This window comes from Pseudoalteromonas prydzensis (assembly GCF_001661495.1).
In the GTDB taxonomy this organism is placed as follows: Bacteria; Pseudomonadota; Gammaproteobacteria; order Enterobacterales; family Alteromonadaceae; genus Pseudoalteromonas; species Pseudoalteromonas prydzensis.
The window spans coordinates 1-51,124 of record NZ_BDDT01000021.1; the positions used below are offsets into that span (position 1 = coordinate 1).

The 51,124-nt window shown below is 38.7% G+C and carries 44 protein-coding genes, 2 tRNA genes, 1 rRNA gene and 3 pseudogenes; 25 read left to right on the forward strand and 25 right to left on the reverse strand.

Features of this window, described 5'->3' with window-relative positions; all coding sequences use genetic code 11:
• Window positions 1–134: 134 nt before the first annotated feature.
• From A7968_RS21625 to A7968_RS21645, 6 genes and pseudogenes are all read right to left on the reverse strand, one after another.
• The gene (locus A7968_RS21625; RefSeq protein WP_064668585.1) at window positions 135–752 is read right to left on the reverse strand and encodes a hypothetical protein; all 618 of its coding nucleotides are present in this window, start codon (window positions 750–752) and stop codon (window positions 135–137) included.
• A 115-nt stretch (window positions 753–867) separates the two neighbouring features.
• Window positions 868–1,017: pseudogene (locus tag A7968_RS23255) on the reverse strand (IS91 family transposase); the annotation flags it as partial.
• Window positions 1,018–1,060: 43 nt separating this feature from the next.
• Window positions 1,061–2,554: a hypothetical protein gene (locus tag A7968_RS21630; RefSeq protein ID WP_064668586.1), complete on the reverse strand. Its 1,494-nt coding sequence runs from the start codon at window positions 2,552–2,554 to the stop codon at window positions 1,061–1,063.
• A 90-nt stretch (window positions 2,555–2,644) separates the two neighbouring features.
• The gene (locus A7968_RS21635; protein ID WP_064668587.1) at window positions 2,645–3,109 is read right to left on the reverse strand and encodes a hypothetical protein; all 465 of its coding nucleotides are present in this window, start codon (window positions 3,107–3,109) and stop codon (window positions 2,645–2,647) included.
• 212 nt (window positions 3,110–3,321) lie between these two features.
• A complete protein-coding gene (locus A7968_RS21640; RefSeq protein ID WP_064668588.1) occupies window positions 3,322–3,963 on the reverse strand; it encodes a hypothetical protein in 642 nt (213 codons plus the stop codon).
• Between the two features lie 232 nt (window positions 3,964–4,195).
• Window positions 4,196–4,528, reverse strand: a complete 333-nt coding sequence (locus A7968_RS21645) for a YnfA family protein (RefSeq protein ID WP_064668627.1) — start codon at window positions 4,526–4,528, stop codon at window positions 4,196–4,198.
• A 373-nt stretch (window positions 4,529–4,901) separates the two neighbouring features.
• Between A7968_RS21645 and A7968_RS21650 the strand changes: the two genes are divergently transcribed.
• From A7968_RS21650 to A7968_RS21690, 9 genes are all read left to right on the forward strand, one after another.
• Window positions 4,902–6,131, forward strand: coding sequence for a TniQ family protein (locus A7968_RS21650; RefSeq protein WP_064668589.1), 1,230 nt, complete (start codon window positions 4,902–4,904; stop codon window positions 6,129–6,131).
• Window positions 6,132–6,135: 4 nt separating this feature from the next.
• Window positions 6,136–8,223: a type I-F CRISPR-associated protein Csy2 gene (locus A7968_RS21655; protein ID WP_064668590.1), complete on the forward strand. Its 2,088-nt coding sequence runs from the start codon at window positions 6,136–6,138 to the stop codon at window positions 8,221–8,223.
• Window positions 8,224–8,237: 14 nt separating this feature from the next.
• The gene (gene csy3 / locus A7968_RS21660) at window positions 8,238–9,290 is read left to right on the forward strand and encodes a type I-F CRISPR-associated protein Csy3 (protein WP_064668591.1); all 1,053 of its coding nucleotides are present in this window, start codon (window positions 8,238–8,240) and stop codon (window positions 9,288–9,290) included.
• A gap of 2 nt (window positions 9,291–9,292) precedes the next feature.
• Window positions 9,293–9,904, forward strand: coding sequence for a type I-F CRISPR-associated endoribonuclease Cas6/Csy4 (gene cas6f, locus A7968_RS21665; protein ID WP_064668592.1), 612 nt, complete (start codon window positions 9,293–9,295; stop codon window positions 9,902–9,904).
• A 1,221-nt stretch (window positions 9,905–11,125) separates the two neighbouring features.
• Window positions 11,126–11,608, forward strand: coding sequence for a toll/interleukin-1 receptor domain-containing protein (locus A7968_RS21670; RefSeq protein ID WP_227008882.1), 483 nt, complete (start codon window positions 11,126–11,128; stop codon window positions 11,606–11,608).
• 234 nt (window positions 11,609–11,842) lie between these two features.
• The gene (locus tag A7968_RS21675; protein WP_084448258.1) at window positions 11,843–12,409 is read left to right on the forward strand and encodes a hypothetical protein; all 567 of its coding nucleotides are present in this window, start codon (window positions 11,843–11,845) and stop codon (window positions 12,407–12,409) included.
• Between the two features lie 87 nt (window positions 12,410–12,496).
• Window positions 12,497–12,901, forward strand: coding sequence for a hypothetical protein (locus A7968_RS21680; RefSeq protein WP_064668594.1), 405 nt, complete (start codon window positions 12,497–12,499; stop codon window positions 12,899–12,901).
• 125 nt (window positions 12,902–13,026) lie between these two features.
• Complete coding sequence (locus A7968_RS21685; protein WP_064668595.1) at window positions 13,027–13,653, forward strand: hypothetical protein; 627 nt, start codon at window positions 13,027–13,029, stop codon at window positions 13,651–13,653.
• A gap of 9 nt (window positions 13,654–13,662) precedes the next feature.
• Complete coding sequence (locus tag A7968_RS21690) at window positions 13,663–14,358, forward strand: PIN domain-containing protein (protein ID WP_064668596.1); 696 nt, start codon at window positions 13,663–13,665, stop codon at window positions 14,356–14,358.
• Between the two features lie 578 nt (window positions 14,359–14,936).
• Here A7968_RS21690 and A7968_RS21695 read toward each other — a convergent pair.
• Window positions 14,937–16,154, reverse strand: a complete 1,218-nt coding sequence (locus A7968_RS21695) for an MFS transporter (RefSeq protein ID WP_227008883.1) — start codon at window positions 16,152–16,154, stop codon at window positions 14,937–14,939.
• A gap of 159 nt (window positions 16,155–16,313) precedes the next feature.
• Between A7968_RS21695 and A7968_RS21700 the strand changes: the two genes are divergently transcribed.
• The gene (locus A7968_RS21700) at window positions 16,314–16,934 is read left to right on the forward strand and encodes a TetR/AcrR family transcriptional regulator (protein WP_064668597.1); all 621 of its coding nucleotides are present in this window, start codon (window positions 16,314–16,316) and stop codon (window positions 16,932–16,934) included.
• 298 nt (window positions 16,935–17,232) lie between these two features.
• Window positions 17,233–19,158, forward strand: coding sequence for a methyl-accepting chemotaxis protein (locus A7968_RS21705; RefSeq protein WP_064668598.1), 1,926 nt, complete (start codon window positions 17,233–17,235; stop codon window positions 19,156–19,158).
• Window positions 19,159–19,246: 88 nt separating this feature from the next.
• On the opposite strand, the gene A7968_RS21710 is transcribed toward A7968_RS21705, so the two are convergent.
• Together A7968_RS21710 and A7968_RS21715 are read right to left on the reverse strand one after the other, a co-directional pair.
• Complete coding sequence (locus A7968_RS21710; RefSeq protein WP_064668599.1) at window positions 19,247–19,630, reverse strand: VOC family protein; 384 nt, start codon at window positions 19,628–19,630, stop codon at window positions 19,247–19,249.
• Window positions 19,614–20,264: an RNA polymerase sigma factor gene (locus A7968_RS21715; protein ID WP_064668600.1), complete on the reverse strand. Its 651-nt coding sequence runs from the start codon at window positions 20,262–20,264 to the stop codon at window positions 19,614–19,616. The genes A7968_RS21710 and A7968_RS21715 overlap by 17 nt, the downstream gene beginning before the upstream one ends.
• Before the next feature lie 96 nt (window positions 20,265–20,360).
• On the opposite strand from A7968_RS21715, the gene A7968_RS21720 reads away from it, so the two are divergent.
• Window positions 20,361–20,834, forward strand: a complete 474-nt coding sequence (locus A7968_RS21720; protein WP_064668601.1) for a peroxiredoxin — start codon at window positions 20,361–20,363, stop codon at window positions 20,832–20,834.
• Window positions 20,835–20,930: 96 nt separating this feature from the next.
• Here the strand turns inward: A7968_RS21720 and A7968_RS21725 are convergent, their stop codons facing one another.
• Complete coding sequence (locus A7968_RS21725) at window positions 20,931–23,054, reverse strand: S8 family peptidase (protein WP_064668602.1); 2,124 nt, start codon at window positions 23,052–23,054, stop codon at window positions 20,931–20,933.
• Between the two features lie 324 nt (window positions 23,055–23,378).
• Here A7968_RS21725 and A7968_RS21730 point away from each other — a divergent pair, with 324 nt between their 5' ends.
• The 7 genes from A7968_RS21730 to A7968_RS21760 all read left to right on the forward strand — a co-directional run bounded on the left by A7968_RS21730 (window position 23,379) and on the right by A7968_RS21760 (window position 30,077).
• On the forward strand, window positions 23,379–24,563 hold the full coding sequence (locus A7968_RS21730; protein WP_064668603.1) for a BaiN/RdsA family NAD(P)/FAD-dependent oxidoreductase: 1,185 nt from the start codon (window positions 23,379–23,381) through the stop codon (window positions 24,561–24,563).
• Window positions 24,564–24,657: 94 nt separating this feature from the next.
• Window positions 24,658–25,413 (forward strand): NUDIX hydrolase, encoded by a 756-nt coding sequence (locus tag A7968_RS21735; RefSeq protein ID WP_064668604.1) that lies wholly within the window; start codon window positions 24,658–24,660, stop codon window positions 25,411–25,413.
• A 413-nt stretch (window positions 25,414–25,826) separates the two neighbouring features.
• Entirely contained in the window at window positions 25,827–27,017 is a 1,191-nt protein-coding gene (locus A7968_RS21740; RefSeq protein ID WP_064668605.1) for an RNA ligase RtcB family protein, read from the forward strand.
• Window positions 27,014–27,670 (forward strand): peptide chain release factor H, encoded by a 657-nt coding sequence (gene prfH, locus A7968_RS21745; protein WP_064668606.1) that lies wholly within the window; start codon window positions 27,014–27,016, stop codon window positions 27,668–27,670. Before A7968_RS21740 ends, prfH begins: the two co-directional genes overlap by 4 nt.
• Window positions 27,670–28,014 (forward strand): low molecular weight protein tyrosine phosphatase family protein, encoded by a 345-nt coding sequence (locus A7968_RS21750; RefSeq protein WP_064668607.1) that lies wholly within the window; start codon window positions 27,670–27,672, stop codon window positions 28,012–28,014. The genes prfH and A7968_RS21750 overlap by 1 nt, the downstream gene beginning before the upstream one ends.
• Window positions 28,015–28,165: 151 nt before the next feature.
• Window positions 28,166–28,810 (forward strand): RNA ligase family protein, encoded by a 645-nt coding sequence (locus tag A7968_RS21755; RefSeq protein WP_064668608.1) that lies wholly within the window; start codon window positions 28,166–28,168, stop codon window positions 28,808–28,810.
• Window position 28,811: 1 nt separating this feature from the next.
• Window positions 28,812–30,077 carry an AAA family ATPase gene (locus tag A7968_RS21760; protein WP_064668609.1) on the forward strand — a complete coding sequence of 422 codons (1,266 nt, stop codon included), beginning with the start codon at window positions 28,812–28,814 and terminating at the stop codon, window positions 30,075–30,077.
• A gap of 37 nt (window positions 30,078–30,114) precedes the next feature.
• Here A7968_RS21760 and A7968_RS21765 read toward each other — a convergent pair whose 3' ends face one another.
• The 8 genes from A7968_RS21765 to A7968_RS23260 all read right to left on the reverse strand — a co-directional run bounded on the left by A7968_RS21765 (window position 30,115) and on the right by A7968_RS23260 (window position 37,619).
• Window positions 30,115–30,954, reverse strand: coding sequence for a hypothetical protein (locus A7968_RS21765; protein WP_064668610.1), 840 nt, complete (start codon window positions 30,952–30,954; stop codon window positions 30,115–30,117).
• Window positions 30,955–31,048: 94 nt separating this feature from the next.
• Window positions 31,049–31,639, reverse strand: coding sequence for a TrmH family RNA methyltransferase (locus tag A7968_RS21770; RefSeq protein ID WP_064668611.1), 591 nt, complete (start codon window positions 31,637–31,639; stop codon window positions 31,049–31,051).
• A gap of 49 nt (window positions 31,640–31,688) precedes the next feature.
• A complete protein-coding gene (locus A7968_RS21775; protein WP_064668612.1) occupies window positions 31,689–32,507 on the reverse strand; it encodes a nucleotidyltransferase domain-containing protein in 819 nt (272 codons plus the stop codon).
• The gene (locus A7968_RS21780) at window positions 32,494–33,762 is read right to left on the reverse strand and encodes a multifunctional CCA addition/repair protein (RefSeq protein WP_064668613.1); all 1,269 of its coding nucleotides are present in this window, start codon (window positions 33,760–33,762) and stop codon (window positions 32,494–32,496) included. Before A7968_RS21780 ends, A7968_RS21775 begins: the two co-directional genes overlap by 14 nt.
• A 28-nt stretch (window positions 33,763–33,790) precedes the next feature.
• Window positions 33,791–34,840 carry an RNA 3'-terminal phosphate cyclase gene (gene rtcA, locus A7968_RS21785; protein WP_064668614.1) on the reverse strand — a complete coding sequence of 350 codons (1,050 nt, stop codon included), beginning with the start codon at window positions 34,838–34,840 and terminating at the stop codon, window positions 33,791–33,793.
• A gap of 10 nt (window positions 34,841–34,850) precedes the next feature.
• The gene (locus A7968_RS21790) at window positions 34,851–36,074 is read right to left on the reverse strand and encodes an RtcB family protein (RefSeq protein ID WP_064668615.1); all 1,224 of its coding nucleotides are present in this window, start codon (window positions 36,072–36,074) and stop codon (window positions 34,851–34,853) included.
• Between the two features lie 52 nt (window positions 36,075–36,126).
• Window positions 36,127–37,296 (reverse strand): slipin family protein, encoded by a 1,170-nt coding sequence (locus A7968_RS21795; protein ID WP_208855853.1) that lies wholly within the window; start codon window positions 37,294–37,296, stop codon window positions 36,127–36,129.
• 253 nt (window positions 37,297–37,549) lie between these two features.
• Window positions 37,550–37,619, reverse strand: a tRNA-OTHER gene (locus A7968_RS23260).
• Between the two features lie 254 nt (window positions 37,620–37,873).
• Here A7968_RS23260 and rtcR point away from each other — a divergent pair.
• From rtcR to A7968_RS21825, 4 genes and pseudogenes are all read left to right on the forward strand, one after another.
• Window positions 37,874–39,499, forward strand: coding sequence for an RNA repair transcriptional activator RtcR (gene rtcR, locus A7968_RS21805; RefSeq protein ID WP_227008884.1), 1,626 nt, complete (start codon window positions 37,874–37,876; stop codon window positions 39,497–39,499).
• A 222-nt stretch (window positions 39,500–39,721) separates the two neighbouring features.
• Window positions 39,722–39,798: transfer RNA gene (locus A7968_RS21810), tRNA-Ile, on the forward strand.
• 424 nt (window positions 39,799–40,222) lie between these two features.
• Entirely contained in the window at window positions 40,223–42,262 is a 2,040-nt protein-coding gene (locus A7968_RS21815) for an STM2767 family DEAD/DEAH box helicase (RefSeq protein WP_064668617.1), read from the forward strand.
• A gap of 196 nt (window positions 42,263–42,458) precedes the next feature.
• Window positions 42,459–42,893 (forward strand): annotated as a pseudogene (locus A7968_RS21825) (STM2766 family helicase-associated protein); the annotation flags it as partial.
• A 248-nt stretch (window positions 42,894–43,141) separates the two neighbouring features.
• Here the strand turns inward: A7968_RS21825 and A7968_RS23655 are convergent.
• Both A7968_RS23655 and A7968_RS21835 read right to left on the reverse strand, forming a co-directional pair.
• A pseudogene (locus A7968_RS23655) lies at window positions 43,142–43,390 on the reverse strand (site-specific integrase); the annotation flags it as partial.
• 356 nt (window positions 43,391–43,746) lie between these two features.
• Entirely contained in the window at window positions 43,747–44,166 is a 420-nt protein-coding gene (locus A7968_RS21835; RefSeq protein WP_157586810.1) for a hypothetical protein, read from the reverse strand.
• A gap of 442 nt (window positions 44,167–44,608) precedes the next feature.
• Here A7968_RS21835 and A7968_RS21840 point away from each other — a divergent pair, with 442 nt between their 5' ends.
• Entirely contained in the window at window positions 44,609–45,376 is a 768-nt protein-coding gene (locus tag A7968_RS21840) for an EAL domain-containing protein (RefSeq protein ID WP_064668622.1), read from the forward strand.
• Here the strand turns inward: A7968_RS21840 and arsJ are convergent.
• From arsJ to A7968_RS21865, 5 genes are read right to left on the reverse strand one after another with little or no spacing between them, the layout of a single operon-like run.
• The gene (gene arsJ / locus A7968_RS21845) at window positions 45,370–46,587 is read right to left on the reverse strand and encodes an organoarsenical effux MFS transporter ArsJ (protein ID WP_064668631.1); all 1,218 of its coding nucleotides are present in this window, start codon (window positions 46,585–46,587) and stop codon (window positions 45,370–45,372) included. The genes A7968_RS21840 and arsJ overlap by 7 nt on opposite strands.
• 3 nt (window positions 46,588–46,590) lie before the next feature.
• A complete protein-coding gene (locus tag A7968_RS21850) occupies window positions 46,591–47,601 on the reverse strand; it encodes an ArsJ-associated glyceraldehyde-3-phosphate dehydrogenase (protein WP_064668623.1) in 1,011 nt (336 codons plus the stop codon).
• A gap of 16 nt (window positions 47,602–47,617) precedes the next feature.
• Entirely contained in the window at window positions 47,618–48,109 is a 492-nt protein-coding gene (locus A7968_RS21855; protein ID WP_064668624.1) for a phosphatase domain-containing protein, read from the reverse strand.
• A gap of 20 nt (window positions 48,110–48,129) precedes the next feature.
• Entirely contained in the window at window positions 48,130–49,146 is a 1,017-nt protein-coding gene (gene arsB / locus A7968_RS21860) for an ACR3 family arsenite efflux transporter (RefSeq protein ID WP_064668625.1), read from the reverse strand.
• A gap of 11 nt (window positions 49,147–49,157) precedes the next feature.
• Entirely contained in the window at window positions 49,158–49,979 is an 822-nt protein-coding gene (locus A7968_RS21865) for a metalloregulator ArsR/SmtB family transcription factor (protein WP_064668626.1), read from the reverse strand.
• Between the two features lie 662 nt (window positions 49,980–50,641).
• Between A7968_RS21865 and A7968_RS21870 the strand changes: the two genes are divergently transcribed.
• Window positions 50,642–51,124 (forward strand): 16S ribosomal RNA (locus A7968_RS21870); the annotation flags it as partial.

A 51,124-nucleotide genomic window follows, 5' to 3' on the forward strand; every position in this document is an offset into this window, starting at 1 on the left:
ACATCAACAAGCCAACCACCAAAGTTCTAATCGATTTATTTACTATAAATAAGTGTCAACATCAGCAACGGGCTTGTCCAACAATAGGATTAAGTTGCGGCTTCGCGCAACCTATCCTTATTTATTAGCAACCTTTATTGTCCTCTGAACTTTCTCAAACTCTCTTTAAGATCAATTTTTAAGTTTAAAACATCAGCTTCAACTTTAATCAAACCTTCATGTCTCTCTTCACCTTCAAGATTATTATATGAATTAGTTATTCCGTTAATAATTTCATGTACTTTTGTATCAAAGTGCCCATATGTATACTTGAATTCTTTCTGTTCTTTTGCAGAGAGCAAAGACTGAGCATAATCTACATTTACTCTATAACGATCTTTAGATTTCCAAAATAAGTCCATTTTTTCCTTCTTTGCTTGTGAATGGTCTTGGTAATATTTTGGTGTATTCAGAAAAAAATATTCATCTTTGAATACCCCCCAGTATTGTTCAATATTACTGATACAATCTAAAGCAATACGGTCAAGCTCTTTAAAAGCCTTGAACCTTTCGGCATGGCTAAATTGATGTTTCCAAGTACGCAAAGCAGAGATAGCAACAATTACTGTTAACAAAGCTCCAATACCAGAAACGATACCAAACACTTTATATAAAGAATCTAATGTCTCAGAACTACTATCAAGACTAATCCCAAAAATCATACCGATTACTAGTATTGCTAAACAGCAAAACCAGATGATTCCATCATTCAAATACTCAACTCCTAGTTGGTTGCTAACATTTTATTCGTGCACATGCGCGTTTACCTCGTTGGACCAGTGAAAACGCGCACAGTTAACTAATTGATTTTAACAAGCTACCTAGCTGCTAACTCGTTCGCTCTACTTTAATCGTTGTTACATCTAACTTGAATACGCCAATTAACCATAAGATACCTGCCTTACAATGCTGGCAAGGCCAATGCGGTATCAGTGTTACGTTTTCTGTCTTTGCCTTCTCCACTTTACCTGTGTGTGATGTGGCAACTAACGCCCGACTCAGCCGACGCGTTAGTAGTCGGCTACAGTAGTTTGTTATGTTCATCTGTCTCCGTTGAGCTTTGTTTCAGATCAACGTCCTCCTGCCTAAGAAAACTCGAATTATATCTTTCTTCTAAGTTATCCCAGTCAATCGTTAGCGCTGCCAGTAAAATCTGAACTACAATCAAAACCCCAACAAGTAATGAATATTTCCTATTAAAACGAAGATTTTGAACCTGCATTTCACTATTTAATCCGGAAAGCCTACGGTCTATAGATGCCTTTAATTCATCAGCAAGCTTAAGCCTATATTTTGCAATTCTTTTTGCGCTATCCGAGTAAGACTCGCGACAGCTATGAGGAATCTCTTTCTGAATCGCCAGAATATTTTCCCTCAATGATTCTAGCTGGTTTGTAGACTCGAAAAGTATGTCATAGTTTTTTTCAACCTTGTTTGTGTTCTTCAATAATGCTGAATTAGCGTACTCCGAAACCTCTACCTGTTGCCTTGCTACATCAATAAACATTGAAATAAATATATGTGAGTCGTATAGAGTTAACCCTTTCCGAGCAAAATTATCAAACTGGTCAAACTCTTCTAAGCTTTTGCTCTTTATAAACAGCGCATCTAGATCATTCTTCTCTACAACGTAACGGCTTAAAAAATGCTCTGAATTATCGCTACTTATTTTTTCATCAAAAAATCCAAGACTTCGTCGACAAACGTGAACATGGCTATCATCCTCGCATTCATCAACTTCAACAAAATAAGGCTCATTAGTATTTCTATAGATATCTGCAATTAGCGTTAACTTCGATTCATCCTTAGTTATTCGCCATAGACTAAGGACTTTTTTAGCCATACCGACCACATCGCTGCAAACCTTATTTATATTCTCATTTATAAGGTCTTCAATTAGGTTTCGTTTATCATGATGTTGAATAGCTCTAAATTGCTGTGAAAATGGATTTACGGAAGCAAAGGCGTCGTATCTCTTTACCTCGCTAACATCAACACTGGAGACCATTCCTGTTGCTGACTCATTCAGGAAAAAATATAGTGACAAATAATTAATTCCATACGAGTACTTGGACAGAGACACGTAACAAGAATCGCAAAACTCTGTTTCTTCCTCCATTCTCAATAGCGAAGTCAGCCTGTTTTCTTTATGAAAATGAATCCAACCTAAATTTCTGTACCCGCCACCATGGTCATACTTGTTTTCAAAAGCGGAATCATCTCTCCTAGGGTTGTAATCAATAGGAGATGCATTGGACTTTAGCCATCGGCGAATCGAATCCAAATCATCATGATCAACCTTTACAACTACGCTTATAGCTTTCCACGTGAAGCTTCCATCAAAAAGACTGGCAGATTTAATTCGATCCTCTTTTTCATATAGATGCTGGATCGACTCTTGCTCTTTTCGAGAATAGCTCTTGGCAATAAATCGAAGCCACTTAGGGAATACCCAAGGAATTAACCTGGCTAGGAGTAAGACAATTTCAGTATATTTGGCTTTTATAGGTTTCATTATTTTATTTCAAGCAAAGGCGAGTTATATTTATGGACAATTATGAGTTAGAGTCGACGGGCAGTTCTGTGCCCAGACTTTGTGAAAACTCTAGATGTCTGAAAGACATTTATCAGAATAATCATTAATATTTAGCTTAATATACCTACCAAGCATACTCTCGTTATTTTGGATTCGCTTAAGGTTATGATTGATAAACTTTTCTAGTCTATTTTCTTTAACAATATAAGAACTCCCTTCATAGATGATTTCATTACCATTGATTGCAATTTCAAATAATAGATTTTTTTGCTCATCGATAAAAAGGAGCCGATCAAAATGGCAAATATTTTCTAAAGTAGTAGCTTCAAGAGGTTCACTCATAAGAGTTTCATTAATTAAGTCTTTGAGTATATGAAACACTTCGAACTGGCTATAAATTATTGCATTCTTTGTATCTGTATTAATCCAGTAAATAGTCTCGCTTTCTTCAATATCTGAGCCTCTAATTAACTGGTTTGCCAATGAATTGAAAGATATTAAACCAATAAAAACTAGAGATACGAATAATTTCATGAGCAATATTCCACTTTTCTTTAATACTAGCTAGTTATGATCAATTAATCTATATGAATTGTTTATTTTACATACTGCGGTTTGTATAATAAGGCTATTGATTCAATCGAGGGTTGAGGCAATATGTCAGAGTTTAAAAGCGGTGAAAGTCGTGACCAAAACGCTATTTCCAGAATCGCTGGAAGATTACGTCAGTGAAGATAATACGGTTATCATACGCGGCCGATATATGGAGAAATATCAATGACCCCCACAGACCCTTTATGAATTTCGTAGTAATCTCTTACTACTTTAATCGTTGAACCGTACTTATCTGATATACCTTTGTATATTGCTGGTTGCTTTGATAGCACACTAGTTAAGGCTCTTCCCCCATTCAAGAATTTCAGAGGATAATGAGTGCCTACTACGTAGAGGTTTTTAGCCTTTTTAGTATCATATTCCGCAAGTTGATAGAAATCTTTGAATAACCCATTCTGCCGTATTGACTCAGCCCCACCTTTCCAATCGATAAACTTAAATTCAGCTACTTGAAGGTTTGTTTCGAGATCAAATTTTCGACCAGTATTTCCCGCTCCTAAAGAAACACTTTGAACAACTTCCCCTTTTTTTAGAATATCTTTAAGTGAGTGCAATATTCCTGAGGCATGAATAATAATATTAATCTCTCCTGCAACTTTTTTTACAGCCAAGGCTGAAGCAACAAAGTCATCATCTATTTTTCTCTCAAAGCAATACTCTAATGAGTCGGCAGCGCTAGCGCCGATAATGTCTTCTTCCAAGCGAGAAAGACTTTCAGTGAGAGAATCTCCATGAAATTTACGAATTGCTTCAATTGCACTTTCAATGCTCATTTGTACCTTTACGCTTAATGAAGTTAGGCCGTATCTATACCCACAATACTGGTATTACAGAAAGTAAGTCAAATGATGCTTTGGTGAAGTGCGTGTTCAATAGGCCGAAACAAACTTTGGGACAAAGGTGAGTTATATTTATAGCCCGTGGATGGACACTAACGATTTAGTGAATAGCTCTAAATCGTTAGTGTCAGATTAGAAAAAGTATATTAAAACTATTAACGGCTAGTTATGTACTGCGTGGAGCGAACATTATTATTGCCATACCCACAAGTGCTATTACAGAACCAACAATATCCCAAACCGTTGGACGGATACCATCCACAGCCCATAGCCATAGAATAGCCATAAAGATATAAACACCACCATAGGCAGCATAAACTCTACCTGCTGCTGTTGGGTGCAACGACAACAACCAAGCAAATACTACAAGACTAAGAGCTGCAGGAATTAGCAACCAAACTGATTTCCCCTCGCGTAACCAAAGATATGGTAGATAACAACCAATAATTTCAGCCAAAGCAGTAATTACAAAAAGTCCTATAATTTTTATTTCAGGCAAAAGGTGCTCTCTCAAAGCCATAACTGTGTTTAACACATATAGCATTTTGAGTTTTTATACACAACACACAATATAATTAGTCTGCCTTGGGCCACTGCACTGTAAAATCAGCGTTCGATGACTCCAACGTGAGCAATAACAAGTTACTCTAAGGTCTGATTTACAGAATTTTGGGTATACTTTCGTAGAAAAATGAAAGGTTAGTTATCGCTCCAATCCGAACTTCGTAGTGTTCTATTTTCATTGCTTGTGTGGCGAGCGTTTAGCTAATTCTCTCTAATCTGGTTCTTTCCCTTGTATACTAAATCAAGCTTGCAATGTATGCAGGGTAACTTTACATTGGACTTAGGTTTTTTAAGTAATTAAGTATTAAATGGCTTTTTTATTCTCGCCCAAGATTGGTCCCTTTTCTGATGAATCGCTAGAAAGCTATTTATTGCGAGTAGTGTCAGAGAATTTTTTTGACTCGTATGAAGGGCTAAGCTTAGCTATTCGTGAAGAGCTTCATGAGCTTGATTTTGAAGCGCATGGTGCGTTTCCGATCGACTTGAAAAGACTCAATGTTTATCACGCCAAGCATAATAGTCACTTTAGAATGCGGGCTTTAGGGCTGCTCGAAACATTATTAGACTTACCTCGATACGAGCTACAAAAGCTGGCTTTGTTAAAGTCAGATATTAAATTTAATTACTCAGCGGCCTTATATAAAGGTGGGGTAGATATTCCCCAAAGATTTATTTGTTACCACACTGAAGAGGCCGTTGATTCGATTCCGGTATGCCCACAATGTCTTGCAGAAGAAGCTTACATTAAACAAAGCTGGCATATAAAGTGGGTAAATGCATGCGCCAAACATCAATGTACTTTGGTCCATAAATGCCCAGAGTGCTGCGCTCCAATTAACTATATCGAAAATGAGTCAATTACTCATTGTTCATGCGGTTTTGAGCTGTCTTGTGGCAGTACCTCGCCTGTAAACACATTAAGCATTGATCATTTAAATAAATTACTGAATAAAAGTGAGCTCGATGATAACAACCCGCTATTTAAAAATACCACTCTTACAGAGCGCTTTGCTGCGCTCCTTTGGTATCAGGAGCGGTACTCTAAGGAGGAAACCTTTTGCTTAGACGATGTTGTGAATTATTTTAATGAGTGGCCAGTAGTATTTTATAAAGAGCTTGATGAATTGAGTAAGAATGCAGAAATGAAGCTAATAGACCTGTTTAATAAAACAGAGTTTAAGTTTATTTTTGGTAACGCTATTTTGTCTTGTCCCAATACTCAAAAGCAGAGAGAACCTCACTTTATTTATAGTACTCTGTTAGATTATTTAGCTACTTTGGTTGAGAGTAACCCTAAAACTAAAAAGCCAAACGTAGCTGACTTATTAGTAAGTGTATTGGAGGCTGCAACTTTGCTGAGTATTTCAATAGAGCAGGTTTATAGATTGTATCAGGATGGTATTTTGCAAACGGCATTTCGTCATAAAATGAATCAGCGAATCAACCCTTATAAGGGCGTGTTTTTTTTAAGGCATGTAATTGAGTACAAAACTAGTTTTGGAAATGATAAAGCTAGAATGTATTTGTCGGCATGGTAAATATATGCATTTAAAAGAACTTCTAGATATTACAGACACCACTGAGCGAGATAGGTTATTACGTCGTGCTTTTAATCCCTACACAACAACGATTGATATAACAGGCTGCGAAGCCATTGCTCTGATTATTTTGTTAAACCTGACTTACCGCAAAAACCACGTTGATGATTTACTGGATAAGCAGTTAGCAAAACAGGCTTTAAAAAGTGAAGACCATATTAATAAATGCGTTCAGGAAATAGCGTGGTTTCATACTCATAATTTAAAATATCCTGATATTAGAGTAAGTAAGCAAAATCTAGCTGTAGAGCGGCCACTACTGCACTCCTACGTTTTGAGTAGTGCTAACTATCCTAAAGCCTATGGCTGGGCACATGACTCTGCTAAAGTGAATGTAGCTAAGCTATTTGTTAGTTACTTTAAATGGCAAAACGAAGACTATTGTTTGGCACAAATACTATCTTTGTATTCGGATAACTGGAAAGCCGCATTTACCTCTCTTGGATTATCCGTTAAAGCTTTTAAAAGCTTATGTGCAACAGTTCAGGAAGCGTTGCCCGAAGAAGTAGTCCCTGACTCGGTTGATCGCTATTCTCGCCAAATTAGAATGCCTTATCATGATGGTTATGTAGCTGTTACGCCCGTAATTAGCCATGTGGTTCAATCAAAAGTTCAGCAGGCGGCAATTGATAAACGAGCTCGATTTAGCAATGTAGAGTTTACGCGACCTGCTGCTGTCAGTATGTTAGCTGCTTCCTTAGGTGGGGTTGTTAATGTGCTTAACTACCCTCCTGATATACGAAGTAAATATCATGGTTTAAGTAACTCACGAGCATTTAAATTAAATAATGGACAAACAGTATTTAACGTTGGAGCACTATTAAAGCCGGAATTCATTAAAGCTTTAGAAGGTATTATATTTAGCAATAACGCCTTGGCTCTTAAACAACGCAGACAGCAAAAAGTTAAAAATATTAGAGATGTAAGAAGTACGCTTTTAGAGTGGTTTTCACCTGTATTTGAATGGCGCTTGGACGTTGTTGAGAATGGAAGTGACTTAGAACAACGTCAGAGTGCTTCAGACCAACTAGAGCATAAAATACTATCGCTGCCCGACGATGAACTCCCGTCGCTAACTATTCCTTTATTTAGGTTACTAAATGAAATGCTTGGCTGTGTGAATATGACTCAAAGATATGCTTTTCACCCTAAATTAATGAGCCCTTTGAAAGCAGCTTTACAATGGCTACTTATCAATCTTACAGATAAAAAAAACGAACCGATTGAAGAGGATGATAAGTGTTTTCGTTATTTACATTTAAGCGGCTTGCGTGTGTTTGATGCGCAAGCATTATCTAACCCTTACTGCTCAGGTATTCCATCTTTAACCGCTGTTTGGGGGATGCTTCATAGCTACCAAAGAAAGCTTAATGAAGCGCTTGGGACTAATATACGGTTCACATCTTTTTCTTGGTTTATTAGGGATTATTCTACTGTAGCAGGAAAAAAGCTTCCTGAACTTAGCCTTCAAGGTGTGCAGCAAAATAAGCTTAAGCGCCCAGGTATTATTGATGGCAAATATTGTGATTTGGTATTTGATTTAATAGTACATGTTGATGGTTATGAAGATGATTTACAGGCAGTAGATAGTGAGCCAGATATTTTGAAAGCGCACTTTCCATCTAACTTTGCAGGTGGTGTTATGCATCAACCCGAGCTTACTTCAAATGTAAATTGGTGCTGTTTGTATAGTAATGAAAATCAGCTGTTTGAAAAGCTAAGACGGTTACCTTTATCAGGTTGCTGGGTTATGCCGACTGAACACAAAATACATGATTTAGATGAGCTACTCTTATTATTAAAGAGTGACTCTAAATTGAGCCCATCTATGATGGGGTATATGTTACTCACTGAACCGAAAGTTAGAGTAGGTGCGCTTGAAAAGCTACATTGTTATGCTGAACCAGCAATAGGAGTGGTGAAATACGAAACGGCCATTAGTTTGAGGTTAAAAGGTATTAGCAACTATTTTAATGAAGCTTTTTGGATGCTAGATGTTCGAGAAAAGTTTATGCTAATGAAAAAGGTTTAACCGGAAGATACTTAATGGAACTATGTAATATATTAAAATATGATCGCTCACTTTATCCTGGTAAAGCAGTGTTTTTTTATAAAACGGCTGACTCTGATTTTGTTCCTTTAGAGGCTGACGTTAATAAGATTAGAGGCCCAAAATCTGGTTTTACTGAAGCATTCACTCCGCAGTTTTCACCAAAAAACATCTCACCTCAGGACTTAACACATAATAATATATTAACTCTTGAAGAGTGTTATGTCCCTCCAAATGTGGAACATATATTTTGTCGGTTTTCTTTAAGGATACAGGCTAAATCGTTGGCTCCTTCAGGCTGTAGTGACCCTGATGTTTTCTCTTTATTAAAAGAGTTGGCCGCGACGTTTAAAGAGAGCGGGGGTTATAAGGAGTTAGCCGTAAGGTATTGTCGAAATATTCTATTGGGTACATGGCTTTGGCGTAACCAAAACACGGGTAACACTCAAATTGAAATTAAAACCAGCAAAGGGAGTTGTTATTTAATCGATAACACCCGTAAGTTGGCTTGGGAAAGTAAGTGGGCTTCTGATGATCAAAAAGTATTGGAAGAACTAAGTAATGAAATTGAGAGCGCATTAACCGATCCCAATGTTTTTTGGAGTGCCGATATAACCGCGAAAATAGAAGCCTCATTTTGCCAAGAAATTTACCCAAGCCAAATTCTTAACGACAAGGTTAAGCAAGGAGAGGCTTCTAAGCAGTTTGTAAAAGCGAAATGTGCAGATGGCCGTTATGCTGTAAGCTTTAATTCTGTAAAAATAGGTGCCGCGCTTCAGTCAATTGATGATTGGTGGGATGAGGATGCAAGTAAAAGATTACGAGTGCATGAGTTTGGTGCAGATAAAGAAATAGGCATAGCCCGACGCCCTCCCGATTCTGAGCAGAACTTTTACTCTATTTTCAAAAATACTGAATGGTATTTATCAGCCCTTAAAAATTGCATTACTAATAAAAATGAAAGTATAGACCCAGCTATTTATTATTTAATTTCTATATTGGTTAAGGGTGGAATGTTCCAGAAAAAAGCAGAGGCTAAAAAGGCGTAGTTATGCAAAGGTATTACTTCATAATCCACTTTTTACCAAAACAAGCAAACCTAGCGCTGCTTACTGGCCGTTGTATTTCTATTATGCATGGATTTATTTTTAAGCATAATATTGAAGGAGTGGGAGTTACGTTTCCTACTTGGTCGGACTCATCAATCGGCAATGTAATTGCTTTTGTTCATACGGATATGGCGGTTTTAAACAGCCTTAAAGAGCAAGCGTATTTTGTTGACATGCAAGATTGTGGCTTTTTTAAAATAAGCCAAATTTTAGCCGTTCCTGACAGCTGCCAAGAAATACGTTTTATACGTAATCAGGCGGTAGCAAAAATATTTACAGGTGAAAGTAGAAGAAGATTAAAGCGTCTGCAAAAAAGAGCCTTAGCAAGAGGTGAAGACTTTAACCCTAAAAAGCTCGCAGCCCCACGTGAGGTTGATATTTTTCATAGGGTAGCCATGACTAGCAAGAGCTCACAAGAGGATTATATTCTTCATATTCAAAAGCAAAATGCCGACTGCCAAGCAGAGCCAGTCTTTAGTAATTATGGTTTTTCATCAAATGAAAAGTTTAAAGGCACGGTTCCTGATTTATCACCGTTTATAGAAAGCAATTAACCTTTATTTTTGTCACAATTATAAGTTATTGATATTAATGCGATATAAGCAAGCATTTTAAAAATGGGTAAAATTGAATTTGCTTTTTAATTATATGAATTATATAGATAAATTTAGCTATTTTGATAGTGACCTGCCGTATAGGCAGCTGAAAATAAAACGTTCTTTGCTCTGACTTGCTGCGTGCAGTGACCTGCCGTATAGGCAGCTGAAAATTTCTGGGAATTGGGCTTGATCAGTCATGGTTAGTGACCTGCCGTATAGGCAGCTGAAAATTCTATTATCAAAAAAACTAGAACCACAGAAACGTAACCTGCCGTATAGGCAGCTGAAGATAAAAACAATCGATTCGATGTTTAAGTTAATGTAATTCTGCCGAAAAGGCAGTGAGTAGTAATTGAAAAAAACAGTCTTATATTTAAAGGCTGGTTTTATATTTTTATTTAATAAGTAGATTTATATTTAAGGTTATTCACTCTGTTTTTAGAGAGTATTAAGTTTCCTAATTAATAACGGTAGGCTAACATCCTGTGAATAAGTAAAACATATTTGCTAGAAGTACAAATCAGTGGCCAAAATTAGTCGACCGCTAAACTACAAATTTATGATTAGCGCTAGGTTTAATATCGCTAGTTATACACATCTCTAAGCTTGCTAAAGTTATATTTAATATGGCACCTCAAGTAATTGGCTGATAGTCGGTTTAGAGAGAAAAACCGGTCATTGAAAAGTTAAACTTATTCCTGCTTTGATGAATAAGATTCTAGTTTCGTTCAATAACATTTTTAACCGCCGTTTTGGTGAAAAATAACCCTGTTAAATTTTATCTATTTTAATTATTTGTTTACAAAAGTAATTATTGGTGAAATTATCAAGGTATGTAATATACGCCGTTTTGGTGTGTTATAAACCCCTAAGCTGGTGTTCAATAAGCTGCCAAAGCACAAATGCTCCTTTGGTCATTCCGTCAGTTTAAATCTTTTTAGAATAGTTATTATCAAAAAGGATAATTACAATATGGCACAATGCACAGCACCAAGAAATGGCCACCGCACTGCTAGTGGTGCTGCTTCATGCCCTGCATGTAGTAGTAGGAGTCGTGGCTATGGCGGAGGATATCAATCATATTCACCTTCGTCATATTCCTCTTCAGGAAGTGGTCTTAGTAATAGTATTGGGTCTAGTAGTGCACGCCCTCATTGGTCAAAATCTGGTTCATCCGTGGCTTACACAGCTGCTGATGTACGAATGCTCACCCCAGTTCGTCAAAATGTCGAAAGACGAGCTTCCAAGCCTGATTTGCGGGATATCTTCCTATGCCATGCATGGGATGATCGAAAGGGAGCAGCTAAGGAGTTACACGATAAGCTTGAGGCTTTAGGTGTTTCGGTTTGGTTTAGTGAAAAGGACGTTCTTCTAGGTGCAAGTTTGCTTCGTGAAATAGATAAAGGATTGGTCAAGTCACGAGTCGGAATTGTATTAGTTACACCATCGTTTTTGAAACGGATCTCAGGAGAAGGAATCGCTGATAAAGAGCTTTCGGCACTTCTAGCGACTGACCTTCTTGTTCCCATTGTACATGAAACAACTTATGAGGATTTGCGCGATGCCAGTCCGCTTCTTGGTTCTCGAAGTGGATTAGATACCGCAGAAGACCCAATAGAAAATATTGCCGCAAAACTTGCCGAGCTGGTTGCGCTCTAACAACAATTGGCCATCGCTTTGCGATTATATCCAACAGTTCTTTTCCGCTTAGCAAGGAGTTTAGGCTGTAGAATCACTCTTTGTTAAGAGAAACAGCCTGTTTTATGAGTTACAAAATGCATTACCTAATGCTTTAAAAACAACGCTTAGAGTTAATTACAGGATCTCGTGTTTTAATTAGATCTGGCTGTTAGATTTATTCTACAGCCTCGTTATGCAAACTAGGAAAAATCAGTGTTAGAAATTATTAAATCTGTAGATATGAAAACATGGATGGGTCTTGCCGGAGTTCTAGTTGGCGCATCACTAGGGCTTGTTGGAGTGTTTATTGCGAATCGTTCAAGCCTTTCTAGGTTGAAGCTTCAGCTGGAGAAAGAGCAACAGAGGAACCATTCGCAGCTGAAGAGAGAGAAATTGGAAGAGCTATATATTCTATTAAGTCACTGGATAAGTATGTTCTTTAGTAATTATTTCAAACTTACTCTAGTTATGAAAAATGAGATAGATTACAACCAATATCTTGATGAGATAATTTCAGATGGAGCGGATAAAAAAGTTGACTTTCAGCGTATTGAAATGATTCTTAATATATATGGGAGGGAGTTACTTCCCGCGTATCACAAAGTTCTAGGGTGGCGCGAGAAAGTAAACGATATTGCTGCCGCTCATAAAATGGATTACAAAAATGGAAAGGTAAACGGCGAGAGATATATTACACCATATACCACCGTTCATACAGAACTAGAAAAATCTGTTGAAACTTTGAAAGCAGAGTTAGCTGAACTCGCAGCAAATGCATAACAAGTGTAGTCGCATGACACAAATTGCAACAGGCGTTAGGCTACTCGTCAGTCAAACCACGCTTGAACAGTATTAGAGGTATTGAAAGTGTTCAAATTAAAACTACATAGATATTTTCAGTTATTCGGTCTTTACGGAGTGCTTTTTCTAATTCCAATATTGCAAAATCAAATTAACAGCTTTTCAGGTGCAGAAGACGAATATAAAAGGAAGCAGACACAATTTATTGTCGAACATATGTATTACGACGTTAAAAGATTAACTTGTGACTTAGTTGGACAACAAGCTACGACTCACGACTGTGAAAAAGGTATATATCAAGATAAAAGGTTAAGTGGTGCAATTGATAATGAAAAACGTGTTGCTGATGACAAATCAAAGTTCTTATCCTTGTATTGGATAGCCTACTATTTATTTGCAGCTTTGGGCTTTTTGGGTAACTACATCGAGTATAGAAAAGAGTATGTTCAGTCAACGAATGTTGCAGCGTAGCCTAACAAACCAAGTAAGCGGGACAATAACACGTCGGCTCCCGTCACTTCTTTCCGTATTAGAGACACGTGTTATTACCCTTTCTTGGGGCGTTAACGCAAATATGAATCAGCATCGAGGGTAGTATGAAAGAGTTTCAAGATTTAATTATATCAATCAATAAAGATAGCTTTGATTCATTTAGTGAATATATATCAAAAGTTTCTAACTTATGGAAGAGAGATAATGAAAAGGAAGATGGTGTAACAAGATTTACTGATGAAAAAATGTATTGCTATAATTTTCTTTCTGATGATGAAGAAGTTGCGAGCCTATGGTTATCAGAAAAAGATACTAATAATCTATATGTATCAAATATTGTACCAATTAAATCGAGTCAGCTGACAATCGATGAATATAATAAAATTCTGAAACTATTTTGCGAGCAGGTTCTATCACAAGCTCAAAAGAAGTTTAATTTTAAGTTAGATATTTCAAAAGATAACATTGAGCTAGAAGATTTGTTAACAGATAACTCCGCAAAAGCTTTAAGAGCATTCTCAGCCTTGGCTAACAAATCAACAGGCCGTTCTCATCCCATGGATCAAAAAAGGTGGTTTGATTTTATAAGCTTAACTTTTTACTCTGATGCAAAAATCACTCCCGAACTGTTAGAAAAATATCTGATTGAAGATGGCTGGGATCAGAATGCTGCTTTAGAACTTGCTTGTGACTATGAGTATTCAATTGATTTACTATCAGCAGTAAGGTAAGAAGTTTTAATGAAAGCGAATTTACAAGATTTATGTAAGCTCATTATAAATGACCCAAAGCCTGTAATGTTTATCGATACATGTGTTTTCCTTGATATTGTTAGAGTGTGCGCAAGAGATAATTCTAATGTAAATACGATCACATCTGCCGACAAGTTGATTGGCATGGATTCAGTTTGGATTGTTATTAGCGATATCGTAGAAAGTGAATGGCAAGAAAATATTGATGTCGTATTCCCTGAAACAGAACGGCACCTCAAGCATTTAGACAAGAATATAGCATTATTTAAAAGTTCATTAGAAAAATTCCCATCGCTAGGTGGATTTCAATATACGAAAAAGCCTACAGAGTATGGTGTTCATCATGAGTTGAAAAAATTATCTGAAGCGTTGTATGGTAAAGCTTTGATTATTGAGGCAGATACAGACTGCTTTGGGAAAGCAATGATACGTGTTATCCAAAATGTTGCCCCATCAGCAAAAGGAAAGGACGAATCAAAAGATTGCAGTATATATGAACATTATTTAGCTCTAGCAGACTTGCTAAAACAACACTCATTTAATAAACAAATCCTTTTTGCTAGTTCTAATAAAGCTGATTTTGGTGACCCTAGTGCTCCTAGGCCTCCCATAGATAAAGAATTAAATGATCTAGGTATTCAGTTTGTGAATAATTTACCTTGGGCAACATCACTTATTGCCTAAAGTGGACTGGACTTCCCAGCTTTCACTAGACAGTTTTTAACTCACAATAGTACGATTCTTCAAATTTAGCATGTGGCACACCGCCTGTGTGTGAATGACACTTTTGCGAAGTTCGATTTGAGCGAAAACCAACTACTAGGATAAGTTAAAATTCAGTCCTACAATCGTAAATACTGAAATTTTACCAATAACTTTATTTATGCTCTGACGATGCCTATTTACCAACGACAGACGAAAGCAGTAAAGTTCAAGCATATAAATGTTAACTGTCATGTCACTGTATGGTTTTATTTTATGTCATTGTATGGTGTCGAATTGTCTGTAAGTGACTGATATGTCAGTCCAGTGCTTGTCACGCTTTGCTTACAGCGACATTGTCGCTGAAATCATAGTTTACTTGCAGCGACAGTGTGCTTTAATTATCGTCAAAGCTAAGTAAAAACCACACACCCACTATGGAGTGTGGTTTTAAAAAGAAGTAACTCAAACCTTCGAACGCTACAAAGAGCTAGTGAAAATAATAATACTTAGTTAAACTTCCTTACATTGTCAGACCTGCATAATCAGACATTTTTCGATCAATGTCCAACGACAGAACTTTCACTGATACGCGCTCCAGATTTAAAGGCATGCGAATGATATGACCAAGCTATTAAAAATGCGATTGAAAGTAAAGCCAACAGAGACCAAGGGAAAGAGCTAACACCTACTGAATCAAGCAGTATCCCACCAACGATTCCTCCGCCGGCAATGGCTGAATTCCATGCAACAACATTCATAGAAAGCGCCACATCAGCACCACTACCTGCAGCATCGGCCAATGCGGTTTGCAATAAGGTGGACGCGCCTCCAAAAGTGATGCCCCACACTACGACACCGATATAGACAATTTCTGGAGATTGAGCACCAAATCCAAATAGCAAAGCAATTAAAGCGAATGCTAAGAGACTTGTTAGAACGGTAGTACGTAAATATCGGTCCACCAGCATGCCTGCAAACCAAATACCGACAAGGGCCGCAAGACCAAAGGTAAGTAGAACCAAATCAATTCGTTTCCCAAGCCCTGCTTGCTCAACAAACGGTGCAATATAGGTATAGAGAATATTGTGGGCTAACATCCATGTCATAACCACGCAGAGTACTGGTCGAACTCCGGGACTCATGAAGACTTTCCTCAACGGTAAGCGCTCGTGAGCGGACTGCCCAGGATAGTCAGGAACCTTCGCTATCACCCAGACGATCAAGATAAGTGCCAAACCTGACATGACGCCAAATGCAGTTTGCCAACCGATAGCAGCGCCCATAAATGTGCCAAGAGGTACACCCAAAGACAAAGCAAGAGGGATACCGACCATAGCGACAGCCATTGCGCGGCCTTGCTGATGGGGCTGAACCATACGGCGCGCATAACCAGCTAATAGACTCCAAGCAAGTCCGGCCGCAACGCCCGCGAAGAAACGAGCGACCAGTGTTAGAACATAGTTGCTTGATAAAGCAGTGACCGAGTTGAAAACGAAGAAGCCGAAGATGGTCAGCAGCAGGACGTTACGCCGCTTCCAGCCACGTGTCGCAATCGTCAACGGTATGGCCGCAAGTAAAGATCCCAAAGCATATGCAGTTACCATTTGACCTGCTATAGCCTGGCTGATTTTCAGACCTGCACTGATCTGAGACAGCAGCCCCGCAGGCAATGTCTCTGTAACGATACAAATGAATCCGGTCATGGCCAGTGCAAGCAGTGCTGACATAGGTAAGCGATCCGGATCTTCATTTGCTTTATTGAGAGAATGATTCACAAAAAAGTTATCCTTTAAAAAGTTAGTGGGTTACACGTTGGCACTTATGTGCCTGTACATTTATGTACCGATCGATACAAATGTATAGTAAGCTGCCAAGTGTTGTCAATGATTTATGTATCGAGTAGTATATAAGTCATAGAGGAAAAGGAGAAAAAAATGGCAAAAATGGGTAGACCTAGAACATTTGACCGCCAAAAAGCGGTTATGGAAGCTATGTATCTTTTTTGGGAGCATGGCTACGAAATGACTTCGCTAAGCCAACTGAAAGCTAATATTGGAGGAGGGATTTCTACGCCAAGCTTTTACGCTGCATTCGGTTCAAAGGAGAAATTATTCAATGAAGCTGTACAGTGCTACTTGGAAACTTACGCATGCGTAACAGACTCCCTATGGGATGACGAGATTCCACCCAGAGACGCTGTTGAACTTGCGCTGCGACGCTCGACAAAAATGCAATGTGAATCAGGGCATCCCAAGGGATGTATGGTGTCTTTGGGGACAATGAGTGCACCCTCACTAGAGTTTACTCACGTTGCTGAACCACTTGCCGCCTCGCGATCACGAACGCTTCAAGGCTTTGTGCGATGCGTCGAACGCGCAATAACTATGGGTGAACTGTCCAAAAAAACGAATGCTAGATCTATGGGAATTGCCTTCAATAGTTTCCTGCAGGGTGTATCGATACTCGCTAGGGACGGAGTGGATGCCTCGGAGCTCAACGCTTCCATTACTGAATTAATGAAACTATGGGAGATTGAAGTGTGTCAGTCCAAATAGATACATCATCAGCAAAGAACATTTACAATTTTGGCCAAGTGCTTTAATTGGGTAACCAGAGTCTCTAACCCCCAGTCCCTACAAAACACCCTGCATGTGGCTGCGCACAGAGCGTTCCTGAAAATATTTAAAATACAACAGCACACTTCCCAAGCGTAACTTGGAAGTTTTTAACTCACAATAGTACGATTCTTCAAATTTAGTAGGTGGTACACTGCCTGTATTTAATGATGGTTTTCATTAAATTGTCATAAATAGTTAATAGTGTACGCACAGTTATTTAGAGGAATTGAATTTCATGCGCGTGTCATCATTTACTCGGCTACTGGCTATTTTATTGGCATTAGCCAGCCTGCTGTTAGGCGGAACTCTGTACTGGGCAAGTCAAACGCTAGTTAAACTTGAACAACAAGACCAATCTTATAATCAATTAAAAAACAAAATCCTCGTCGATTTAAAAGGCTTACTTGAAGATTATTTAGCGCAAGGCGATAGCCAGTATTTAGGGCAAGCGGCAGAGCTTATTAGCCAAGTAAAAAGCACTCAGCTGGCTATTTTACCAAGTGACTTAAAGCAGCAGTTAGATACGCAATTAACTCAGCTCGATACCGATATAAAAGGTAAATATCGCGCTTTGGGGAAACTCTCAGGAAATGAAACCGCGTTACTTGATAATGCCCTTAGGCAAATGGCGGGCTCTGCTTCGTCGTTAATTGGTTATGCCAACAAAGCGGCGCAACTAAATACACATGCGCTTGATTATTATCAGCTTGCCAGCGATTACTATCGCGAAGTCACAACTTTATCGTTATTTACATATCAATTATTGCTTAGCTTTGATCAAGATACGCAAGCTAATTTGCAACAAAGCATCACTAACCTAAATCGTTTAGCGCAGCAGATAGATAACCTTGAAAACCTCGGGGTGATGAGTGAAGTTGATGAAGATAGCTTATTTATCGACGAAGAAGCTGAAGATTTAGCCGATGAAATTAAAGCTGAACTTAGTAGCTGGCCAAATCGTTATCCTCGAGATTTAGAAAATACCATTGCACAAGCTCAGCAACGTCAAATTGGTATGCAAGCGCTGCGCAAACAAATTAGCACGCTTTCAGGAACGGTAATAAACGCTGAGCAGCAACTTAAAACCGAGCAAGGTATTTTAAAACAGCAAGTGCTGGCGGTGTTTTGCATTGCCATCGGTATGTTGGTGGTACTGGCCATTGGTGTTTACTTTGTGCAGCGTAATCAAGTGTTAGCACCACTTCGACAGTTACGAGATGGTTTTGCTTTTTTAATTGAAAGCAATGAGCTAAAAAATATAGTCAGTAAAAACCCGAAAACAGAAGTGGGTGAAATAGCAACTTACTTTAATCAGCTAATTGAGCGCCAACGCCTAGAGGCTAATGAGCGTGCGCAAATGCTCAAAGTAATTAATGACTTTATGCAAGAGATGAGCGAGCACTTACATTCAATCAGTGAGCAAACCGATGCTAGTCATCATCAAGTGGAGCAAAACCAAGAATTATTGGCTGATATTCAACAGATAGGTGAACAAGTTAATGATATTAATGGCAAAGTAGCTGATAACGCGAAACACACTTTTTCAGCAATGGAACAAAGCTTAGGCTTTGCTGAAAATATGCTAAGTGCCAGCTCGAATACACAGCAGCGAGTAGGCCAAGGTTTACACAGCCTGCAAGAACTACTCAGTGGCGTACAAGATGTAGGGCAAGTTATTGAGATGATCCGTAATATTGCAGAGCAAACTAACTTGTTAGCACTTAATGCCGCCATTGAATCTGCCCGTGCCGGTGAGCATGGCCGTGGTTTTGCTGTGGTTGCAGATGAAGTGCGTAAACTGGCTCGTCAAACTCAAGGTTCCTTGAGTGATATTAATAATCAACTTAATTTACTCAGTGAAAATTCTAGTATGGTGTCAACGCAAATATCAGCGCTTGCAGAGGATGCTCAACAACAAACAGATAATGCCCAAGAGCTTAAACGTAACTCTGAAGGGGTGGCTGATAATGCCCAAGATGCTAATAAAGTCGCGTTTGAGGCCATGGAGTTAGCAAAACAACAAAATGCATTGTTGGATAATTTTAGCCAGTCAATGCAAAGCATGAAAGGCCAAGTGAGTGAATCCAGTCTACTAGTGGCTGATATCCACCAACGTTTACAGCAACAAATGCAGACAATTCGTAGTAGCTTAGGATTGTAGTGGATAAAGCTAAAACACGTTACTGGCGAATGTGTTTTAGCTTACATTTAACTTGGTTTATACAGAGTTAGTTTTGTTGCAGTCACAGTCACTTCCTGCTGCGTGGAACTTCCTCGGATTGATACATTGAAATTTGATGATTGTCAGGATCAGCAATCTCGGCTGACCAGCCACCTGGCGCATGACTGACTGGTGTAACAATGGTTGTACCTTTCTCAGCAAGAGCCTCGATTACATCATCGATCCCCCCATCAGCGAGTTCGAAAACAATAATCGGTGAGTTCCCAGGGCGTGACTCTTGCTTAAAAAAGAGCAACTCCACTTCATTTACCGTTTTTGCTAGTAGCCAACCTTCACCTTCATCTTCCATCCTCTGAATATCTATTCCAAGCGTATCACGGTAAAAAGCCTCCGTTTTATCAAGATCGCTGATGTAATAACAAATAGCGCCAATCTTACTTTTGCTTAACATGAACATTTTCCTCTTTTTTGATTGATTTCAACCTATGTTGCCGTGACAGTGGGTTTTGTGAGGTCACCATAAAAAGATGTCCATCTGGGTCGTGGCTGGCTACAGTGTCATCATTACGACAAGGAGCTTTTAGTAATGCTTTACGTATCTGTCCAAACGGCAGCTCACCTATTAAACCTTTAAGTTCAAAGATATCTCTTCCATCATATAGTCGCCAGCGGCGCTTGATTTGCACAATGCGTTGTCGTAGCGCCATGTCTGATGCTCGTAGTAGCCAAGATATTTCTTTTTTGGTATGTCCAGTTAAGGTTAAAAGTGCAGTTGCTTTAAGGCTTGGTGGTAATGTATCAACAAAATGGTGGGGCGATACTTCACTTTGTGTTTGCATATTACGTAAATAGGCGACAGAAGCTTCACGTGTTTTTCGTCTTGCGGCAGAGCGAGCATTAAAAGTTGATTGATTTCGAAGTACACCAATTATCCATCGACGGTTATTAACACAGCTTAAATCTGAGCGCTTAGCTTCAATTGCTGCAAGAAGCGCTGTTTGGAGTAAGTCCTCAGCTTCTTCTTTATGCAAAGTAACTTTAAACGCATAGTGAAGTAGGTTTGTGTAGTAATTACTTTTTTTCATAGTCGTGTACTGATAGTGATATTTTTATTGTTTCGCCTTTAACTTTAACCTTACTCTATTATACTGCTAACTCATATTCACTTTCGAAGAATTATTATGATTTCTCAAGGCCAAGTATTACCAGCAATTAGTCTTACGCAATTAACCGATGACGGCATGCAAACACTGACCAATGACGACTTGTTCGCAGGTAAAAAAGTGGTGTTATTTGCTGTTCCTGGCGCGTTTACGCCAACCTGTTCTAATGCACATTTACCTGAGTTTATTACCCTTGCAGATAAAATAAAGGCTAAAGGCGTTGATGCTATTTATTGTGTATCAGTGAATGATGCATTTGTAATGAAAGCATGGGGTGAGGCACATAATGCAGAGCATATTCAAATGCTTGCTGATGGCGATGCAAGCTTTACTAAAGCGCTAGGGTTAGATAAAGACACCGCTGGTTTTGGTGGTGTACGTTCAACCCGTTATGCCATGATTGTTGATGACCAAACCGTAACAGGTTTATTTGTTGAACAAGATAAAGAGTTTGTAGTAAGCCGTGCAGAAGCGGTATTAGAAAAGCTGTAATAAAAAAGCCGAGCAAAGCTCGGCTAAAAATCACCAGGGGAAACTGGTTTACCAAAGCGCGAGTGCCAGTAATACAGACACTCGCGCTTTTAGTTCTTAAGGTTGGTATTGCGCATCAAGCGTTAAACCAGCAAAGGTTTGATAAGCATTCACGCTCATGTGCCAAGTACCCGCTTGTGGGTTGCTGAAGGTACATGTTTCAGCGTTACCATTTTTGTAAGGGCGACAATCATAGCTTGAGCTAGTTGGTTGGCTACCAAATTTAACGAATAAGTCAGCATCACCAGAACCACCAGAAGTAGTTACTGTAAAGCTTGCCATACCCGCAGGTACATCTAAGGTGTAATGTTTCCATTGACCAGCACTTGCCGAGATATCAGACACAGTACCACCACCTGCTTGTGGATTGCCTGAGCCACCAGAGGTTGTTAAGTTACCAACCAAACTTACATTTGCGTAAGCTGAGTAACCACTAAGCATGACATGATATGTGCCTGCTGTTGGGTTATCGATAGAGCACTCTTCATTATTGCCATTTTTATATGGACGACAGTCATAGGTTGATGTTGTTGGTGCGCTGCCTGCTCGTACATACATATCCGCATCACCGCTGCCACCACTCATAGTGAAGGTCACATTTGAAGCACCGCTTGGTACGGTCATAGTATAGAAAGTAGTACTACTTGCGCTGCCACTTAAACCAGTTAGTGCTTGGCCATCAAGTAACTCATTACCTGTTGGTGGTGGCGGGGTTGTACCACTCGCTGCGGCAACGGCTGCTGCTGCATCAACTATACCAGTACCACAGTTATTACATGATGCTGCAAATGAACGAGTAGTTGATTTTAAAATGCTCTCAATTTCATCAGGCGTTGCATTTGGCTTAGCTTGTTTGATCAGTGCTGCAACACCCGCAACGTGCGGCGCAGCCATTGATGTACCTTGTGAGTAATGGTAGCTATCACTTGAAGGGCTTGATGAACCTGAGTTATGAGTTGAAAGTACACCTTCCGAATCATTCGCAAAACTTTGCGCACCACCTGGTGCTGCAACATCGATTGAAGTACCGTAGTTTGAGTAGTAAGCACGGCCACCGTTACGGCCAACCGAAGCAACATTCACTACGCCATTACAGTTACCCGGATTGTAGTTGTTGGCATTGTCGTTATCATTACCAGCGGCAATAACAATTACAGTGCCGTTATTACGTGCTTGGTTAATCGCGTTTTGTGTGGTTGAACTACACGAGCCGCTGCCACCTAAACTCATATTGATAACATCAGCAGGGTTCGCATTACTAGGTACGCCAGAAACCGAACCGCCAGAAGCCCAAATAATACCGTCAGCAATATCTGATGTTAAACCACCACATTTACCAAGTACACGCACTGGCACAACTTTCGCGTCATAAGCAACACCGGCAACACCTTCGCCATTATTTGTTACCGCAGCAACAGTACCTGCCACGTGAGTACCATGCCAGCTAGAGCTTTGCGCGCCATGAGTATAACCACATTCGTTAGCAGTGATCGCATCACCCGGATCGCGAGCATCGCTATCGCGTGCGCCACCATCATTAGCAACAAAGGTATCCGAGATCATATCGTAGCCAGGTAAAATATTGGCATTAAGATCGATATGTGGGCGGTAACCCGTATCAAGTACGGCAACGGTTACACCGCTACCTGTTGCAGTATCCCATGCTGTAGGTAAGTTTAATCCGCCAGCTTGTTCATAGTAATGCCACTGATCGTCGTAACGCGGATCATTTGGCGTTGCAAATGGTTTTAACATTTGGTCTATTTCAATGTATTCCACATTGCCTGAAGCAATCACTTCTTGCATATATTGTTGCGCTTCGTCTGCAGTTAGTTTTTTATTAGCACGCATTACATGGTGGTTACTCAATGCCATTGCACGAACATACTGCGCCTTAATGTTTCCTTTTTTGCTGGTAAAGTTTTTAACAAAACCTTGTGCTTTTTTGTTCATCATTAGTGGGCTAGTTTCAGCAGCAGACAGAGTACTCATTTCATCAGCGTTATTTTTATATTTGATGATAAAGCGTGTGCCAAGAGGATCTTGGCCCTGTAGTTTTGCTGTGGTTTCTGCCATTGATGGCATCATTGCTTGGCTTGGATTTGCCATGCTAGTTGTTGCAGCAAATAGCGTGCTCAATGTTAGTGCTACGGCACATTTTTTAAATATTGTTGTTGTCATAATGATCCCTAGATTGTTATGTATTACTTCACGATGGATATCGTGAAGGGGAACAAAAGTAAATGATCTGTTAAAATAGTTAAAATAACGTTTTATTATTACTGTCTCTGTTTTAGTTATATCGGGATGTTTATATGGCTAAATAGGTATTTATGCTTCTTATAATGCAAAAATATTGGTTATAAAGTATTAGCTAATGTGTGAGCCACGGAAGTGTGCATTTATTTTTCCCACTTTATTGTTAATAGTTAAATAGTGAAATTCCGCTCAGTTTGTACTTTTAAATTTGCTACAATTGCAGAAATTTTCTGATGAGACGAACAAATGACCCAAGTAGATGTAATAGTGATCGGTGCCGGCGCCGCAGGTTTAATGTGTGCAGCGCAAGCAGGTTACCGTGGCCGCAGTGTTACAGTACTTGATATGGGCAAAAAGCCGGGCCGTAAAATTCTCATCAGCGGCGGCGGACGTTGTAACTTCACAAATGAAAATGCCAGCCCAGAAAACTACTTATGTGGTAACCCGCACTTTGTAAAATCGTGTTTAAGTCGCTATACCCAACATGATTTTATTGAGCTGGTGGATAGGCACGGTTTAGCGTATCACCATAAAACCCTTGGGCAGTTATTTTGCGACAATAGCGCACAAGATATTGTTGATATTTTACTTACCGAATGTGAGTGGGCTGGTGTGAATGTGGCGCTTCGTAACGAAGTGCTAAGTGTTGAAAAAACAGGTACAGGCTATCTCGTGATCACCGAGCAACAGTCATACAGCTGTGAGTCACTGGTTGTTGCCGCTGGTGGCTTAACCATGCCAAAATTAGGCGCAACACCAATAGGCTATAAAATTGCTGAGCAATTTGGCTTAAAAGTATTACCGACCATGGCAGCACTTGTGCCATTTACCTTGCATCAACATGATAAAGACCGCTTTGAAGGGTTATCGGGTATCAGCATTCCTTGTATCGTCAGCAGTGAAGACGGCACCAGTTTTAAAGAAAATATCTTATTTACTCACCGTGGTTTATCAGGCCCTGCAATTTTACAAATCAGTTCATTTTGGCGAGCAGGACAAGCAGTGACTATAAACCTGTTACCAGAGCTTGATTTAAAAGAACAACTAGCAACATGGCGAGAAACCCAAGCACAAAAATCATTAAAAAATAGCCTAGCGACTATTTTGCCAAAACGCTTTATTGAAATACTGCATGAGAGTAAAGCCATTCCAGATTGCAATGTAAACCAGCTCACCCATAGCCAAATTGACGAGCTCGCTAATTACATTCATAACTGGCAAATTAAACCCAACGGCACCGAAGGTTATCGCACAGCGGAAGTAACTCTTGGCGGTGTCGACACCGACGAACTCAGCTCAAAAACCTTTGAAGCGAAAAAAGCCCAAGGCTTGTATTTTATTGGTGAAGTAACCGACGTAACCGGTTGGCTAGGCGGCTATAATTTTCAGTACGCGTGGAGCTGCGGTTTTGCAGCAGGGCAGTATTGTTAATTTGTGTATTAGGCATTAAAGTTTGTCCGTAGGAATTAACACTTAAGCCTAGAAAATTTCCTAATGATCATTTCATCAATTTAAAGTTGGAACTATGAATAAGTCGAAAATTATAATAGATGATTGCAGGGATATTGAGGATTTTGAAGTCGTAATTTCTAGCTCTGAGCTAAATTTAACTCCTTATGAAAACAACCTTAATAATATATGGGATGAAGTACTTGAAGAGTCTAAAAACAGCGGTGTTGAAGTATGGGATGGGCTTTATTATCGGTTAGAAAATATTGCAGAGTTGAAAAGTGGCTCAATGCAATTAAGGCTAAGTACCGTACGATATTCAACAGTCCGTTCGTTGATGAAATTAAGTCGAACTCATGACTTAGATGACAAGTACTTTCCATATCATATAAACACAGGGGCTTTGATATCAACAAAAGATGATTTTTTTGTTTTTGGAGAAAAAACCAATAGTAATGATGATAAGTTTATTGATCTTATTGGTGGGGGATTGCAGAAAGATGAATTAGCAGTCCATACCGCAATTGATATTAGAGATAATATTTTAAAAGAAGCGTTTGAAGAAGCTAATATAACTCAAGAGTTTGTTGAGCTAATCAACTTAAATTCAATCGTACTGACCAATACAATGAGCATATTTATTATATTTAACATTAAGTTAAATATAAATAGGGAGCAGTTAGCTATAGAGTTTGATAACCGAACAGATGAGGAATTATCCGGCTTACGGTTTTTTGATAAAAATGAGATTAACCAATTCAGCTCAAATAAGAATGTATACTCTTACCTCACCATCGTCCCTGACTTAATCGCAAAGTTTCCTGCTAATTAGTGAATAGTTATTTTATTATGTTTGTACTGCTGAACCTCTTCGTTTTACAGCTCTCGTATAACTACACAGATATAAAACATAGGAATACATAAAACACGCCATAATTTTAGTTTGCTTTATGTTCAAAAACTGATTAACATGCGCTCGTTCAATTGTTCAGCACTTACCCTAAGTGTTGGATTCATCAACTAACTGTGAAGGAGAAAATACTATGACAATGACATCAACATCCTTTGCAGGTCTTATCCGATAAGAAACTTGTTACTTAAACACGCTGTTATATATTAAGTACATTTAGGTAAACATCGCGTTTAAATACGTTCCTTTCGTTTGATTTCAAAATAGATCCAGACCTGCCAATTCGTATTTCGTTTTAATCCTATTTTTCTAACAAAGAAAAAGGAATTGGTGTTATGGACAAATCCGTCCAAAAAATAACTGAAAAAGTTAGCCTTATTGCGTCTGCTGATACGTGGATTGAAGGGCTGGCAATACAGCAACTGATCAAAACATCAGAGCTAAATGGTATGCAACGTATTGCGGGCATGCCTGATTTACACCCAGGTAGAGGGTATCCCATCGGGGCTGCATTTTTTACTACTAACAAAATTTACCCTGCATTAGTGGGTAACGATATTGGCTGCGGTATGGCGCTGTGGCAAACCACAGTCAAAGTAGCAAAAGTAAATTTGGATAAACTAGCCAAAAAGTTTACAGATATTGAGCTGCCACTCGACGAAAGTTGGTTCTCAATCATAGAAAGTAGCAAAGCGGCAAAAAATATTACGACCAAGGGTTATGATAGTGCCTTGGGCACCATTGGTGGAGGTAATCATTTTGCCGAGTTTCAAGCGATTGATGAGATATTCAATCAAAGTGCTTTAGATGAGTTAGGGCTAAGTAAAAAGCATCTTCAATTATTGGTTCATTCAGGCTCGCGCGGGTTAGGGCAATCAATATTGGTTGAACATATAGCGGGTCATAATCACAATGGCTTATGTGAAGGTGATGCTGACTTTAAAGATTACATGAGTAAGCATGATGAAGCGGTGCGCTTTGCAGAGCTTAATCGTGAGTTGATTGCTAAGCGGTTTTTAGAGGCTATACGAGCCAATGGTGAGTGTACCTTAGATATTAACCATAATTTAGTATCGGCTAAAAATATTAATGGTTGCGATGGCTGGTTACACAGAAAAGGTGCAACACCGAGTGATAAAGGTTATGTAGTGATCCCTGGTTCTCGTGGTGATTACAGTTATCTTGTAAAACCAGTATTTACAGCGTTGAGTGATAATGATCTAGCTGTGCAGGAAAGTATCAATAGCAGTTTATTTTCACTTGCGCACGGCGCGGGGCGTAAATGGCAACGTGGTGAATGCCATGGCCGATTAGGCCATAAATATAAGCGCGAAGATTTATACCGTACAGCGTTAGGTAGCAGAGTTATTTGTGGTAATAAAGAATTGCTATACGACGAAGCACCCCAAGCGTACAAAAAATGTGAAACGGTTATAAGTGACATGGTTGATGCAGGGTTAATAGAAGTGGTCGCTAAGTTACGGCCAGTTTTAACCTTCAAAACAAATGGAGGTTGCTCATCATGATATTACTGCAATTATCAGCAGGACAAGGACCTATTGAGTGCTGTAAAGCCGTAAGTTTAGCGTTAAAAATGATTAAAAAACAATGCCTCGAACAAAGCATAAAGCTTGAGGTTGTTGAGGCCATTAGCGCAACAGAACGAGATTGTTTAAAGTCGGTTTTACTGCAACTTGATTCAACAGCCAATAGCGAGGCTAAGCAATTAGCTCAGTCATGGCAAGGTGCGATGTTGTGGGTATGTCAAAGCCAGTATCGGCCTAAGCATAAACGCAAAAATTGGTTTTTTAGCGGGCAACTGTACGACATTGATGAAAGTAAGCTTGAGCAAGGCGTAACTTTTCAAACATGTCGCGCGTCTGGCGCTGGCGGCCAACATGTTAATACCACTGATTCAGCAGTCAGAGCCACCCACACAGCAACGGGTATTTCGGTACGTGTTGAGAGTGAGCGTAGTCAGCATGCCAATAAGCGCTTAGCAAGTGTGTTGTTGTTTCAAAAACTAGAGCAACTAGCATTAGACAAAATGGCTCAGCAAGAAACAGTACGTTGGCAACAGCACTGGGAAGTTGAACGTGGTAATCCTGTAAAAACATTCATAGGTGAAAAGTTTGCTTTAAACCATGACTGCTCAGTTAATGAAGGAGTATATAATTAATGAAGGAACATAGCGTAACAAATGTGCTGTTTATATGTAGTCGCAATCAATGGCGAAGCCCAACGGGTGAACAAGTATGGAAAAACCACCCAGAGCTCGCTGTTAGCTCAGCAGGCACCAGTCCTAATGCAAAGAGAACGGTGAATGCCAAAATGATGCAATGGGCTGATGTTATATTTGTTATGGAGCAAAAACACAAAAATAGACTTAAAGCGCAATTTGGACATTTATCAACGTATAAAGATATTCAAGTATTAGATATTGCTGATGAATATCAATATATGGATAACGAGTTAGTAAGCATTATAAAACAAAACGTTGGTAGCTATTTAGCGCTAATGTAAATTGAAGTAAGAGGGTAGAACAATGTAATTCCATCTCAGCACTGCATGTTTAACTTTTGTCTTTTCAGTATTGAAAGGGCAGTCATACGGTGCTTATAACTATTAGAAATTGAATTTAACAGTCAATCATAATATTTAAAATTGGAATTACATGATGAAAATTAAATACCCTCGCACCCCACATTTACCTTGGTCACCGGGTGCAACAGATGATGATATACACCAAGGTAATTTAAGCTGCTTTGCAAATAAGCAAGTCGTTGTTACTGAAAAAATGGATGGTGAAAATACGACTCTTTACAGTGACTTTGTACATGCTCGTTCGATTGATAGTCGTTTTCACCCATCAAGAACATGGGTAAAAGCATTGCAAGCTGAACTTGGCTACAAAATTCCGCAAGGGTGGCGTATCTGTGGCGAAAACCTATATGCAAGGCATTCGATTAGCTATGAATCATTAGCTAGTTATTTTATGGCGTTTTCGCTATGGAACGAAAACAACGAATGCTTAAGCTGGCAAGACTGCAAACAGTTTTTTGCACAATTAGGGCTGACCACTCCAAACGAGTTGTATGTTGGCTTATGGTGTGAAAAAACAATAAAAGACATAGTATTGGATACTCAATACCAAGAAGGCTATGTGGTTAGGCTTGCTGATGGCTTTCATTATTCACAGTTCAAAGAAAGTGTCGCGAAGTGGGTGAGAAGCAACCATGTGATCACCGATAAGCATTGGATGCATGCTGACGTGATCCCTAATGGGTTAAGCACTAAAAATACAAAAAAGGGAGGTTAAGATGAAAAAATTAGCCACTTGGTTAGACAGTTTAGCTTTAAATCATTCACCAGATTTTGCTGAGTGTGTAGAGTATTTGGGAGATGTGTTCTCTTTACTGTATCAGTTTGCTGACACTGAGCAAGACAGCATCTGGCATGCTGAAGGTGATGTTGCCATTCATACTGATATGGTGTTGAGTCAATTGTATGAAATACTAGTCAATGATGCTGAACATATAAAAGGCGCTCAAAGGCAGGTATTGATCTTATCTGCTTTATTGCATGATATTGCCAAGCCAATAACTACAAAGCGCAAACAGATAGAAGGTGTTGAACGTGTAGTTGCACCAAAACATGAGGAGGTAGGTGCAAATTATTTAGCGATTAAATTACTTGAGCTACCCCTTGAGTATAAAGCTATTAATACCATTACAGGATTAGTGGGGTTTCATCAAATGCCAAAACGTTTGGTGATCAAAAACCAAAGTTACAGTGATTACCTGCATCTTTCTTTAAATGCTAATTTAGAGTTACTTTATTGGCTTGAATTAGCCGATATGAAAGGGCGAAAATGCACAGATCTAGCCCAACAAATTGATTTGTTGGAGCAGTTTAAAATGTTTGCGCAAGAGTATGAATTGTGGGACGAGAGTAAGGCAACTCACTCAATTTTAAAACCTATTCAAGTCAAACCTTCACGTGCAGAACAAACGTATTTAAATGGCTATGCTATTCGTCAGCTGGCAAATGGTCAAATTAGTATGGTTGAAGAAGCCCTAGCGAAAAATTATCAAGGTGCTTTAGAGTACAGCCATCTTTATGTGATGTGTGGCATTAGCGGCAGTGGTAAATCTACTTGGATTGCACAAAACCTAATAGGATTTGAAGTTATTTCATTAGATGATATTCGTGAAGAGCTAAATGGGAAAAGGCATTGCCAAAAAAATCGAGGGCAGATGTTACAGTTAGCTAAATCGCGATTAAAAACGGCATTAGCAAATAAGCAAAATATTGTCTGGGATGCGACTAATTTTCGTAAAGACTTTAGGCAAATTATTTGTGATCTTGGGCTAAATTACGGCGCTTTAATTACGATTGTTGCTCTGCAAGTTAAAGAAAGCACACTACGTAGTCAAAACAAAAGTAGAAAGCATAATGTGGGTGATGACGTTATTACTAGTCAGTTAAATAACTTTGAGTGGCCTTCAGTTACTGAAGGTCACAGAATGCTTATTATTGGCGAAAAAGGAGTAATTTTGTCTGAATACGGCTCCTTTTTTTATTAAATTAATTTATTGAATAAAGTAGGCTGGAAATACTAGCCTACTTATTTATAGTGATGACATTTTCTCGTCTTTTTAATTTTAAGTTATAGTTTTTTAGCTTTTTACCATTAGAGGAGATAGTGATGTAACCTTGAAGTTCACATGTGTCATAAGCACTATTATCAATTGAAGATAAAATATCAGCAGTAGCATATATCGATGCTGTATTTTTAGTGACGAAGTCTAGTTTATTCAGTTCAACTCCATCACACCAAAGATCCCTAGTTTTAGGGTTAATTGAAAGATAACTTCCTAAAAACCATTCTATATCCGATGGTAAAAATCCAAGGCTAGTAGAATCAGTTAAGCCTTTTTCAATAACGTAAAGCCCAGCGGCTATTATTCTTTCGTGACGTCTTACATCGTTTTTTAATATGCGTTGGCAAGTAAATCTACGCTGTAAACTTTTTGAACAATACTTCAAAAACTCTACGTTGGGATCCGGCTCTAAAGTAGTTTCACGAACAACTTTATCCTCTAAAATAACCTCTAATTTAAGATCCGAAACAGTGTATTGTTTATAACCATTGTATTCACTATCTAATATTACTTTTGGCAATAGCCCAACAAGCTTTTCCTCTGGTAACCCAATAAGCGGCTCACCATAAATACAAAAGTCGCTAGATGTGATTTTTATACGATTTAGCCTAAATTCATAGAATGAATCGAATTCAAGCTGTAAACCTAGTGTGTCATAACACCAAACTTCATGTATGGAATCATCTTCTTTAGCAGTCTGTTTTTTTGTTTGTTTTGGTTTACCAATAATTGATTGAACGTCTATTTGACTCATACCGAAAGTAATATTGCCAATACCGAATAAAGGATAAATTTTCATTTTAATTTAGCTAGGTGCTAAAGAAAGTTTTTTAAGATAAACCAATTTACCATTTAACTTTTTATTATCAATAGAAATTACGATTTAGACATTGCTAGGGTTTTCTATGGGCCCGTTTATATTTAGCTTGATATTCGCGGCGCTGCTTTGTGATTTCATAAAAAACTATGCCGGTAGTCGTTGCTAAATTTAGGCTCTCAATCATACCGAACATGGGAATTGAAATACAAAACTCACTGTTATCTACAACTGTATCACTTACACCTCGTGATTCGTTACCAAACCATACAGCTAACTTCGGTTGAGTATAATCCGCCTCATGAAGGATTTGATTTAGTTTACCCTTAATGTGTGGAGAGGTTATTACTGATACAAACCTATTTTTTTGCAGATGCGCAAAGCATTCTTCTGTACTATTAAAGCGTTTAACAAAAGTCCACTTTGAAGCTGAGACAGAGATTCTGGATAGTGATTTTCGCCCTCTTAATTCTTCCCAGTCATCAGACAAAGAATGTCGAGAATCAACAACATAAATCTTTTCAACACCAAGCGCATTTGCATTACGAATGACTGCGCCTATATTTTTAATATCCATAGGATTTTCTAGAACCGCGATTAAATTTTTACATTGGTATGCTTTAATTTCATCTGCTCTTTGGCGAATAGTACTCTTTGAATCATTCATATCTCAGTTCTCCTAAATGAGTCTAATGTTTATTTACTTTGAGTAATACTTAGTTGGACTCAAGCACTTCAACAAAAAGTTGATTTAACACTTCAAAATCGACGTCTCTTGTTTCAAATTTTGATCTGTAGTTTTCGTGTCTCGTTAGTTCTGACTCAATAAACTCATTAATCACTGGCACGCTTTTAATATACTCTTTCTCTAAACTGACGCGTTTTGATGCCAGCAGTGCCGATATTGCCTCATTAAGTGGGGTATCATCAGCTACTAACTTGCGTAAAGTATCGAATTCGATAGGTGCCGGCTCGTTATATTTTTTAAGCCACATAATTGCTAATAAAGGCCTTAAAACATAGAAATACTTTTTCAGGGGGACTTGCTCTTTTTTAAGATATTCACGGAAATTGCCTTTAGCCATATGCAAGTAGTGATAAATTCCTCGTGTTGATGACGCGATAAGTGGCAGCAATTCGCGCGCTTTTGTTGCAAAGTGGTGGTCATCTACATACACAATGGGTGATTGTAGCCACTCGATAAACGCGGGGTTAGATTTATAAAATAATTTTAGGGCTTTGCGAATATCCCAGCCGTTTATATCTATTTCATCGACGATTGGGTATTCAATCACGTCGCGTTTATCTTCAAGGTTTACTGCTAAATACCAGTCTGTTGGGTGCGCGTAAATAAATCGCACGTCGTAATCGCTGTTAGGAGATTCAAACCCCCACGCTCTGCTACCTGACTCTATCGCGTAAAGTACCTTAACATTGTGCTCAGCTTCTGCGGCTTTTATTCTGCGTAGAATTTCAGTATGAATATCTTTGTTGATACGCTGATCTACTGTATTTTCTTGGTTATTTATTTTCATAGTGTAACTCTTTATTTTTTAATTCGGTTAGGCAATTGCGTAAACAATTTATTTCCGCTTCTCGCATTGCTGCACCAATTAGCGGGCCGCTTTTACCTCTTGAAATGGCTTGTTGTACTATGGCTTTTCTGTCGAGTTGCCTTAATGCATTTAATAGTGACTGCGCTAATTGAAATTGTGGATAGTCTTTATTTACAAAGTCTTCGCCTCTACCTTGTGCATCACATAAACACGCTTGAAGAAACTGTAAAAAACGCTGTGGATGTTCAAGAGCATTCATTTTTTCAACGATAAACCTGTGTACTTTTTTAGGTGTTAGCTCAAATAATTTATGGCATCGAGTGTGGTTGTCACTTGTTAAAGCTGCCAGCGCTTTTAATTTATTCGGTACTTTTAAGCGCTCACAAAATTCATTTATCACCTTAATGCCTACTTGCTCATGACCATGTAAATTTCCATATTTTTGATAGCAGTAAGCTTTACCAAAGTCATGAGTAAGGGCGGTGAAACGTGTTTCAACATCAAAACCTAAATCAGCAGCTCGCTTTAGTACCAGCATGGTGTGAATGTAAACATCCCCCTCAGGGTGGTGGTTTTTAGGTTGAGGGATACCTTGCATCGCTTCAATTTCAGGAAATAGCCCTAAGCCATTAAGCGCTTGAAAAAATAACTGCGGGTGTTTCTCGTTCAATGCCTTTTCGGTTTCATTCCATACACGTTCGGGTACTAAGTTTGCAAGTTCGCCGCTTTCTTTTAGTTTGTTCATAAGCGCTTGAGTGTCTGGGTGTATTGACCATTGCTCACCAAAGCGGGCAAGAAAGCGTGCAATCCGTAACACGCGCACGGGATCCTCTGCAAAAGCGGCGGTGGTGTGCCTGAGTATTTTGTTTTTTAAATCAGCTTGGCCATTAAAAGGATCGATAATATTGCCTTGATCATCCATCGCCATTGAATTAATAGTTAAATCCCGCCGAGCTAAATCTTCTTCTAACGTTACCGAGGTGCTGGCATCCACTGTAAAGCCAATATAGCCTTTGCCACTTTTTCGCTCAGTTCGGGCAAGGGCATATTCTTCTTTTGTTTTTGGGTGCAAAAAAACCGGGAAATCACTGCCAACAGGCTGATAACCTAATGCGATTAAGGTGGCAGGTGTTTCGCCTACTACAACATAATCTTTGTCTTTTGACTGATGGCCTAGTAATGAGTCTCTCACTGCTCCGCCGACTAAGTAGACTTTTTTAAGTTTATTATTCATTACTTTACCGCTGTATTTTTAATCCTGCTTAAGTGTCTTGTGTTAGTGAAACATGCCACAGGCACTGTGTTAATTGCTTTAACTGTATCTCTTTTCCTAATATGTGTTTAATAACATTTATATTGGTTATTGTATGCAAGCTAGGTTTAGTTGTTGTAAAGCTGCCGCTTCCTGCCAGTGCAATGGGCAGTAATAATTGGTCGGCTAAATACTCTTCAACCGCCGCCTGAGATTGAATAAATACATTGACTCTGCCTGCTGCGCGTTTTGCTACATTTTGTGCTGATAATCCTTTTTCTCCCCTGACCTCAAAAACAGAACGATGCGTTTCACTATCAATACCTAATTGAAAACTGTTACCCGGGCCTGGGGTGATCACGTTTTGCACAAGGCTTGGTGCATCGTGCCAATTGAGGACTTTTTTAGCTGTGTTAATTTCGCGCTGCCCTATGCTTGATGGCAGTGAGCTTACTAGTGCCGTTAGAGAGCAATTATTCGTTTGTTTAGCAAAGAGAGCACCAGCAGTAGTTAACTTAATTGGCTTAAGCTTTGTTGTTGGTTGAACGCTTATTTGCCACTTTCCACCGCCTGCAGGATAAAACCCGAGTGCTGTCGTTTTAATCTGGCAATCAACACCCATGCGTTTCAGTATGGGCAAAAATGACTGTTCTAAAAAGCACAAAGAAGGTGACATTCCATTATGTGTGCCGCCTTCAAATGTGACGGTTGAGCAGTTTGGTGCCAGTGCCAATACAGGTAAAATTGTTTGGCATACCAATACGGTGCTGCCTGCGCTACCAATGGCAAAATTAAAGTTACCGGCTTTTATTTTGCCCGGCGAAAAGCGAATATGCGTTGAGCCAAGTTCAACGCCTTCAATACTGGCACCACAAATCTCTTGTGCCGCTAAAACACATGTCAGGTGTTGACGTAATAGCCCTGTTTTGTTTCTACCTGCTCTTATATTGTAAAGTTCAATATTTTGCTGGGTCAAAATAGAGAGTGTTAGGGCGGTTCTTAATACTTGGCCGCCGCCTTCACCTTGTGAGCCATCTATTTTTATAAATTGTGTGGTCATATAATTATCTTTATCCTTTTACACAAACTATTTGTTTTAAGGTATAAACCACCTCAACTAAGTCTTTTTGTGCTGTCATTACTTTTTCAATATCTTTGTATGCGTGAGGGATTTCATCAATAACAGCGGCATCTTTTCTGCACTCTACGCCTTGTGTGGCGGCAATTTGATCTTCAACGCTGTACACCTTCTTGGCTTTTGTTCTAGACATAACCCGGCCTGCACCATGGCTACAGCTATTAAAGCTTTCAGGGTTTCCTAAACCACGAACAATAAAAGATCGTGCGCCCATATTGCCTGGAATAATGCCCATTTCCCCTTTTTCAGCTCTTACTGCCCCTTTACGTGTTACAAAGCAGTCTTTACCAAAGTGATGCTCACGGGAAATATAATTATGGTGGCAATTTACTGCAAGTTCATGAGTTGAGAACGCTACAGGTATTTGCTTACGTAATGCTGCTATGGCATTAAACATCATAATTTCGCGGTTTTTGGCGGCAAAGTCTTGTGCCCATTCAACCGCTTCAACGTAATCATCAAAAAAGTCACTGCCTTCTTCAAGGTAAGCTAAATCCATATCGGGTAGATTGATTTGATGGCGCTGCATTTCTTTTTTGGCTAACTCAATAAAATACGTCCCAATACGGTTACCCACGCCACGGCTGCCAGAGTGCAGCATGATCCATACAATATCGTGCTCATCTAAACACAGCTCTAAAAAGTGATTGCCTGTTCCCATTGTACCTAAATGGTTTACATGATTGCTCTTTTTTATTGCAGGGTGTTTTTCACAAATAAGTTCAAACCGCGCCTGTAATTTTAGCCATTCACCCGCCACTATATCGGGTATGTTATGCCATGCACCTCTATCTGCTTTGCCTCTATTGCTGGTTCTGCCATGCGGGACTGCTGACTCAAAAGCATGTCTAATCGCCAACAAGTTATCAGGTAGTTGGCTTGCTGTTAAAGTTGTTTTAGTGGCGACCATTCCACAGCCAATATCAACACCCACTGCGGCGGGAATAACCGCATTTACTGATGGTATAACACTGCCAATGGTTGCGCCTTTACCTAAATGCACGTCTGGCATCACGGCAATATGTGAATGCACTAAGGGCATACGTGCAATATTGTTTAGTTGTTGTTGGGCTTGCTCTTCAAAAGGGACGCCTTTGGTCCATGCTTTAATTGGTACACTACCTTGGTTTTCGATTACGTTATAATTTTTACACATTCGTTTTTTCCTCAATTCTTTTCATTATTACTTTTTGCGTAACGCTTTCTGGTTAGGCTATTTTTACTGCGCCGTTCATTAATCCTTCTAATCCACCGTACACAGTCAGATTGTTTATTCGTTCGGCGACTTTTTCTAATGCTTCCAGCTCTTTTAAACGCATTAGTGTTGGGTTGTTTTCAATCATTTTTGCAGTGTTATGTAAGCTTCTGGTTGCTGACGTTTCTTCGCGTCTTTTAATTACATTGGCTTCTGCTGCTTTTTGCGCTTCAACTACTTGGTTTAATATTATTTTCATTTCACCTGGCAAAATAATGTCTTTTACACCTACGTTCGCAAGGGTGATACCAATGTCTGTTAAAGACTGTGCAACCAGCTCTTTCACAGTTTCATTTACGTACAACTTATCCAAAAGGATATCATCGAGCGACTTGGTGCCAACGGCTTCACGTAATGCTAACTGCAACGCTTTGTAGACAAAGTCATTCACGTTATCAACGCTTCGCGCTGCAAGCTGAGCGTCATGTACTTTAATATTGGCACTCAAATTAATGCGTAAGCTTACGCGGTCTTTACTGAGGATCTCTTGTCCTGAGATCTCGAGTAACTGTGTTCTGCAATCAAAGGTTTTTAATTCAATCTCATGATTAAATTGCCAAAAACCGTAATGACCAGGTGTTAGTTGTTTTAATAGCTGACCATTTACATACAGTAAACCAATGTGCTCTTTTGCTATGTTTAAATCCGCAATCGGTTTAACCGCAACAGTACGTTCACTTTTAATTAAACGTGACGCTGTATTTGCGCCAGCACGGTTAATTAAAAAAAGCGTTTTATCATCTAGGGCTATTTCTTCGTCGATAGATACTTTCTCTAGTCGAATATCACCCGCGTCTTGCCATAGATATAATTGTTCGCTAGGTGCGACGATCCCTTCAAGTAGGTCATTAACGTACAACAGGCCCACTTCCGTGTTACTTAGCTTACAGTGAAAAATATGTTCATTTAGCTGTGGATTATTTCGATACAGCCTTTCAGCATTTTGTTCTGAAAAGTACAGTGTGTTTATATCAAAATACTCAAACGATAATTCATTTTTAAAATCCCAACGTTTATGTTTTCCAGGTGTGAGTACATCTATTAGTTGTTGATTTTTGTACACAAGCACTCTTTGGTTTTCAGTGATCTCGACTATTTTTTGAAACAACTTTTTGCTTAACATTTTAAATTCCTTATTGTTTTTACTTCCCTTAAATTAAGGGGTTAGTAAGAGTTAAATACTTGTTTAATAAAAGCCCAAAACTGCATAGCGATGGGGAGCGTCCAGCTTGCCACCGTTCATTCGCCTGAGGCGTTTACTAAGCATTGGTAATAACGACTTACTAACGTTTTTATATCTATATTTAGGGTGGGACTTGAACCCACAACAGGCGGTATAACCGCTGCTCTACCAGTTGAGCTACCTTTAAAGGGTATTATTAAGGAAGGATTCGAACCTTCGCACACGGCAATGAACCGTTGCTCTACCTCTGAGCTACTTTAATAGTTGTTTGATTGGGAATACGCGGCAACAGTGTTGAGCGCACCAGAGTGACTTTTTGAATCACACCTAATTAATCAGACTCCTAGGTAAATACAAGTCATGTGCCAGTTTTGTTTAAATATTTTTATTTGTTTTTAAGTTGTTGTTTTTAAGACTTAAATTAACTAAATTTGTGTGTTTCTAGCTGTTGCGCTTGATAGATCTTTCGTTATTTTGTATTGTTTTGTGTAGTGTTTTTATCCATATGGATACGGTTGTGAAAGATACAGTAGTCGTTAGCTTAATTGGTACGCAGTTAGATTATGTCGGTAAGAGAGTCGATCGATGGGCTAAGTGGCGGCCTAATATAAGTTTATGTAGTCAAGATAATCTAATCGTTAACCAGCTACATATGCTGCATGACAATCACAGTAGTCGCCTTGCTAATAATGTTGCAGTGGATATTGAGTCTGTCTCTCCTGAAACTAATGTGCAGTTGCACCAGCTTAATTTTAGCGATCCGTGGGACTTTGAAGAAGTGTATGCCAAGCTCTTTGATTGGTGTTCACACTACACTTTTGATACTGATAAAAACGATTACTTATTTCATATCACAACGGGTACGCATGTTGTGCAAATATGCAGTTACTTGCTTACAGAAAGCCGGCACTTTCCAGGGCGTTTGATTCAAACATCACCAGATCATAATAACAATAATAAATCGATAGGGCGTATACAGATCATCGATTTGGATTTATCTAAGTATGATCAATTAGCTACGCGGTTTGATATTGAGCATCAGCAAGGTAAGGAGTTTTTAAAAGGCGGTATAGAAACTAAAAATATTTTCTTTAATCAACTGATCACACAAATAGAAAAAGTAGCAATTCGCTCACACGATCCCATGCTTTTAACTGGGCCTACTGGGGCGGGTAAGAGCCAGCTTGCAACCCGTATATTTCAATTAAAGAAAAAGCGTTCAATGCTAAAAGGCACGTTGGTTTCTGTAAATTGTGCCACTTTAAAAGGCGAGAATGCCATGGCTGCGTTATTTGGTCACACAAAAGGTGCATTTACTGGCGCGCTTCAAGCAAGAGATGGGTTTTTATTGAGCGCACATGATGGCGTACTTTTTTTAGATGAAATCGGCGAGCTGGGATTAGAAGAGCAAGCAATGCTGCTGCATGCTCTTGAAAATAAAACTTTTCACCCAGTTGGTAGCGATACACCTGTTCAAAGCAATTTTCAGTTGATTGCAGGTACCAATAGAGATTTAAAAAAAGAGATAGCTCAAGGTCATTTTAGAAGTGACTTGTTTGCTCGTATTAACCTGTGGGAATACGAATTACCAGCACTGAAAGATCGAAAAGAAGATATTCCAGCAAATATTGATTATGAAGTTGATCTCTATACTAAAAAAATGGGGGATCGCGTGCAATTTAATAAAGAAGCTAAAAATGCCTTCATTGGTTTTGCCACTTCAAACGAGGCATTATGGACTGGCAACTTTCGTGATTTGAGCTCTGCAATTACAAGATTATGCACATTGGCTGATTCTTCACGTATCACAGTAGAAGATGTGAAAGATGAAATAGATCGCTTAAAGCAAGCTTGGTATCCGCAAAATCAACAGTTAGCGTCGACTGTCCTTTGTGATTATCTTGAAAATACTCAGATAGAAGAGTTAGATAACTTTGATATTAATCAGCTTAGCCACGTACTTACTACCTGCCAGCGTCACAATAGTATGGCATCAGCTGGCAGGGAGTTATTTAATGTAAGCCGCAGGCTTAAATCTCAAGCCAATGATTCAAGCCGTTTGCAAAAATATTTAAGTAAATTTGGTTTGAAGTGGAGTGATATCTCGCCTAAATCAAAACAACTGCAGGTTAAAGCCACATAACTTATCCCGATGCATAATTATTGTGTAGCTGCGGATTAAATACGCAATCAAGTGGTTTGCGACTACTATTTAAGCAGTTAGCTTGTTGATTGTTAAAATAAAGGTTTTTGCTAGTGACAAGCCAGTAAAAACTTTTTATACTGCAACCCGCTTTAGTCGCTTAGGTGGTTAAACGCTTCTAAAATTTAGCCTTTGTTTTAAAAACACATGCTAATACAAAATGGCCCCTTAGCTCAGTTGGTTAGAGCACACGACTCATAATCGTTAGGTCCCCAGTTCAAGTCTGGGAGGGGCCACCATTTTACAAGCTTCCCAAGTAAATAACTACTAACATAAATTACCCTGTGCTACTTTTTATTCTAGTAGTTGGATAGCTTATCTTGAATATTAAATTTTAGTTTATGCTAATAACTCTAGTATCAGCTGTGATGCTAGTTGTATTTAGCTATACTGATTTCCTCTAACGAGAAACAATTGATAGCATAACCGCATATAGCTTGTGAGTAAAAAGTTTGTAATCTATACGTTAAACATCAGTATGATAGCTTAAAACACAGTTTTACTAATATTCTAAACAGCTAACAAGTCATGGAATTAATCTTGGAAACTCTAAGAGTGGAATTTAGTCATGAATCAATTTTTCGTTAAATAGTTAAGTTTCTTTTGTTGACAGAATGGCTGTGTTGTATATGTTAAGTCAAAACCCAATAACAAGAGCTAAGAATGTCTAATAGTTTTTTTTATCTCCATGCTGAACCAAAACATGCCAATAGTGACTTTATTAATCAATTGGAAGCTTATGCGGAAAAAAGTTTAAAGCAGGTGTATGTTGTTAATAAACCTTTGGTTCATAGTAAGTATACATATGATTACGAAGGTGGTTTGATAGTCCTTATTCCTGATCACAAGATCATGATTTTAGACTTTGGTGAAGATGATGAGGCTTTTGAAGATTATCATTTAGATGTAGTTGAGGATCTCAGTTCTATCTCAGATACATATGAATATAAAGATGTTTTAGGCCGTTCTCGCAAGTGGAGCAAAGAAATTGTTTATCATTCCGAACAATCACTTATTCAAACACCTCAAACGCTTCAGCAGTTATTACAAAAAAATAAGTTAGATGAGCCTCTTTTAAGGAAAAAGTCAGAGTTACTAATCTCTCTTTTTACTGGTAGCATAAATGATATAGAAAGGGTTAAAGAGGGAATCCCTGAGAACATTCTCGACAAAATAAAACAAAAAATAATTTTGTTTGATGGTGAGCAGACAAGGTTTGTCTATCAAGAAAAAATAAAAGATTTAGTTCGAATTCAAGGTTTATCTGGCACAGGTAAGACTGAGCTTTTGCTGCATAAATTAAAAGATATATATATAAATAAAGTTGATTCTAAAATTTTATTAACATGTCACAATAAAATCTTAGCTTCCAGCCTCAGTAAGCGGATCCCTGAATTCTTTAATTTTATGAAAGTCACGCAACAAATAGAATGGCGAGAGCGCTTGTGGTGTGTGCATGCTTGGGGGTCTCAGTCTGATATTAATTCAGGTACTTATAGATACATTTGTGGAAAATACTCTATACCTTTCTTTTCTTTTTCATATTCTAGGCCTTTTTCAATGGTCTGTAGAATGGCTATTGAAGAACTAAAAAAGGTTGATATTGAGAAAGTGGGATATGCATTTGATTATGTTTTAATTGATGAAAGTCAGGACTTCCCAGCGGAGTTTATAGAATTGTGTCAGATGGTAACTAAAGAAACTGTTTATGTTGCCGGTGATATATTTCAAAGTATTTTCGATGAAAATATTGTAAGTGAAATAAAACCAAATTTTTTATTAAGTAAGTGCTATAGAACTGATCCTAAAACTCTTATGTTTGCCCATGGCCTTGGAATGGGATTGTTTGAAGATAAAAAGCTTAGATGGTTAAACGATGAGCAGTGGCAAGCTTGCGGCTATGAAGTAGATAAAGTAAATAATGGTCAAGTATACAGGCTTAAAAGAGAACCCTTAAGGCGATTTGAAGATTTAAAAGAGCATAATATACAAAGCATGAATATTGTGAAATTTAATAATCGTTTTCAAATACATAGCCGTGTTGTTGAACTAATTGAGAACTTAAGATTAAACAACCCTACTCTAGAGCCTGATGATATTGGTATTGTTTTTACTTTAAGTAATAAAGTTGGTTACAAGCTTGCCGATGAGCTTGAGCAAATTGTTGAAGAGAGGTTTGGCTGGAAGTTAAATAAAGCTTATGAATCAAAGCATAAGGTTAAAGGGGAGTTATTCATAAGTAATAAAAATAATGTAAAAGGACTAGAGTTCCCATTTGTTATATGTATTTCTGATTTTATCTCAAATGCTAAACATGAAAGAAATGCACTATATATGTTATTAACTCGCTCGTTTATACAATCGTTTTTATTAATCCCAGAGTCAATAAGTCAGAGCGAAGACCTGAAGCTTGCTTCACTTGAGTCTGGATTAGAAACTATCGAGAAAAATGACTATATCGAAGTAATTTGTCCTTCAGAAGAAGAGAAACAATTAATTAATACAAATATTGAATACGATGATCAAACTCAGTCTGCTTATGAAATTGCTGAGGCAGTATTTGATGAGCTAGATGTGCCATCATTGTGGAGAGATCCTATTAGAGGGCTTATTACAAATATATCTGTAGAGGATATAACCTATGATGCAGTGAAAAAATTAGTTGAGGTAAATATGGAAACGTTAGCGATTCACAGACAATGAAGACGTATTCATTTAAGCTGAGTCAAAGTTTAAAAGAAAGGATACTCAGTCCTATAAGAACTAAGTATCAGCTGGTGCTTCTTTTATTGAATGCCGTAAAGGCAATAAGAGTTAATCATGTTATTAATGATTCTCACGCTGTAGGGCAGATTACTTTATCTATAAGTAAAATGAGTAGGATCACTTTTTTTTAGAAAATAAAGTGTTCTCTTTTGCGTTTCCATTTAAAGTTATTGAAAGTGATGGCATTCTTTCGATACAAAGTACTTCTATAGGTGAAATTGATAGTGTTGTCATATCAGAAGCTATTCAAATTTTATCTAATGAAACTATTCAAAATGCTTCATGTATATCTGAGTTTGCAACTTTGGTGCTTGAGAAAGGAGAGCTTAGACCTGGTTTTTGGCTCTTTATAAAAGAGCTGTTATTCATGGAAGATGGTTATATCAGGTATGATATAGACCCAGAAAGAAAAAGTGGTCATATACATCCAGAGCATCATTTAGATGTTTTTTATACGTCAAAGGTTACTTTCAAAGTTGGATTGGAGCATCCATTAAATGATGAAGAATTATTGAATATTCTAAACGTGTCTACAGAATGTCACTATTTGAGCCCTCCATATAAGTAATTTTAACTATCCAGAGGCATTCTTTATCATAAAACTGCTGATAAGCAATTAAACAGTAAAGCCTAATTCTACATCAGTTGTATTTCTCAGTTTGAAGGGGAAAAAGGAACTTCTTGATAGTAATAAATCCAAAAAATTATTTATTTTCTTTGAGTCTGCAAAAGTAATGAAAAAAAAGAAATTGATTTTAAAGACTTAAAATTCTGCAAAACTTAATGAAACAAGTGTGCATTAAATTGTCTGGGCTTCTATCTCAAGTAAACCTCAGTAATTTCAGCTCTAAAATGGCCAAGCTCTTGCGACTCGGTTTCGAGAGCCCTAGCTCTACTTAAGCCAAAGTTTTTTAATTCATTCATTCTCTCTTGTGCGTAGCTATGCCTGAGGCCATGACCGCCATTTGAAAAAAAGAGTGTGCGATCAGATGCTTTTGAGCATGACCATTTATGACCGCCACCAATATCATAACGTTGCAAATAGTTAATTTCCCTATCACGCACTTGCTATAGCTTTTTTCTTTTAGCAGGACGAATTTGTTTATACTGGCTTAGATGAAAAATCACTAGAGAAGCTCTACAGAGCTCGATAGAATCACCATCCAGCTCAAAAAACGAGCTTTAGGAGTGTTTATGTTTTCAAATTTAATTAAGCCAAAGCCAACGCAAAACTCTAAGCTTTCAGATTTCGTGCTTAACTCTAGCTCGGGTGAAAAAAAGAGAGTGTATAGCCAAGTTATTGAACGAGCTATTTCTTCCCAAGTTCAAGTCGTAAATAAAGCATCAGCAACCCAAAGATAATTAATAAAAGTCCCTCAATGGGGCTTTTTTGATTTGTATTAAAAAGTTATAAAATAACTTTAAGCACTGTGATTGAACAATAAACCTGAGCTAGTATTACTTGCTGACGAAAATAAACTTCCCATCAAGGTTGATACGTTCTTTTTTACGCTAAGTTGGATCGTAACCAGCTCTTTGTCTAACTCTTTTTGTAATTCAGCTTTTTGTGCTTGTTGTTCTGCTGTTGAAAGGCTGCTGTCAGCTTCAAGTGCGCGTATTTTTTCTTGCAGTTCTTTAATGTTTTTAATCATTTGTTGCTGTGTACTTTCTACCGTCTCATTGTTGTCAGTTTTATTTTCAGCAGTGTCTTCTTCGCTACTCTCCACCTCTGTGGTAGAGGTTAGCTGTTCTTTGTCATTTGTTTGTTGTGTGCCTGCTTGTATTTGCTTTAAATAGTTTGGATCTGTAAGAAGTGATGAAGGTATATTTGTTAGGTTCATTGCGTGTCCCGAGCGGCAAAAAGTTGACAAGTTATTTGGTTTAAAAAACAGATGCATTAAGCGTTCCATATTTGGGGGCTTGGAATATACTTTCTATTTTTCAAAGTGCAGCGTTAAGGGATATTTGCATAGCGGAATTCTATGTACTGTAAAAAGTGGTTACGGTTAAAACCGAGCACGACAGTTAGATAGCTTTTCTAATTATTAGATGCTGAGCTTTCAAGTGAGGCCAGATGAAGTATTCGGTTTTTACGTTGGCATAAATTTAGTATTGTTAGGAACATAGGTTACTTTTCTAACTAAAGCCAAGGAGTACAATTAACAATAATTAGATTTGATTAAGTGCTAAAAACTTGATTTTACATGCAATAGTTAAAGTAAGGTTGGCTTTCGCTTTTAACTCTACTACTATGAAAAAATAGACAAAAATGGGTTGTGCTGAATGAATGACAAACTAACTGAATGTGAAAAGGTATCGTGTAATGACTGTGCCGATTTAGAAGGCCTAGGCTTTGATTTTACTATGGCATTTCAACCAATTGTAAATTGTAAGACGCGCTCTATCTTTGGCTATGAAGCTCTAGTGCGAGGCATTAATAATGAGTCTGCATATTCTGTTATCGCAAAAGTAAATGAAGAAAATCGTTATACTTTTGATCAGTTCTGTCGAATAAAAGCGATTGCTTTAGCCGCTAAGTTAGGGGTTGATTCTATGCTTAGCATTAACTTTTTACCCAATGCTATTTATAAGCCTGAGCGGTGTATTCGTACCACCTTAGAAGCAGCTAAAAAATATAACTTTCCGACGCAACGAATTATGTTTGAGTTTACTGAAGTTGAGAAAATAGAAGACAGTGCTCACATTAAGCGAGTGGTTGAATATTATCAATCTCTAGGCTTTACAACAGCTCTGGATGATTTTGGATCTGGTTACTCGGGCCTTAATTTATTAGCCGATTTTCAAACGGATATTATTAAGCTCGATATGGAGCTGATCCGAAATATCGATTCAGATAAAGTACGCCAATCAATAGTGACTCATAGCTTAAATATGCTTCGTGAATTAAATATCACCCCATTAGCAGAGGGGATTGAGACCCTTGCAGAATATACATGGTTAAAAGCCGCAGGTATTGAGTTAATGCAAGGGTATTTATTTGCTAAACCAGGCTTTGAGAGCTTGCCAGTAGTTGATTTTATTGACTATTGATTACTCTTTGGTAGTGCCAGCGATAACAGTGCTGCTAGGGCAATAAAGCAGCTTGAGATCCATAAGCAGGCTTCAAGTCCATATTGTTGATACACCCAGCCCGATAAAACAGTGCCTAGTAATCTCCCCATAGCATTGGCCATATAATAAAAGCCTACATCTAACGATACGCCATCACTGTTGGCAAGGCTAACGATTAAGTAACTGTGTAATGATGAGTTAATAGCAAATACAGCACCAAATATCAGTAAGCCGATAATAATGGCTGCTTGTATATAAAAATCATAATGCAGCGCTAAGGCTATCAGTGCAGGAATGATGGTTAAGTAGTTAGCCCATAAAAATGCGCTACGGCCATTGGGTACTTGCCCTGACTTTTTACCAGTAAAAGCAGGCGCAAATGATTGCACTATGCCATAACCAATAACCCAGCTTGCCATAAAGCCACCAACCCACCAATGCTCCCAGCCAAATGTTGCAGCTAAAAATACTGGTAGTGCCACTACAAACCACACATCTCTAGCACCGAATAAAAACATCCGTGCAGCGGAGAGTACATTAATGGCTTTGCTTTTTGAGAACAGCTCATTAAATTTGGCTTTATTTTTAGCTTTGCCTAAGTCTTCTTTTAAAGCAAAGAGGCTAAATAGCCAGACCGCAGTGAGCATAATGATCATACTAAGAATTGCGCCGTGGAACTCCAGTAAGTTAAGCAACAAGCCACCTAAAAAGAAGCCAACCCCTTTGAGTGCATTTTTAGAGCCGGTTAAAATAGCCACCCATTTATATAGCTGGCCTTGCGCATCTTTTGGTACTAGGAGTTTTATCGCACTCTTTGCGCTCATTTTGTTGAGATCTTTGGCTATTCCAGATAGTGCCTGTGCTGCCATAACATAAATAACAGTGAGTGCATCAACAGGTACCATGAGCATGGCTAAAGAGGCTATTTGTAAGCCCAAGCCAATGTTCATGGTTTTATTGAGGCCGAACCGAGCGCCAAGCCATCCGCCCACTAAATTAGTGATCACACCAAAAATTTCATAAAACAAAAACAACATCGCTATACTGAGCGGGCTGTAACCAAGCTGGTGGAAATACAGCACTACAAGCATACGTAGTGCGCCGTCAGTAAGAGTAAACGCCCAATAATTACCAGTAATTATTAAGTATTGTTTTATTTGTGGCGGAAGAGCTTTTAATCGATCCACTATCAACTATTCCTTATCGGCTAGGCCAACTTTACGCACAAGTTCAGCTGTACGGTTTGCATAACCCCACTCATTGTCGTACCACACGTAGAGTTTTACTTGTGTGTTGTTGATCACCATAGTTGAAAGTGCATCAATAACACTTGAACGAGGGTCAGTTTTATAATCGATAGACACAAGCGGGCGTTCTTCATAACCCATAATGTCTTTAAGCTCACCCGCGGCGGCGTCTTTAAGTAAGGTATTTACTTCATCAATCGTTGTGCCACGCTCAAGTTCAAACACACAATCAGTGATAGATGCATTAGTAAGTGGTACACGAATAGCGTGACCGTTTAATTTGCCTTTTAACTCAGGAAATATATGCGTGATAGCTGTTGCTGACCCTGTGGTGGTAGGAATTAAACTTGTGCCACATGAACGCGCACGGCGTAAGTCTTTATGTGGGGCATCAATAATTGTTTGAGTATTGGTTATGTCGTGTATCGTGGTGATTGAACCATGTTTGATACCAATCTTTTCATGAATAACTTTAACCACAGGAGCTAAGCAATTGGTTGTGCATGATGCCGCCGTGACGATTGGGTAAGTATCTTTATTATAAAGGTGGTCGTTTACACCCATTACAACATTTAAAATACCGTCTTCTTTTACCGGTGCTGTCACAACAACGCGCTTTACGCCTTGATCTAGGTAAGCTTGCAGTAGTGCTTTTGTTTTAATTTTACCAGAAGCTTCAATTACCACATCGCATTGTGACCAATCAGTCTCTTGTGTTTTAGTATTTTGACTAAAGCCAATTTCTTTACCGTTTATAATAATGGCATTGTCGGTGTGGCTTGCTTCGTGATGCCACTTGCCGTGTACAGAATCAAATGTCATTAAATGGGCGAACGTTTCAGCATTACCTGCAGGGTCGTTAATATGAACGATTTCTATATCATCCCAATCAAAAGCCGCACGCATTGATAAACGGCCCATACGGCCAAAACCGTTAATACCTACTTTTATTGTCATGGTTAAGTCCTTAATTTTATAATTGCGAGTTAAAGTAATTTAGTTGCTGTGTGTTTATTAATGCTTTGGGTCTGATCAATTGCACGTGTTCAACAATGCGCGCCGCAGGCCAGCCATAGGCTAATAAAATAAGCGCAATCACTAAACCTGTGCGGCCAGTGCCGCCTTTACAATGCACCGCAATAGTTGCTTGGTTCTTTAGTGCGTTTAGAATGGCCTCTTTATGTTGTAACCACTGCGCTTCAAACTCTTTATCGGGGGCATCATCATCTAATATAGGCAGTTGCAGCCAAGAGATATCATGCTCAGCGCAAATAGTGGGTAGCTGCTCGATGTTATTGTTAGCAATCTCATGGTCATACATTAGTGTAAGTAGCATGCTGGTGCCGGCTTGTTTTAGTGTGATCACTGACTCTTCAAGGGATGCTTGTTTAGTACCAGGGCAGGGCGTAAAAATAAGCTTTGCGCCATTTTCTAAATTTAACGAATCAAATGGGTGAAGTGGCATTGTTAAATCCTTTTCTATAATTATTTAAACCAATGTTGGGTGCGATTAATGATGGCAACTAACGATAGCATCACGGGGACTTCTACTAATACACCTACAACAGTGGCTAGAGCTGCGCCCGAATGTAAGCCAAATAGTGAAATGGCCACAGCAACAGCAAGTTCAAAAAAGTTTGATGTACCAATTAAACAAGAGGGGGCGGCAATTTTTTGAGGAAGTTTCATCCAAATAGCCGCAGCATAAGCAATAACAAAAATACCGTAGGTTTGAATGATCAACGGAATAGCAATTAACACGATTGTTTGTGGCTCTGCCAAAATAGTATTTGCTTGAAAAGCAAAGAGTAAAACTACAGTTGCGATCAAGCCAACCATAGACCAAGGCTTTAACTTTGCTAAAAAGTGATTAAGCGCTTGCTCGTCTTTGCCTTTATTTAATGCTTTGCGGGTGATCACCCCTGCGGTTAATGGCAGTAATACGTATAGCACAACCGAAATCAGTAAGGTCTGCCACGGTACTTGTATATCACTCACGCCTAATAGCAACGCAGATATAGGCGCAAAGGCAAAAATCATAATGACATCATTAACCGATACCTGAATCAGTGTGTAGTTAGCATCGCCCTTTGTGAGTTGTGACCAAACAAACACCATCGCAGTGCAGGGGGCAACACCAAGTAAAATCATCCCAGCTATATATTCTTGTGCGGATTGTGGGTCTACCAAATCTGCAAATATAAAGTTAAAGAATAACCAACCAAGCGCCGCCATAGTAAATGGTTTGATTAACCAATTTATCACTAAGGTGAGTATCAGGCCTTTCGGGTTTTTGCCTATATCTTTAATTGATGAAAAATCGATTTGCGCCATCATCGGAAAAATCATCACCCAAATAAATACAGCGACAGCAATATTTACATGGGCTATCTCGAAATCAGCAATCATTTGAAAAACATCAGGCTGCCATTGGCCAAGCAAAACACCAGTAATAATGGCTAAGCCAACCCACAGAGATAAGTAACGTTCAAAAACTCCCATTGATGTTCTCCTTAATTACAAAAACTAGTTTTATCTGGGCGATTGTGCATATTAGCTAAGCGCTCAATATGTGTGGTGATGAGATCAATATTGTTTTCGGTTGTTTGGGCAATGACTGTTTTAATCCAAAGTGGCAACTGTGGATTAATACGGTAAAACACCCACTGGCCGTTTTTTCTATCAGTAATAACGCCTGCTTTTTTGAGTACGGCTAAATTGCGCGACACCTTAGGTTGGCTATCTTCCTGCAAAGCAGTCATTAATTCGCATACACATAGCTCACCATAATAATTAGTTAGCATTAATGTTTTTAAGCGAATGTCATCAGTGAGACATTTATAAAAACTAACTGGATCTATTGTTAATACTTGCTCAAACGTTGAAGCATCATCACTAAGTGATGTATTTTGCTGTGTTGTTTCTATCATTAAGAACATTGATAGTCGGTTATTTAGTTCATTTAGCGTGGTAGCAAATGGATTATTACCAATGCGGCTCTTTGGATCTGGGAAGTCCCATGCCAATTGTGCTTTAGCACCTGCAAAGTTTCGACACTCTTGATTGGCCTTGTCACATAAAGTGATCACATAATCAAACTGCGAGTCTGCGAATTCACTAATATCTTTTGATCGTAAGGTGTCTGTATTTAAACCAAACTTTACAAGTACATCTATGGTGCGGGGGTCTATACCATCAGGTGACGTACCGGCACTATATATATCAAACTTATCTCCGGCTTTATGTCTTAATAATGCTTCGGCCATTTGTGAGCGCGCAGAGTTACCCGTGCACAGAAAAAGCACAGAGCGTTTGACTTGGTTGTGTTTGTTCATAAATACTGGATGATGATTTAATATGCATTAAATTGTATATATGTTTTTTCATATGTAAAGTTCGATTTATAAATAAATTTACTCGGCAAATACAAATTGAGGAGTCTCAATTACTTTTAAGTTAAGTTAACTTAGTTATATAGTCAGATAATCTGCAAGTTTAGCCGTGTTTTTATACCGTTCGTTCAAAAACCATTCCAAAAGCTAAATAAATACAAAAAATGTCATAAAAACGCTTGCGTAAAATCCGCGGCGCCCTATAATGCGACCCCACTGAGACGGCAGAGCGCAACGCATAGCGGGGCATGAGCTACTCAGGGTGTTAAGTAAAACTTGAGTTTAGATTTTTAATAAAGTTTAAAATTAAGTGTTGACAAAAAAATAGGAAAGCGTAATATGCGCAGCCCTAGCGAGATAAAGCAATGCGCTTTAATCGCAACGTTCTTTAACAATATAAAGCAATCATCTGTGTGGGCACTCGTACAGATTGAGTTCTAACAGTCGAGCTACTTAGGTAGTAAGACAAACAAATTTAGAGTCTCAATTGAAACTGAGTGACCAACAGAATAGTTACTTCGGTAATTATTCAGCACAGTCAATTCAATATCGAAAGATATTAAATAATTCAGAATTCATTGAGCTGTCGAAAGACACAAAACTTTTAATTGAAGAGTTTGATCATGGCTCAGATTGAACGCTGGCGGCAGGCCTAACACATGCAAGTCGAGCGGTAACATTTCTAGCTTGCTAGAAGATGACGAGCGGCGGACGGGTGAGTAATGCTTGGGAATATGCCTTTTGGTGGGGGACAACAGTTGGAAACGACTGCTAATACCGCATGATGTCTACGGACCAAAGTGGGGGACCTTCGGGCCTCACGCCAAGAGATTAGCCCAAGTGGGATTAGCTAGTTGGTAAGGTAATGGCTTACCAAGGCGACGATCCCTAGCTGGTTTGAGAGGATGATCAGCCACACTGGGACTGAGACACGGCCCAGACTCCTACGGGAGGCAGCAGTGGGGAATATTGCACAATGGGCGCAAGCCTGATGCAGCCATGCCGCGTGTGTGAAGAAGGCCTTCGGGTTGTAAAGCACTTTCAGTAAGGAGGAAAGGTTAAGTTTTAATAGAGCTTAGCTGTGACGT

Coding starts and splice junctions, on each gene's coding strand:
- A7968_RS21730 (WP_064668603.1), top strand. CDS start 23,379: ATGACCCAAGTAGATGTAATAGTGATCGGTGCCGGCGCCGCAGGTTTA.
- A7968_RS21685 (WP_064668595.1), top strand. CDS start 13,027: ATGAAAGAGTTTCAAGATTTAATTATATCAATCAATAAAGATAGCTTT.
- A7968_RS21770 (WP_064668611.1), bottom strand. CDS start 31,639: ATGAATGATTCAAAGAGTACTATTCGCCAAAGAGCAGATGAAATTAAA.
- A7968_RS21815 (WP_064668617.1), top strand. CDS start 40,223: ATGTCTAATAGTTTTTTTTATCTCCATGCTGAACCAAAACATGCCAAT.
- A7968_RS21855 (WP_064668624.1), bottom strand. CDS start 48,109: ATGCCACTTCACCCATTTGATTCGTTAAATTTAGAAAATGGCGCAAAG.
- A7968_RS21835 (WP_157586810.1), bottom strand. CDS start 44,166: ATGAACCTAACAAATATACCTTCATCACTTCTTACAGATCCAAACTAT.
- A7968_RS21655 (WP_064668590.1), top strand. CDS start 6,136: ATGCATTTAAAAGAACTTCTAGATATTACAGACACCACTGAGCGAGAT.
- A7968_RS21765 (WP_064668610.1), bottom strand. CDS start 30,954: ATGAAAATTTATCCTTTATTCGGTATTGGCAATATTACTTTCGGTATG.
- A7968_RS21850 (WP_064668623.1), bottom strand. CDS start 47,601: ATGACAATAAAAGTAGGTATTAACGGTTTTGGCCGTATGGGCCGTTTA.
- A7968_RS21715 (WP_064668600.1), bottom strand. CDS start 20,264: ATGAAAAAAAGTAATTACTACACAAACCTACTTCACTATGCGTTTAAA.
- A7968_RS21790 (WP_064668615.1), bottom strand. CDS start 36,074: ATGTGTAAAAATTATAACGTAATCGAAAACCAAGGTAGTGTACCAATT.
- A7968_RS21735 (WP_064668604.1), top strand. CDS start 24,658: ATGAATAAGTCGAAAATTATAATAGATGATTGCAGGGATATTGAGGAT.
- A7968_RS21740 (WP_064668605.1), top strand. CDS start 25,827: ATGGACAAATCCGTCCAAAAAATAACTGAAAAAGTTAGCCTTATTGCG.
- A7968_RS21705 (WP_064668598.1), top strand. CDS start 17,233: ATGCGCGTGTCATCATTTACTCGGCTACTGGCTATTTTATTGGCATTA.
- prfH (WP_064668606.1), top strand. CDS start 27,014: ATGATATTACTGCAATTATCAGCAGGACAAGGACCTATTGAGTGCTGT.
- A7968_RS21780 (WP_064668613.1), bottom strand. CDS start 33,762: ATGAATAATAAACTTAAAAAAGTCTACTTAGTCGGCGGAGCAGTGAGA.
- A7968_RS21690 (WP_064668596.1), top strand. CDS start 13,663: ATGAAAGCGAATTTACAAGATTTATGTAAGCTCATTATAAATGACCCA.
- cas6f (WP_064668592.1), top strand. CDS start 9,293: ATGCAAAGGTATTACTTCATAATCCACTTTTTACCAAAACAAGCAAAC.
- A7968_RS21840 (WP_064668622.1), top strand. CDS start 44,609: ATGAATGACAAACTAACTGAATGTGAAAAGGTATCGTGTAATGACTGT.
- A7968_RS21725 (WP_064668602.1), bottom strand. CDS start 23,054: ATGACAACAACAATATTTAAAAAATGTGCCGTAGCACTAACATTGAGC.
- A7968_RS21720 (WP_064668601.1), top strand. CDS start 20,361: ATGATTTCTCAAGGCCAAGTATTACCAGCAATTAGTCTTACGCAATTA.
- A7968_RS21630 (WP_064668586.1), bottom strand. CDS start 2,554: ATGAAACCTATAAAAGCCAAATATACTGAAATTGTCTTACTCCTAGCC.
- A7968_RS21775 (WP_064668612.1), bottom strand. CDS start 32,507: ATGAAAATAAATAACCAAGAAAATACAGTAGATCAGCGTATCAACAAA.
- rtcA (WP_064668614.1), bottom strand. CDS start 34,840: ATGACCACACAATTTATAAAAATAGATGGCTCACAAGGTGAAGGCGGC.
- A7968_RS21700 (WP_064668597.1), top strand. CDS start 16,314: ATGGCAAAAATGGGTAGACCTAGAACATTTGACCGCCAAAAAGCGGTT.
- A7968_RS21865 (WP_064668626.1), bottom strand. CDS start 49,979: ATGAACAAACACAACCAAGTCAAACGCTCTGTGCTTTTTCTGTGCACG.
- A7968_RS21760 (WP_064668609.1), top strand. CDS start 28,812: ATGAAAAAATTAGCCACTTGGTTAGACAGTTTAGCTTTAAATCATTCA.
- A7968_RS21750 (WP_064668607.1), top strand. CDS start 27,670: ATGAAGGAACATAGCGTAACAAATGTGCTGTTTATATGTAGTCGCAAT.
- csy3 (WP_064668591.1), top strand. CDS start 8,238: ATGGAACTATGTAATATATTAAAATATGATCGCTCACTTTATCCTGGT.
- A7968_RS21635 (WP_064668587.1), bottom strand. CDS start 3,109: ATGAAATTATTCGTATCTCTAGTTTTTATTGGTTTAATATCTTTCAAT.
- A7968_RS21640 (WP_064668588.1), bottom strand. CDS start 3,963: ATGAGCATTGAAAGTGCAATTGAAGCAATTCGTAAATTTCATGGAGAT.
- A7968_RS21710 (WP_064668599.1), bottom strand. CDS start 19,630: ATGTTAAGCAAAAGTAAGATTGGCGCTATTTGTTATTACATCAGCGAT.
- A7968_RS21650 (WP_064668589.1), top strand. CDS start 4,902: ATGGCTTTTTTATTCTCGCCCAAGATTGGTCCCTTTTCTGATGAATCG.
- A7968_RS21755 (WP_064668608.1), top strand. CDS start 28,166: ATGATGAAAATTAAATACCCTCGCACCCCACATTTACCTTGGTCACCG.
- arsB (WP_064668625.1), bottom strand. CDS start 49,146: ATGGGAGTTTTTGAACGTTACTTATCTCTGTGGGTTGGCTTAGCCATT.
- A7968_RS21795 (WP_208855853.1), bottom strand. CDS start 37,296: ATGTTAAGCAAAAAGTTGTTTCAAAAAATAGTCGAGATCACTGAAAAC.